The 57,671-nt window shown below is 62.8% G+C and carries 50 protein-coding genes (1 of these 50 running past the window's edge); 36 read left to right on the plus strand and 14 right to left on the minus strand.

The genetic code is table 11. The annotated features are described in order from the left end of the window. The first annotated feature begins 249 nt into the window (after nucleotides 1–249). The 7 genes from dnaA (at nucleotide 250) to TMZ1T_RS20345 (ending at nucleotide 14,043) form a co-directional block, all read left to right on the plus strand. The gene (gene dnaA / locus TMZ1T_RS00005; protein WP_012584160.1) at nucleotides 250–1,752 is read left to right on the plus strand and encodes a chromosomal replication initiator protein DnaA; all 1,503 of its coding nucleotides are present in this window, start codon (nucleotides 250–252) and stop codon (nucleotides 1,750–1,752) included. A gap of 60 nt (nucleotides 1,753–1,812) precedes the next feature. Then, entirely contained in the window at nucleotides 1,813–2,922 is a 1,110-nt protein-coding gene (gene dnaN / locus TMZ1T_RS00010; protein WP_004315516.1) for a DNA polymerase III subunit beta, read from the plus strand. A 49-nt stretch (nucleotides 2,923–2,971) separates the two neighbouring features. Next, nucleotides 2,972–5,473: a DNA topoisomerase (ATP-hydrolyzing) subunit B gene (gyrB, locus tag TMZ1T_RS00015; protein ID WP_012584161.1), complete on the plus strand. Its 2,502-nt coding sequence runs from the start codon at nucleotides 2,972–2,974 to the stop codon at nucleotides 5,471–5,473. Between the two features lie 235 nt (nucleotides 5,474–5,708). Further along, nucleotides 5,709–7,262 carry a class I SAM-dependent DNA methyltransferase gene (locus TMZ1T_RS00020; RefSeq protein ID WP_012584162.1) on the plus strand — a complete coding sequence of 518 codons (1,554 nt, stop codon included), beginning with the start codon at nucleotides 5,709–5,711 and terminating at the stop codon, nucleotides 7,260–7,262. 8 nt (nucleotides 7,263–7,270) lie between these two features. After that, complete coding sequence (locus TMZ1T_RS00025; protein ID WP_012584163.1) at nucleotides 7,271–8,407, plus strand: restriction endonuclease subunit S; 1,137 nt, start codon at nucleotides 7,271–7,273, stop codon at nucleotides 8,405–8,407. Then, nucleotides 8,404–11,610: a type I restriction endonuclease subunit R gene (locus TMZ1T_RS00030; RefSeq protein ID WP_012584164.1), complete on the plus strand. Its 3,207-nt coding sequence runs from the start codon at nucleotides 8,404–8,406 to the stop codon at nucleotides 11,608–11,610. Before TMZ1T_RS00025 ends, TMZ1T_RS00030 begins: the two co-directional genes overlap by 4 nt. 396 nt (nucleotides 11,611–12,006) lie before the next feature. Further along, a complete protein-coding gene (locus tag TMZ1T_RS20345; protein ID WP_407083910.1) occupies nucleotides 12,007–14,043 on the plus strand; it encodes a hypothetical protein in 2,037 nt (678 codons plus the stop codon). Here TMZ1T_RS20345 and TMZ1T_RS00035 read toward each other — a convergent pair. The 4 genes from TMZ1T_RS00035 to TMZ1T_RS00050 all read right to left on the minus strand — a co-directional run bounded on the left by TMZ1T_RS00035 (nucleotide 14,003) and on the right by TMZ1T_RS00050 (nucleotide 19,006). Further along, nucleotides 14,003–14,215, minus strand: coding sequence for a hypothetical protein (locus TMZ1T_RS00035; RefSeq protein ID WP_012584166.1), 213 nt, complete (start codon nucleotides 14,213–14,215; stop codon nucleotides 14,003–14,005). The two genes, TMZ1T_RS20345 and TMZ1T_RS00035, sit on opposite strands and share 41 nt — an antisense overlap. Next, complete coding sequence (istB, locus tag TMZ1T_RS00040) at nucleotides 14,212–14,970, minus strand: IS21-like element helper ATPase IstB (RefSeq protein WP_012584167.1); 759 nt, start codon at nucleotides 14,968–14,970, stop codon at nucleotides 14,212–14,214. Before istB ends, TMZ1T_RS00035 begins: the two co-directional genes overlap by 4 nt. Further along, complete coding sequence (gene istA / locus TMZ1T_RS00045) at nucleotides 14,957–16,447, minus strand: IS21 family transposase (RefSeq protein ID WP_012584168.1); 1,491 nt, start codon at nucleotides 16,445–16,447, stop codon at nucleotides 14,957–14,959. Before istA ends, istB begins: the two co-directional genes overlap by 14 nt. Before the next feature lie 1,479 nt (nucleotides 16,448–17,926). Further along, on the minus strand, nucleotides 17,927–19,006 hold the full coding sequence (locus TMZ1T_RS00050) for a hypothetical protein (protein ID WP_012584169.1): 1,080 nt from the start codon (nucleotides 19,004–19,006) through the stop codon (nucleotides 17,927–17,929). 131 nt (nucleotides 19,007–19,137) lie between these two features. Between TMZ1T_RS00050 and TMZ1T_RS00055 the strand changes: the two genes are divergently transcribed. Both TMZ1T_RS00055 and TMZ1T_RS00060 read left to right on the plus strand, forming a co-directional pair. Beyond that, the gene (locus TMZ1T_RS00055) at nucleotides 19,138–19,368 is read left to right on the plus strand and encodes a hypothetical protein (RefSeq protein WP_012584170.1); all 231 of its coding nucleotides are present in this window, start codon (nucleotides 19,138–19,140) and stop codon (nucleotides 19,366–19,368) included. Then, nucleotides 19,361–20,134 carry a competence protein CoiA family protein gene (locus TMZ1T_RS00060; protein ID WP_012584171.1) on the plus strand — a complete coding sequence of 258 codons (774 nt, stop codon included), beginning with the start codon at nucleotides 19,361–19,363 and terminating at the stop codon, nucleotides 20,132–20,134. Before TMZ1T_RS00055 ends, TMZ1T_RS00060 begins: the two co-directional genes overlap by 8 nt. A gap of 20 nt (nucleotides 20,135–20,154) precedes the next feature. Here TMZ1T_RS00060 and TMZ1T_RS00065 read toward each other — a convergent pair whose 3' ends face one another. Next, entirely contained in the window at nucleotides 20,155–20,952 is a 798-nt protein-coding gene (locus TMZ1T_RS00065) for a hypothetical protein (RefSeq protein WP_012584172.1), read from the minus strand. A 99-nt stretch (nucleotides 20,953–21,051) separates the two neighbouring features. Between TMZ1T_RS00065 and TMZ1T_RS00070 the strand changes: the two genes are divergently transcribed. The 14 genes from TMZ1T_RS00070 to TMZ1T_RS00125 all read left to right on the plus strand — a co-directional run bounded on the left by TMZ1T_RS00070 (nucleotide 21,052) and on the right by TMZ1T_RS00125 (nucleotide 37,216). Next, nucleotides 21,052–21,828, plus strand: coding sequence for a TnsA endonuclease N-terminal domain-containing protein (locus tag TMZ1T_RS00070; RefSeq protein ID WP_012584173.1), 777 nt, complete (start codon nucleotides 21,052–21,054; stop codon nucleotides 21,826–21,828). After that, nucleotides 21,825–23,813 (plus strand): hypothetical protein, encoded by a 1,989-nt coding sequence (locus TMZ1T_RS00075; protein WP_012584174.1) that lies wholly within the window; start codon nucleotides 21,825–21,827, stop codon nucleotides 23,811–23,813. The genes TMZ1T_RS00070 and TMZ1T_RS00075 overlap by 4 nt, the downstream gene beginning before the upstream one ends. Further along, the gene (locus TMZ1T_RS00080; RefSeq protein ID WP_012584175.1) at nucleotides 23,810–24,817 is read left to right on the plus strand and encodes a TniB family NTP-binding protein; all 1,008 of its coding nucleotides are present in this window, start codon (nucleotides 23,810–23,812) and stop codon (nucleotides 24,815–24,817) included. The genes TMZ1T_RS00075 and TMZ1T_RS00080 overlap by 4 nt, the downstream gene beginning before the upstream one ends. Further along, nucleotides 24,814–26,631 carry a TniQ family protein gene (locus tag TMZ1T_RS00085; protein ID WP_012584176.1) on the plus strand — a complete coding sequence of 606 codons (1,818 nt, stop codon included), beginning with the start codon at nucleotides 24,814–24,816 and terminating at the stop codon, nucleotides 26,629–26,631. Before TMZ1T_RS00080 ends, TMZ1T_RS00085 begins: the two co-directional genes overlap by 4 nt. A 413-nt stretch (nucleotides 26,632–27,044) precedes the next feature. Further along, entirely contained in the window at nucleotides 27,045–28,148 is a 1,104-nt protein-coding gene (locus TMZ1T_RS20350) for an AAA family ATPase (protein WP_012584177.1), read from the plus strand. Between the two features lie 142 nt (nucleotides 28,149–28,290). After that, the gene (locus TMZ1T_RS00095) at nucleotides 28,291–28,683 is read left to right on the plus strand and encodes a hypothetical protein (protein ID WP_012584178.1); all 393 of its coding nucleotides are present in this window, start codon (nucleotides 28,291–28,293) and stop codon (nucleotides 28,681–28,683) included. A 35-nt stretch (nucleotides 28,684–28,718) separates the two neighbouring features. Further along, nucleotides 28,719–29,444, plus strand: coding sequence for a hypothetical protein (locus TMZ1T_RS20180; RefSeq protein WP_012584179.1), 726 nt, complete (start codon nucleotides 28,719–28,721; stop codon nucleotides 29,442–29,444). Nucleotides 29,445–30,339: 895 nt separating this feature from the next. Then, the gene (locus TMZ1T_RS00105) at nucleotides 30,340–30,570 is read left to right on the plus strand and encodes a hypothetical protein (protein ID WP_012584181.1); all 231 of its coding nucleotides are present in this window, start codon (nucleotides 30,340–30,342) and stop codon (nucleotides 30,568–30,570) included. A 315-nt stretch (nucleotides 30,571–30,885) separates the two neighbouring features. Further along, on the plus strand, nucleotides 30,886–31,110 hold the full coding sequence (locus TMZ1T_RS20355; protein WP_012584182.1) for a hypothetical protein: 225 nt from the start codon (nucleotides 30,886–30,888) through the stop codon (nucleotides 31,108–31,110). Nucleotides 31,111–31,369: 259 nt separating this feature from the next. Continuing rightward, nucleotides 31,370–32,230 carry a hypothetical protein gene (locus TMZ1T_RS00110; protein ID WP_012584183.1) on the plus strand — a complete coding sequence of 287 codons (861 nt, stop codon included), beginning with the start codon at nucleotides 31,370–31,372 and terminating at the stop codon, nucleotides 32,228–32,230. 14 nt (nucleotides 32,231–32,244) lie between these two features. Then, nucleotides 32,245–32,649, plus strand: a complete 405-nt coding sequence (locus tag TMZ1T_RS20910; RefSeq protein ID WP_144312126.1) for a hypothetical protein — start codon at nucleotides 32,245–32,247, stop codon at nucleotides 32,647–32,649. Between the two features lie 456 nt (nucleotides 32,650–33,105). Then, entirely contained in the window at nucleotides 33,106–34,251 is a 1,146-nt protein-coding gene (locus TMZ1T_RS00115) for an ISAs1 family transposase (RefSeq protein WP_012584185.1), read from the plus strand. A gap of 533 nt (nucleotides 34,252–34,784) precedes the next feature. Then, entirely contained in the window at nucleotides 34,785–36,314 is a 1,530-nt protein-coding gene (locus tag TMZ1T_RS00120; protein WP_012584186.1) for an NYN domain-containing protein, read from the plus strand. Between the two features lie 302 nt (nucleotides 36,315–36,616). Continuing rightward, complete coding sequence (locus TMZ1T_RS00125) at nucleotides 36,617–37,216, plus strand: hypothetical protein (protein WP_012584187.1); 600 nt, start codon at nucleotides 36,617–36,619, stop codon at nucleotides 37,214–37,216. Nucleotides 37,217–37,398: 182 nt separating this feature from the next. Here TMZ1T_RS00125 and TMZ1T_RS00130 read toward each other — a convergent pair whose 3' ends face one another. The 5 genes from TMZ1T_RS00130 to TMZ1T_RS00140 form a co-directional block, all read right to left on the minus strand. Further along, the gene (locus TMZ1T_RS00130) at nucleotides 37,399–37,731 is read right to left on the minus strand and encodes an HVO_A0114 family putative DNA-binding protein (RefSeq protein WP_012584188.1); all 333 of its coding nucleotides are present in this window, start codon (nucleotides 37,729–37,731) and stop codon (nucleotides 37,399–37,401) included. A gap of 168 nt (nucleotides 37,732–37,899) precedes the next feature. Beyond that, nucleotides 37,900–39,534 (minus strand): TIR domain-containing protein, encoded by a 1,635-nt coding sequence (locus TMZ1T_RS00135; protein ID WP_012584189.1) that lies wholly within the window; start codon nucleotides 39,532–39,534, stop codon nucleotides 37,900–37,902. A gap of 388 nt (nucleotides 39,535–39,922) precedes the next feature. Further along, the gene (locus tag TMZ1T_RS20915; protein WP_012584190.1) at nucleotides 39,923–40,747 is read right to left on the minus strand and encodes a DUF5677 domain-containing protein; all 825 of its coding nucleotides are present in this window, start codon (nucleotides 40,745–40,747) and stop codon (nucleotides 39,923–39,925) included. A 139-nt stretch (nucleotides 40,748–40,886) separates the two neighbouring features. Next, entirely contained in the window at nucleotides 40,887–42,050 is a 1,164-nt protein-coding gene (locus TMZ1T_RS20360) for a hypothetical protein (RefSeq protein ID WP_012584191.1), read from the minus strand. 78 nt (nucleotides 42,051–42,128) lie between these two features. After that, the gene (locus TMZ1T_RS00140) at nucleotides 42,129–42,830 is read right to left on the minus strand and encodes a hypothetical protein (RefSeq protein ID WP_144312127.1); all 702 of its coding nucleotides are present in this window, start codon (nucleotides 42,828–42,830) and stop codon (nucleotides 42,129–42,131) included. 976 nt (nucleotides 42,831–43,806) lie between these two features. Between TMZ1T_RS00140 and TMZ1T_RS00145 the strand changes: the two genes are divergently transcribed. Continuing rightward, on the plus strand, nucleotides 43,807–44,010 hold the full coding sequence (locus TMZ1T_RS00145) for a CopG family ribbon-helix-helix protein (RefSeq protein WP_261789105.1): 204 nt from the start codon (nucleotides 43,807–43,809) through the stop codon (nucleotides 44,008–44,010). Nucleotides 44,011–44,210: 200 nt separating this feature from the next. Here TMZ1T_RS00145 and TMZ1T_RS20920 read toward each other — a convergent pair whose 3' ends face one another. Both TMZ1T_RS20920 and TMZ1T_RS00150 read right to left on the minus strand, forming a co-directional pair. Then, a complete protein-coding gene (locus tag TMZ1T_RS20920; RefSeq protein WP_144312128.1) occupies nucleotides 44,211–44,603 on the minus strand; it encodes a hypothetical protein in 393 nt (130 codons plus the stop codon). A gap of 13 nt (nucleotides 44,604–44,616) precedes the next feature. Further along, nucleotides 44,617–45,192: a hypothetical protein gene (locus tag TMZ1T_RS00150; protein ID WP_012584194.1), complete on the minus strand. Its 576-nt coding sequence runs from the start codon at nucleotides 45,190–45,192 to the stop codon at nucleotides 44,617–44,619. 201 nt (nucleotides 45,193–45,393) lie between these two features. On the opposite strand from TMZ1T_RS00150, the gene TMZ1T_RS20185 reads away from it, so the two are divergent. Both TMZ1T_RS20185 and TMZ1T_RS00160 read left to right on the plus strand, forming a co-directional pair. Next, nucleotides 45,394–46,305, plus strand: coding sequence for a nucleotide-binding protein (locus tag TMZ1T_RS20185; RefSeq protein ID WP_012584195.1), 912 nt, complete (start codon nucleotides 45,394–45,396; stop codon nucleotides 46,303–46,305). Between the two features lie 216 nt (nucleotides 46,306–46,521). Then, on the plus strand, nucleotides 46,522–46,737 hold the full coding sequence (locus tag TMZ1T_RS00160; RefSeq protein WP_012584196.1) for a hypothetical protein: 216 nt from the start codon (nucleotides 46,522–46,524) through the stop codon (nucleotides 46,735–46,737). 641 nt (nucleotides 46,738–47,378) lie between these two features. Here TMZ1T_RS00160 and TMZ1T_RS00165 read toward each other — a convergent pair. Together TMZ1T_RS00165 and TMZ1T_RS00170 are read right to left on the minus strand one after the other, a co-directional pair. Continuing rightward, a complete protein-coding gene (locus TMZ1T_RS00165; RefSeq protein WP_012584197.1) occupies nucleotides 47,379–47,666 on the minus strand; it encodes an addiction module antidote protein in 288 nt (95 codons plus the stop codon). Nucleotides 47,667–47,669: 3 nt separating this feature from the next. Further along, nucleotides 47,670–47,969 carry a type II toxin-antitoxin system RelE/ParE family toxin gene (locus TMZ1T_RS00170; protein ID WP_041589583.1) on the minus strand — a complete coding sequence of 100 codons (300 nt, stop codon included), beginning with the start codon at nucleotides 47,967–47,969 and terminating at the stop codon, nucleotides 47,670–47,672. Between the two features lie 154 nt (nucleotides 47,970–48,123). Between TMZ1T_RS00170 and TMZ1T_RS00175 the strand changes: the two genes are divergently transcribed. The 10 genes from TMZ1T_RS00175 to TMZ1T_RS00220 form a co-directional block, all read left to right on the plus strand. After that, nucleotides 48,124–48,735, plus strand: a complete 612-nt coding sequence (locus TMZ1T_RS00175) for a hypothetical protein (protein ID WP_012584199.1) — start codon at nucleotides 48,124–48,126, stop codon at nucleotides 48,733–48,735. Then, nucleotides 48,732–49,922 carry a hypothetical protein gene (locus tag TMZ1T_RS00180; protein WP_012584200.1) on the plus strand — a complete coding sequence of 397 codons (1,191 nt, stop codon included), beginning with the start codon at nucleotides 48,732–48,734 and terminating at the stop codon, nucleotides 49,920–49,922. Before TMZ1T_RS00175 ends, TMZ1T_RS00180 begins: the two co-directional genes overlap by 4 nt. Nucleotides 49,923–50,037: 115 nt before the next feature. After that, on the plus strand, nucleotides 50,038–50,280 hold the full coding sequence (locus tag TMZ1T_RS00185; protein WP_012584201.1) for a type II toxin-antitoxin system Phd/YefM family antitoxin: 243 nt from the start codon (nucleotides 50,038–50,040) through the stop codon (nucleotides 50,278–50,280). After that, on the plus strand, nucleotides 50,277–50,540 hold the full coding sequence (locus tag TMZ1T_RS00190; RefSeq protein ID WP_012584202.1) for a Txe/YoeB family addiction module toxin: 264 nt from the start codon (nucleotides 50,277–50,279) through the stop codon (nucleotides 50,538–50,540). The genes TMZ1T_RS00185 and TMZ1T_RS00190 overlap by 4 nt, the downstream gene beginning before the upstream one ends. 125 nt (nucleotides 50,541–50,665) lie before the next feature. Beyond that, nucleotides 50,666–50,893, plus strand: coding sequence for a DUF2281 domain-containing protein (locus TMZ1T_RS00195; protein WP_012584203.1), 228 nt, complete (start codon nucleotides 50,666–50,668; stop codon nucleotides 50,891–50,893). After that, a complete protein-coding gene (locus TMZ1T_RS00200) occupies nucleotides 50,890–51,276 on the plus strand; it encodes a type II toxin-antitoxin system VapC family toxin (protein WP_012584204.1) in 387 nt (128 codons plus the stop codon). Before TMZ1T_RS00195 ends, TMZ1T_RS00200 begins: the two co-directional genes overlap by 4 nt. Before the next feature lie 35 nt (nucleotides 51,277–51,311). Then, a complete protein-coding gene (locus TMZ1T_RS00205; RefSeq protein ID WP_012584205.1) occupies nucleotides 51,312–52,766 on the plus strand; it encodes a DUF3375 domain-containing protein in 1,455 nt (484 codons plus the stop codon). Nucleotides 52,767–52,929: 163 nt separating this feature from the next. Further along, the gene (locus TMZ1T_RS00210; protein WP_041589727.1) at nucleotides 52,930–53,601 is read left to right on the plus strand and encodes a DUF4194 domain-containing protein; all 672 of its coding nucleotides are present in this window, start codon (nucleotides 52,930–52,932) and stop codon (nucleotides 53,599–53,601) included. Between the two features lie 542 nt (nucleotides 53,602–54,143). After that, a complete protein-coding gene (locus TMZ1T_RS00215; protein WP_012584207.1) occupies nucleotides 54,144–57,566 on the plus strand; it encodes an ATP-binding protein in 3,423 nt (1,140 codons plus the stop codon). Then, nucleotides 57,563–57,671: the start of a DUF3322 domain-containing protein gene (locus tag TMZ1T_RS00220; protein ID WP_012584208.1), read on the plus strand. It continues 1,217 nt past the right edge of the window; 109 of the gene's 1,326 nt are visible here — the first part of the coding sequence; the start codon lies at nucleotides 57,563–57,565; its stop codon lies off the right edge, out of view. Before TMZ1T_RS00215 ends, TMZ1T_RS00220 begins: the two co-directional genes overlap by 4 nt.

Raw genomic sequence — 57,671 nt, forward strand, 5'->3', positions numbered from 1 at the left:
TTTGCCCGAGCCTGTGGATAAGTCTGCCTCCGCAGTTTAGAATGCTGTCTTTCGACGCCACGCTCCCATGCGCTGCTGCGCGGGGCGAGGCGCGCACAGTGCGCCGCTCGAGTGCACCGTCGGTACCACTCCCCGACTCGTACAGCAACCCGGCCGCGCCCCCAGGCGCCGCGCATCAGGAATCCCGCTGCAGCCTGACCCGCCGCACGCTTTCCCGCCATCCTGCCCGACGACATCCAAGCCCCCGCCGTGACTCAAGATTTCTGGACCTTCTGCCTGTCGCGCCTTGAACAGGAGCTGCCCCAGCAGCAGTTCAACACCTGGATCAAGACCCTGCGGGCCGAACCCGGCGAGGGTGGCTGGGCGCTCATCGCGCCCAACCGCTTCGTGCTGCAATGGGTGCGCGAGCGCTACCTGCGCCGCGTCGAGGAACTCGGCGAAGAGTTCGCCGGCGCCCCGCTCGCCATCGAGTTGCAGCTGCCACCGGCCGGCGCCGCACGCCCGGCGCGCGCCGCAGCCACGGCGGATGTCGCTCCGGCGCGCGCGAGCGCGCCGAGGTCGACGATCGAGGCCACGCCCGCCCAGGCGGTCGAAACCGCCGAAACAGCGCCTGCAGTCCTCGATACGGTGGACGCCGCCGAGCCGGCGGAGCCGCCCGTGCGCCCCCGGCGTGCCGCAGCACCCCGCTCCCACAGCAGCGAACCGAGTTCCGGCCTCGACCTCGCCTACGAGAAGACCCGACTCAACCCCGACTTCACCTTCGACACCCTGGTCACCGGCCGCGCCAACGACCTCGCCCGCGCCGCCGCCATGCAGGTGGCGCAGAACCCGGGCACGTCCTACAACCCGCTGTTCGTCTACGGCGGCGTCGGCCTGGGCAAGACCCACCTGGTGCACGCCATCGGCAACGCGGTGTTCCGTCACAACCCGCGCGCGGTCATCCGCTACGTGCACGTCGAGGACTACTACGCCGACGTGGTGCGCGCCTATCAGCAGAAGAGCTTCGACGCCTTCAAGCGCTACTACCGCTCGCTCGACATGCTGATCATCGACGACATCCAGTTCTTCAATAACAAGAACCGCACCCAGGAAGAGTTCTTCCACGCCTTCAACGCGCTCACCGAGGCGCGCAAGCAGATCGTCATCACCTGCGACACCTACCCCAAGGACATCCAGGGCCTGGAAGACCGCCTCATCTCGCGCTTCGACTGGGGCCTCACCGTGCAGATCGAGCCGCCCGAGCTCGAGATGCGCGTCGCCATCCTCAAGAAGAAGGCTGAGGCGCTGCGCGTGCTGGTCGACGACGATGTCGCCTTCCTGATCGCCAAGAACCTGCGCTCGAACGTGCGCGAGCTCGAGGGCGCACTCAACAAGGTCGTCGCCTACGCACGCTTCCACGGCCGCCAGATCGGCCTCGAAGTCGCCAAGGAGGCGCTCAAGGACCTGCTGCACGCGCACAACCGCCAGCTGTCGATCGAGCACATCCAGAAGACCGTCGCCGACTACTACAAGATCAAGATCGCCGACATGCACTCCAAGAAGCGCACGCGCGTGATCGCACGCCCGCGCCAGGTGGCGATGTGGCTGGCCAAGGAGCTCACGCCGATGTCGCTGCCGGCGATCGGCGAGGCCTTCGGCGGCCGCGACCACACCACCGTGCTGCACGCCTGCCGCACCATCACCGAGCTGCGCCTCGGCGACGCCCAGCTCAACCACGACGTCCACGTGCTCACCCAGGTCCTGCGCGGCTGAGCCGGCTGAGCGCCCATCCATCGAACACTCCCGATCAACCCATCGACCCGATCTGACGCCATGCTCCTGCTCACCACCACCCGCGATGCGCTCCTGGCCCCGCTGCAGTCGGTCGCCGGCATCGTCGAGAAGCGCCACACCCTGCCCATCCTGTCGAACGTGCTGATCGAGAAGCACGCCGACCAGCTCACCATGCTGGCCACCGACATCGAGATCCAGATCCGCACCACCACCGGCGGCCACATCGGTGGCGAGGACGCCTCGATCACCGTCGGCGCGCGCAAGCTGCAGGACATCCTGCGCGCCCTGCCCGACTCCGCCGAGATCTCGCTGACGCTCGACGACAAGCGCCTCACCGTCAAGGCCGGACGCAGCCGCTTCCAGCTACAGACCCTGCCCGCCGCCGACTACCCGCGCCTGAACCCGCCCACCGATGCCGCTGCGCACCTGAGCATCGGCCAGCGCACCTTCAAGCGCCAGCTCGCCCAGGTGGCCTACGCGATGGCGCAGCAGGACATCCGCTACTACCTCAACGGCCTGCTGCTGATCGCCGACGGCGGCGAGCTGCGCATGGTCGCTACCGACGGCCACCGCCTCGCCTACGCCGCGTCCGACCTCGAGGCGCCCATCGCCACCCGTACCGAAGCCATCCTGCCGCGCAAGACCGTGCTCGAGCTTGCCCGCCAGCTCGCCGACAGCGACGACCCGCTCGAGATCCTGCTCGCCGGCAACCAGGCCGTGTTCCGCTTCGGCCCGATCGAGCTCGTCACCAAGCTCATCGACGGCAAGTTCCCCGACTACGAGCGCGTGATCCCGACCGCGCATCCCAAGCTGATCCACTTCGCCCGCCAGCCGCTGCTGTCCGCGCTGCAGCGCGCCGCCATCCTCACCAACGAGAAGTTCCGCGGCGTGCGCATGGTGCTCGAGGACGGCGTGCTGCGCATCGCATCGACCAACGCCGAGCAGGAAGAGGCCATGGACGAGCTCGAGATCGACTACCAGGGCGACAAGCTCGACATCGGCTTCAACGTCACCTACCTGCTCGACGTGCTCAACAACCTGAGCTCCGAGACGGTCGACTGGCGCTTCAACGACGGCAACTCCAGCGCCCTGATCACCCTGCCCGGCAACGACAAGTTCAAGTACGTCGTGATGCCGATGCGCATCTGAGTAGCCGCCGCACCGCAGCACCCGTTCTTTACGAATCACCGAGATGACCATGTCCGAACCGCAAGACCAGCCCACCGCATCCGCCAAGGCGCACGAAGACTACGACGAAACCAGCATCCAGCAGCTCGAAGGACTGGAAGCGGTGCGCAAGCGCCCCGGCATGTACATCGGCGACACCTCCGACGGCACCGGCCTGCACCACATGGTCTTCGAGGTCGTGGACAACTCCATCGACGAGGCCCTGGCCGGTCACTGCGACGACATCGTCATCACCATCCACGCCGACAACTCGATCTCGGTCACCGACAACGGCCGCGGCATCCCGGTCGGCGTCAAGATGGACGACAAGCACGAGCCCAAGCGCAGCGCCGCCGAGATCGTCATGTGCGTGCTGCACGCCGGCGGCAAGTTCAACCAGAACAGCTACAAGGTCTCCGGCGGCCTGCACGGCGTGGGCGTGTCCTGCGTGAATGCGCTGTCCAAGTGGATGAACGTCACCGTCGCCCGCGACGGCAAGCGCCACCTGCTCGAGTTCGAGCGCGGCAAGCCGCAGAACCGCGTCATCGAGGTCGTGGATGGCGTCGAGGTCAGCCCGGCGCGCGTCATCGGCGAGACCACCAAGCGCGGCACCAAGGTGCATTACCTGGCCGACGAGGAGATCTTCGGCACCATCGAGTACCACTACGACATCCTCGCCAAGCGCCTGCGCGAGCTCTCCTTCCTCAACAACGGCGTCAAGATCCGCCTCATCGACCAGCGCACCGGCAAGGAGGAAGACTTCGCCTTCGCCGGCGGCGTCAAGGGCTTCGTCGAGTACATCAACCGCGCAAAGACGGTGCTGCACCCCAACGTCTTCTACGCCACCGGCACCACCCGCATCCCCACCGGTCACGGCCACGACGCCGAGCTCGCGGTCGAGGTCGCCATGCAGTGGAACGACAGCTACCAGGAACAGGTGCTGTGCTACACCAACAACATCCCGCAGGCCGACGGCGGCACCCACCTCACCGGCCTGCGCGCGGCGATGACGCGGGTGATAAACAAGTACATCGAAGAAAACGAGATCGCCAAGAAGGCCAAGGTCGACATCACCGGTGACGACATGCGCGAAGGCCTGGCCTGCGTGCTCTCGGTCAAGATGCCCGACCCCAAGTTCGCCAGCCAGACCAAGATGAAGCTGGTGTCGTCCGAGGCCCGCCCGGCGGTGGAAGAAGTCGTCGCCAGCAAGCTCGGCGACTTCCTGCTCGAGAACCCGATCGACGCCAAGACCATCTGCAACAAGATCGTCGAAGCCGCCCGTGCCCGCGACGCCGCCCGCAAGGCGCGCGAGATGACGCGCCGCAAGGGCGTGCTCGACGGCGTCGGCCTGCCCGGCAAGCTCGCCGACTGCCAGGAAAAGGACCCCGCGCTGTGCGAGCTCTACCTCGTCGAGGGCGACTCCGCAGGCGGCTCCGCCAAGCAGGGCCGCGACCGCAAGTTCCAGGCGATCCTGCCGCTCAAGGGCAAGATCCTCAACGTCGAGAAGGCGCGCTTCGACAAGCTGCTGCAGAGCCAGGAGATCGCCACCCTCATCACCGCGCTCGGCACCAGCATCGGCAAGGACGACTACAAGCCCGAGAAGCTGCGCTACCACCGCATCATCCTGATGACCGACGCCGACGTCGACGGCGCCCACATCCGCACCCTGCTGCTCACCTTCTTCTACCGCCAGATGCCCGAGCTGGTCGAGCGCGGCCACATCTACATCGCCCAGCCGCCGCTGTACAAGATCAAGCACGGCAAGAGCGAGATGTACATCAAGGACGACAGCGAGCTCTCCAACCACCTGCTGCGCCTCGCCCTCGACGGCGCCGTGCTGGTGCCGCGCGAAGGCGCCGATCCGATCAGCGAAGAGGCCCTCGGCGGCCTGGCGCGCACCTACCTGCTCGCCGAAGCCGTCACCCGGCGCCTGGCCAGCTACATCGACCCCGAAGTGCTGCAGGTGATGCTGGCGCACGACATCGAAGTCAGCCTCGACGACGAAGCCGCCGCCCGCGCCTCGGCCGAGCGCATCCAGCCCCACCTGCCCGAAGGCCTGCAGATCTACGCCGAATACCACGACGAAGCCGAGGGCTGGCGCCTCACCATCGAGCGCCTGCACCACGGCAACCGCAAGTTCGGCTGGGTCGAGCACGACTTCCTCGTCTCCGGCGACTACCGCGCCATCCGCAACGCCGCCGAAGCCATCTCCGGCCTCATCGGCCCCGGCGCCGAGATCCGCCGCGGCGAAAAGCGCCAGACCGTCTCCCGCTTCGCCGACGCCATCAAGTGGATGCTCGCCGACGTCGAACGCGGCATCACCAAGCAGCGCTACAAGGGTCTGGGCGAGATGAACCCCGAGCAGCTGTGGGAGACCACCATGGACCCCGCGGTGCGCAGGCTGCTGCGCGTGCAGATCGACGACGCGATCGCGGCGGACGAGATCTTCACCACGCTGATGGGCGACAACGTCGAGCCGCGCAGGGCGTTCATCGAGGGCAACGCGCTGTATGCGCAGAACATCGATGTGTGACACCTGTGTAGCAGCGACCATAAACTGGCAAATGGCTAGCCAATTATTGGCAGACGGCCAGGAAGGGCGGGCGAATCCGGCAGGGTTCCCCGCCCTTTTCCTTTACCTGATGCCGACGGGAAGGCTTGCCCTGACTGGGCTCCCGAGCGTGCCCGCGACCGCCTCGATGACATGCACGTGCCCCGCGAACGCTACAATCCGGCTGTCTGCTACCACCACTGATCACTCCTGAGAAATGTCCCTCGACCTCAACCAGCTTGAAACCCGCCTGTGGGCGGCAGCAGACCAACTCTGGGCCAACACCGGCCTGAAGCCCTCGGAGTTCTCCAACCCGGTCCTCGGCCTGATCTTCCTGCGCTACGCCGAGAAGCGGTTCCATGAGGCCGAGGCCAAGCTGATCGAGAGCGGGCTGGGTGTGTCCGAGATCGAGAAGTTCGACTATCAGGCCGAAGGGGCGCTGTACCTGCCCGACAACGCCCACTTCTCCTACCTACTCGACCTCGCCGAAGGTCAGGATCTGGGCAAGGCGGTCAACGAGGCGATGGCGGCGGTCGAGGCCGAGAACGAGGAGCTGAAGGGCGTTCTGCCGCGCTCCTACGGAAGGCTCCCCAATACCGTCCTGGTCGAGCTGCTGCGGGTGCTGAACGGGCTGGGTGAAGTCGAGGGCGATGCCTTCGGCAAGATCTACGAATACTTCCTCGGCAAGTTCGCCCTGGCGGAAGGCCAGAAGGGCGGCGTGTTCTACACCCCGACCAGTATCGTCAAACTGATCGTCGAGATCATCGAGCCCTTCCACGGCAAGATCTTCGACCCCGCGTGTGGCTCGGGCGGCATGTTCGTGCAGAGCGCCCAGTTCGTCAGCCGCCACCAGAAGCGGGCTGCCGAGGAGCTGACCGTGTACGGCACCGAGAAGGCGAACGACACCGTCAAGCTCGCCAAGATGAACCTCGCGGTGCATGGCCTCTCGGGCGACATCCGCGAATCGAACACCTACTACGAAGACCCGCACAAGGCCGTCGTCGGCAACACCGGCAAGTTCGACTTCGTGATGGCGAACCCGCCGTTCAACGTCTCGGGCGTGGACAAGGAACGGGTCAAGGACGACCCCCGCTTCCCCTTCGGGATCCCGACCACCGACAACGCCAACTACCTCTGGATCCAGCACTTCTACACCGCGCTGAACGAGCGCGGCCGTGCCGGTTTCGTCATGGCCAACTCGGCGGGTGATGCGCGGGGCACCGAGCTGGAGATCCGCAAGAAGCTGATTCAGACCGGCGGCGTGGATGTGATCGTCTCGGTTGGCTCCAACTTCTTCTACACCGTCACCCTGCCGTGCACGCTGTGGTTCTTCGACAGGGCAAAGGCCAAGGGCGAGCGCAAGGATGAGGTGCTGTTCATCGATGCGCGCGGCACCTACCGGCAGGTCAGCCGGGCGATCCGCGACTTCCTGCCCGAGCAGATCGAGTTTCTGGCCAACATCGTGCGGCTATGGCGCGGCGAGGCGGTGGAGATCGAGGCGGGAAGCCAGGAGATGCTCCGGCAGCAGTTTCCGGAGGGAGGCTATCGGGACATCGCCGGGGTGTGCAAGGTGGCGACGCTGGCGGAGATCGAGGCGCAGGGGTGGAGCCTGAATCCGGGGCGGTATGTGGGGGTGGCTGATCGAGGCGCTGATGACTTCGACTTTGCGGAAAAATTCGAGGCTCTTGCTGAGGAGCTTGAGCGGCTGAATGGCGAGGCAGATCAGCTTCAAGAGCAAATCAGTAGCCAAGCAGTGGCTTTACTCTCTTGAGGGCGTGCATGAACGAGTTTTTCGATGTAACCCTTGGCGAGGTCGTCGATTTTTTCAATGGCAAGGCCATCAAGCCGGGTCAGGACGGAGAGTATCCAGCGTATGGCTCGAATGGGCTGATCGGAGGCGCACCGGACTGGAAGTATGAAAACTCCATCATCATCGGGCGCGTGGGGGCGTACTGCGGTTCGGTTGCATACTGCAAGAGTCGGTTCTGGGCTTCTGATAACACGATCGTGGCAAGGCCCAAGAGCGGGGATGTCGGGTATTTCTACTATCTCCTGAAAGCACTGGAACTCAACCGTTATGCCGGAGGTGCGGCGCAGCCACTTGTCACACAAACGGTTCTAAAAGGTGTTCCTGCAAGAGTTCCTGACATCCCAACCCAGCGCCGCATTGCCTCCATCCTGTCCGCCTACGACGACCTGATCGAAAACAACACGCGACGGATCGCCATCCTTGAGGAAATGGCCCGGAGAATCTACGAGGAGTGGTTCGTCCGCTTCCGTTTTCCGGGGCATGAACAGGTGAAGATGGTGGAGTCTGAGCTGGGGTTGATCCCGGAGGGGTGGAAGGCGACGAATATCGGAGAGGTTGCCGAGAATCACGATAGAAAGCGCAAACCTTTATCGAAGATGCAGCGGGAGAAGTTCAAGGGGCCATATCCGTACTATGGCGCTGCAAAAATCTTTGACTACGTTGAGGATTACATTTTTGATGGGCGATTCGTCCTCATGGCAGAAGACGGTAGCGTCATCACCCCCGATGGATTTCCCGTTCTTCAGTTGGCCAATGGGAGATTCTGGGCGAATAACCATACGCACATTTTGCGCGGAACGCCGGATGCATCGACTGAGTTTATTTACCTCAGACTGTCTTCGCAAAAGGTAAGTGGCTACATAACCGGAGCTGCACAGCCGAAGATCACACAGGCAAACATGAATCGAATACCGGTTTGTCTGCCGCCGCGAGACTTGATGGCGCGATTTACGGAATTGGTGGGGCCGAAGTTCGATCTCATCGACTGCTTGGAAAGGAAACACACCAATCTCAGAGCTACCCGAGACCTCCTGCTCCCCAAGCTGATCTCCGGCGAACTCGACGTTTCCACCCTGCCCGAACCTGAGGAGGCCATCGCGGCATGACCACCGTTCTCACCGCCAAGGAAGTGACTGCCGGTTACGGCGAACTCGTTCTCGTCGAGTTGCCCGCGATGGACTGTTTTGCTTCCCTGGGGTGGGAGGTCGCCAACCTCTACGACGAAACCTTCGGCGTCGACGGCACGGAAGGGCGCAAGTCCTCCGCCGAGGTCATCCTGGTGCCGCGCTTGCGGCGGGCGCTGGAGCGCATCAATCCCGGCTACCCAGCCACCGCCTACGAGCAGGCCATCGAGCAGCTCACCGAGGACCGCTCCAAGCAGATCCCGGTGAACGCCAACCAGGCTTTCTACACGCTGCTGCGCGACCGGGTGAAGGTGGAAATCACCGACGACGAGGGCAACCCGCAGACGGTCGAGCTGTTGGTCATTGACTGGAACGACCCGGACAACAACGACTTCTTCCTCGCCCAGCAGATGTGGGTGTCGGGCGAGATGTACAAGCGCCGCTGCGACCTGCTCGGCTTCGTCAATGGCATCCCGCTGGTCTTCGTCGAGCTGAAGGGGCCGCATGTGCCGCTGAAGTCGGCCTATGACGACAACCTGAAGGACTACAAGGGCCAGAGCGTCCCGCAACTGTTCCACCCCAACGCCTTCATCATCCTGTCGAACGGCTCGCAGACCCGCGTCGGCACGCTGACCAGTCCGTGGGAACACTTCTTCGAGTGGCGGCGGATCGATGACGAGACCGAGGCGGGCTCGACCTCGCTGGAGACCGCGATCCGGGGGCTGTGCGACAAGCGGCGGCTGCTCGACCTCGTCGAGAACTTCACCGTGTTCGAGACGGCGCGAGGCGGGCTGATCAAGAAGGTGGCCAAGAACCACCAGTACCTCGGGGTGAACAAGGCCATCGCGCAGATGGTGAAGCTGCGGGAGTCCGGCGACCGCGAGGCGGCGAAGAAGCTCGGCGTCTTCTGGCACACGCAGGGCAGCGGCAAGAGCCTGTCGATGGTGTTCTTCACTCAGAAGGTGCTGAGGAAGCTCCCCGGCAAGTGGACCTTCGTGATGGTCACCGACCGGGCTGAACTCGACGACCAGATCTACAAGACCTTCACCGCCACCGGGGCGATCACCGGGGCCGAGGTGCAGGCCAGCAGCGCCGAGAACCTCAAGCAACTGCTGCGCGAGGACCACCGCTACGTCTTCAGCCTGATCCAGAAATTCCGCACGGAGAAGGGCGAGGCCTACCCGAGGATTTCTGAGCGGGACGACATCATCGTCATCACCGACGAGGCGCACCGCAGCCAGTACGACGTGTTCGCGCTGAACATGCGTAACGCCCTGCCCAATGCCGCCTTCCTCGGCTTCACCGGCACCCCGCTGATCGCAGGCGAAGAAGAGCGCACCCGCGAGGTGTTCGGCGATTACGTGTCGGTGTACGACTTCGCCCGCTCCATCGAGGACGGGGCGACGGTGCCCCTGTACTACGAGAATCGCACCCCCGAGCTGCAGATCATCAACGACAACCTGAACCGCGACATCGAGCGCCTGCTGGAAGAGGCGGAGCTCTACGAGGAGCAGGAGAAGAAGCTGGAGCGGGAGTTCGCCCGCGAATACCACCTGATCACCCGCGACGACCGCCTGGAGACCATCGCCGCCGATCTGGTGAAGCACTTCCTCGGTCGCGGCTACCGGGGCAAGGCCATGATGGTCTGCATCGACAAGGCCACGGCGGTGCGGATGTACGACAAGGTCCAGACGCACTGGAAGAAGCATCTGGCCGACCTGGAAGCGCAACTGAAGACCGCCAGCGGGGATGCGAAGGAGACGCTCGCCGACAAGATCATGGTCATGCGGACCACCGACATGGCCGTGGTGGTGTCGCAGTCGCAGAACGAGATCGAGGAGCTGAAGGAAAAGGGCCTCGACATCGTCCCGCACCGCCAGCGCATGGTCGGCGAGAACCTCGACGAGCAGTTCAAGGATCCCGATGGCCAACTGCGGCTGGTCTTCGTCTGCGCGATGTGGATCACCGGCTTCGACGTGCCGACCTGCTCCACGCTCTACCTCGACAAACCGATGCGCAACCACACCCTGATGCAGACCATCGCCAGGGCGAACCGCGTCGCACCGGGCAAGACCGCCGGCCTCATCGTCGATTACGTGGGCATCTTCCGTAACCTCCAGGACGCCCTGCGCATCTACGCCAAGCCCAACCAGCCGGGGCAACTGCCGATCAAGGACAAGGCGGCGCTGGTCGAGCAACTGGAAGGGCTGCTGCGGGACGCGCAATCGTTCTGCACGGGCCTCGGGATCGACCTGAAGGGGATCGTGAACACCCCGCCCGCGCAGCGCCTGGAAGCCCTCCAGAAGGCCATGGACGTGATCCTCGAAGCCGGCGAGGACAAGACCAAGGCCTACCTGCTGCTCGCCGGTCAGGTCGCCCGGACCTTCAAGGCCATCCTCCCCGACGCGGAAGCCAACGCCCATGCGCCGACCTCGGTGCTGGTCGCCTATCTCGGGGCGATGATCAAGGCGCTGCGTCCGCCACCCGACATCTCCGGGGTGATGAACGACCTGGATGCGCTGCTCGACGACTCCATCGCCACCGAGGGCTATCGCATCGGGGCGCGACCGGAAGCCGAGGCCCTGATCGACCTGTCGCAGATCGACTTCGCCGCCCTCCAGAAGAAGTTCGAGGAAGGCAAGAAGGCCACCGAGACCGAGAAGCTGAAGGGCCAGATCGAGAAGAAGCTCGACACGATGGTCCGCGAGAACAAGGGCCGGATCGACTTCCTGGAGAAGTTCCAGAGGCTGATCGAGTCCTACAACTCATCCAGTCACAACCTGGAGGCCTTCTTCAAGGAGCTGATGCACTTCGCCCAGAACCTCACCCAGGAGGAACAGCGGGCCACCCGCGAGAACCTGAGCGAGGAAGAGCTGGCCATCTTCGATCTCCTGACACAACCCGAGCCCGAGCTGACCGAGAAGGAAAAGAACGAGGTGAAGAAGGTGGCGAAGGACATGCTCGCCAAACTGAAGGCCGAGAAGCTGGTGCTGGACTGGAAGCTGAAGACCCAGACCAAGGCGGATGTCGAGCGGACGATCCGGGACTTTTACATCAGGCTGCCCGGGGCTTACACGCCGGAGCTGAAAAAAGATAAACGAGCCAAGACGTACGCCCACATCTTCGAGAACTATTTCGGGGCAGGGCAGAGCGTGTATCAGGATATTGGTGTTGCGGCGCATTAGTACCCATCTATGCTTCAGCGTTCTTCAACGGCAAACACTAGCCCGAAGAGGTCGATCTGCACGCTAATCACTTCGGTCGCGAACGCACCCCTAATAGGCCAATCAGAGAAGAATGATCCGGTTGGTCAGTTTCAGCGATTTTCCAACCTGACCAGACGACCGAAAGGGGCATCGTCAGCAGAATAATCCCGGGATTTACGCCGCGCGCCATAGGCATCGAACGATACGAGACAGGTAACTTCGAATGCGCGCAGTCATGCCATAAACATCTACAGAATCTAGAAATCAAGCTAGCTCATGATTACTACACCAACCCAAACTCTCCTTCAGGCATATGCGAGCCTCGTTTTACATGACGCGAACGAGGCAGCAACGCGTCTAAGAGTCATTGACAGAGTGTTGCGTGAGATTCTCGGTTGGCTCGACGAAGACATCTCACCCGAAGAGCATGTTACGGAGGATGGTTTAACCACTTACGCTGACTATATTCTGCGGACTGCGAATACAGCAATCGTGGTCGAAGCAAAGAAGGCAGGTGCCGCGTTTGCGGCACACGCAGGAAATCGACGCGTAAAGCTCTCTAACGCATTTCTTCAAAGCGAACTCGGAACAGCAATAGTTCAAGCACGAGATTACGCTCGCAAGTTGTCGATTGATTTCGCAGTCGCGACTAACGGCTCAACTTGGGCGATCTTCCCAGCGCAACGGCACGACCAAGTCAAATTTCATGAATCCACAGCGCTCGTTTTCTGGTCACTCGATGACGCACTGAACGAAAGTTATCAAGAGTTCTTCGATCTCTTGAGCCGAGACTCAGTCATTTCTGGCAGCCTGGAAACAAACCTTCTTGGACGAACCGAGAATCAGGTAGAGAACAGAAAACTTGGTAGCTTTTTCTCAACAAACGCTCGCCAAACTCTGAGCAACCCTGTTTTCCCTCTTATCGAAAACGAGGTAATGACATCGTTCTCAGACTCAATCGTTGATCTGAACGATGAGTCGTTCGAGCGCTGCTATGTGGCTACTCCAGAGTCTATCAAATTCGACCATAAGATTCGCATGCATGTCGGTCGGCGTCAGCAGCTCGTGAGCGGCACCGTGCTTCGGCCCATGAAATCTAGCGACGCTGAACAATTATTCGCAAAGATCCAGCAATCGTCTAGCGCAAGTAGAAAGCCACTCGCGATTCTCTTGCTTGGCACCGTTGGGGCAGGAAAAACGACGTTTCTTCACTACATGCGGAAGGTGCGTCTTAAGGAAGTGTTCACGCAAGATGCGGCACGCCCCTATCCTCACTGGTTGCATCTAGACTTTCTTACCAATTCACCTAACATAACAGCCACCGACTTCATATATAGCTCGCTACGAGAATATATCAATCAAGACCCATTCTTGCAGGACTGGGATAAGTGCATAAAAAACGCATACGCGGATGAGATAAAGGCGCTGCGCTCAGGGCCATTGGCGGCAATGTCCGGATCGCAGGAGAAAGTTAACGAGCGTATAGCGGATAAGATATTTTCGGACTATCAGTCTATACGACCTTATGTTGACCGTATTCTCAGATACGCGACGAAACATTCCGCATTCTTCCTTGCGATAGACAACGTGGATCAGATCGAAGACGAGGATATTCAATCAAAGTTATTCACTGAAGCGCTCGCAATCTCACGTAGCTTGTCGTTAAACTTAGTCTTAGCCTTGAGGCAGGGGACCTTTGCGCGGCACAGAAACTCACCGTCAATTGACGCATTTGACTTTGAAGCCGTTCAAATAGATCCGCCACGGATCGCGTCGGTCCTCTCGAAGCGATTTGCGTTAGTCAAACACCTTGCGGCGGGCAAGAGAGGAGATTTTATTGCTGAAAATGGGGCAAGAGTGCGCGTCGAAGATATCTCTCAAATTGTCGACTTATTGCAAGGTTCCGTGCTGGGAACCGAAATCGGAACACGCATCGAGGTCCTTGCGACTGATGATGTTCGACTTGCGCTAAGGATGACTCGAGAGTTTTTGGAGCGAGGCTACACAAATCCAGGCAAGGCTATCGAGTACCACCGTAGAACCGGTAAATATGTTCTCCCGCGCCACGAAGCATTTCGTGCAATCATCCTTGGCACAAGAACAGTCTATACAGAAGACTTCTCTCCAATCGGGAACCCATTTGACTCTAGAATTGGAGTCAATCAGGCTCAAATGCTGCGCCTGTATGTCTTGTCTGCAATTGTGGCATACGCGAGCGAGAACGGTTTTAGATTTATTGATGTTGCCGGCTGCCTGATTCCGTACAAATCTGGCGTCGTTAAACGGCGGTGTCGAGCGGGCGACGCCGGGGCCGTAAACGGGACGAGGGCCGCGCGCGTCGGCCCTCGTTGTCTCGGGTGGGGTTGGTCGATCAGAACGACGGATCGTCGAACGGCAGTTCGGCCTGCGTGAGGTGATCCTGGCGGTAGTGCTCGAACAGCACGCGCTCGTAATGCGCCCAGATGCGCTCGCGCAGATCGTCGAGCAGCTCGATCACGGCCCGGGCCTGCGCGGGCGTCCAGTCGGCGTCGATGAGCAGATCGAGCCCGCGCAGCAGCCCGGACGGCGGGTGGTAGGTGTTCATGCGGGACTCCTTGCGGATTTGCGTTTGCGGGCGTTGGTGGCAGCGCGCTCCTGGGCTTCCTTGTGGCGCCAGGACTGGCCCTTGAGGGCGATGATCTCGGCGTGATGGACCAGGCGGTCGATGAGCGCCACCACGCAGGCGGCGTTGGGGAACACCTCGGACCACTCGGCAAAGGACTTGTTGGTGGTGATGAGGGTGCTCTTTTTCTCGTGGCGACGGCTGATGAGCTCGAAGAGCAGATCGGCGTGGCGGTTCGAGTACGAGAGGTAGCCGACCTCGTCGATCACCAGCAGCGTGGGGCTGGCGTAGTGGCGCAGACGGCGGCGCAGCGCCGAGTCGGAGTCGAGCGCGGCGAGCTCACCCAGGAGCTGACCGGCGGTGGTGAAGAGCACGGTCTGCCCGCGCAGCACCGCCTGATGGGCGATGTTCTGCGCGATCGTGGTCTTGCCCAGCCCGGAGGGGCCGACCAGGATGGCGTTGGTGGCGGTCTCGAGGAAGGCGAGCGTCATCAGCTCGGCGACGGCGGCGGGGTCGCACTGCTCGGGCCAGCGCCAGTCGAAGTCGGCCAGCGGCTTGAAGCGGCCGATGTGCGCGCAGCGCAGCCGGCGCTCGAGCGAGCGCCGGCTGCGCTCGGTCTCCTCCCACTCGATGAGCGGGGCGATCCACGGGGCCTGGGCGCACGCGTCCCAGTGGCTCACCACGCCATGCAGTTGCAGCGCGCGGGCGCGCGCGAGCAGCGGTTCAGGCGTCGTCATGATCGTCCTCCAGCAGGCGGTCGTAGCCCGCCAAGGAATGGGCGCGTACGGTGACGTCGCGCGTCTTCAGATGCGCGGGCAGCGGCACACCCAGCGGCGGGGGCGCCTCGCGCCGGCGCTCGAGCGCCATGCGCACCGCGTTGGGGTGCGGCACGCCGCGTGCGAGCGCCTCGTCGACGGCGGCGGCCAGTTCGCTCGCGCCGTAGCGATCGAGCAGATCGGTGAGCGCGCGCGTGGTGCGCGCGAGCGGCTCACCGCGCTCGGCGGCCTGGGCGAGCAGCGCCTGACAGGCGGGCACGGCCGCCGTCAGGCGGTCGGTGGCGCGGTGGGCGCTGGCCGCGTGCTTGTGCGCGACGAGCGCCTCGAGGTGCGCGGCACACTCGATCTGCTGGCGGCGGTCGTAGCTGCGCGCATGGGTGGCGATGACGTCCTGGCCGTCGAGGATGCGCACCCGGAGCGGGTCGGCGCACACGGTGAGGGTGCGCCGCACATGGGTGTGGGGGATCGAGTAGTCGTTCAGATCGAAGCGCACGTAAGGGGTCTTGCCCGCCGACACCGCGCGCACCTCGTCGGTCGGAAACGGCGCCTCGGGCAGCGCGAGCAGGCGCTCGCGCTCCATCCCGAAGGCCTCGGTCACCGTGATCGATGGGTCGTCGGGGCAACGCCGCTCGCCGGCGGCGCCCTCGCACCAGGCCTGGGCCTGCGCGTTCAGGTCGTCCAGATCGACGAAGGGGCGCCCGGCGAAGAAGGCCTCGCGCACGTAGCGGATCGCGCGCTCGACGCGTCCCTTCTCGTTGCCGCGCGCCACCGCCACCGGGCGCGGCTCGAAGCGGTAGTGGCCGGCGAGCGCGAGCAAGCTCGGATGGAAGCGGATCGCGTTGCCGCAGCGCTCGAGGACGGCGCTCTTCAGATTGTCGTACAGGGCGATGCGCGGCACGGCGCCCCAGCGCGCGAAGGCGCCGACGTGACCGCGCAGGAAGTTCTCCATGCGCGCATCGAGGAAGAAGTGCAGGTAGAGCTGGCGCGACCACGACAGCACCATCACGAAGGCCATCAGCGGACGGCGCGCGCGCCCGATCGTCAGGTGCCCGAAGTGCCCCCAGTCGACCTGGGCCTGCTCGCCGGGCAGGGTGCGTAGCCGCAGGTAGGCCTCGGCGCTCGGGCGCGGGCGGTGGCGGGCGATCAGGTGGCGGAAGTGATCGGGGCGCCCCGGGTAACCGCGCGCGCGCACCATGTCGTAGAGCCGTGCGGCGGTGAGGCGCGGAAACTGGGCGAGCGTCTCATGGAGGAAGGGCAGATAGGGGTCGATCGCCGAGGCGCGCTGCACCGCGCCGTGCCGGGGCAGCCCGGCCTGGGTGAGCACGCGCGCGACGGTGTCGCGGTGCAGCCCGAGCTGCGCGGCGATGGTGCCGATGCGCCAGCGCTCGGCATGGTGGTAGCGCAGGATCTGCGCCTCGTGTTCAGGGGACAGGGCCATGGTGGGTCGGACTCCGTTCGGATCGAGGACAGGGACGACGCACCGAGGAGTGCAGGAAGTCCTGACGCACGAACGGGGACAGCACACGGTGGCACAGGGGGCACTGCCCGCTCGCAGGCGATAGGGACTCGGGTACGGATTCGGGCACGGTCGGCGCGGTCCTCACTTCAACAGGCGGGGCCGGCGGTGGGGAACCCTGATGCGTCACTTCCTGGCGTCGCGCGCGGTAGCGGCGCTGGCGTTGGGCGTGCGCCAGGCGCCCCGCAAAGCTGGCCTGGTAGCGCGCGCCGGCCGCCCGCAGCGAGGCCGCGCGGGCGCGCTGGGCGCAGCCGTCGGTGCAATAGCGCTGCCCCCGATCGCAGTGGCTGCAGATCAGCACCGCCGCGCGGCACGCGGCACACAGATAGCGTCGTCCGGTCGACTCCATGGGCCTCGGGGCCCATGGGAGACTCGACGCAAGCGCCCACTTCGTGAAAGACTACGGGCGCAACGACCGCGCAGGCTTGCGCGGGTGTGGGGCGCGACACTGGGGATGACTTGGCGGTTTGAGCCGGTGTCGCGCCTGCGTTGCCACAGGCCGATCCCGATTGTGCGCGCATCGGCCACCCGGGCGCCAAACGCCCTCCCGATCGTATGAACACCCCGGCAGCCCGCCATCGGCGCGCCGTGGTCAGGGGCGTTTCCAGTCGCCCTACGGGCGCCTTCCAACGCCCCTGACCCCATCCAGCAAGCCGCTTGCTATCCGCTCACGAGATCAAGGTCATGCTGTGCCGTGTCGAGGGTGGACGCCAGATTTGTGCGGAAATCGACCGCCGTTAACAATTGACGGGGCGGCTATTTGCGAGAACATTAGAAAGATTGGTTTTGGAGACGGATATACATCGCGCATCCTATCTGATCTTTGTAAATACCGTTTTCTCTTTACGGCCAACCATGGAGAGGCAACGATCGCGTCTAGTTTTGTTCCTTCGCGTTTGGGTGGCTTCGTAGTCCGAGAGCTGATCGCGAACTTTACGTTCATCGAAAATATGATGTTCGATACGTATATAGCCGACCCGAAGATTTGGCACGCCCTGCGAGATTTGAGCCATAAGATTGAAGCAGAGCGGAATACGGTCATGCGTACCAGGCTGAGAGTGCAGCGTGTATCCCACTTTTATACCCATATGCACAATTGCCTCGCGCCTCTGCTAGCGGAAAGCCAAAGAAGAGGCCTTCCTGCTCAGTGGTGCAACAACGTGATGGCAGAGCGGGAAGGAGACTTGCGTCGAGAACTTTCGAGGGTTCTTATGTCGGCGAGGCGAAATTATGGGCAGAAAGGGAAGCACGTTAGTCCTGCTATGACTGCAGAAGAGGACGAGGATTTGAGTAACGTCTGAGTACGCGGGACTGTGGGTTGCAGTGCAAGATATTTGTTTGCGCGCCAGCAATGGTCGTATGCGGCCATACGGCGTGCTGGCCGCTCCGGCCGACCTGCTGTCACCAACGACTTCGGAGCCAGTGCCCCGCCCGCAGCTTCCGATCAAAACTGAAAACGTGCTCCCCAGGCTCCTCGTCACAGCACCCGACCAGCCGGTTGAACTGGCCAAGCCCGCCATCCCGTAGCGACACGTTGCCGCCACACAGCGGGCAATCCGCCACATACCGCACCAGGCGCAGGTTGTAACCGCGCTGCCTCCCTGGCGGCACCGCTGCTTCAGGGTCCCGGACCAGTTCGACCTGGCACTCCTTCTCCGAGAACGGATAGAAGAGCGGCGAGGCCATGATGATGAATCGATCGTAGAGCCGCATCAGGGGCCGGAGCGGAAACCAGAAGAAGACGGCCGCGACGGCGATCCATCCCCACTCGAGCACGCCCTTGCCCAGTTGCAACAATACAATGACGACCGGCAGCCCCGCGAGCAGGATCATCAACCCCAGACCGACCGCCGGGACATAGCGCCGCACGCCATCGATGCGCATGCTCGCATCGCCGTGGCGGCGGAACAGCAGCGGCCACAGAAACAGTCGCCCGAGGAGCGAGAACCGCAGACTCGACCGGTCCTCACGGTACCGAAGCACAAAGGGCTGCTTTTCGTAGTCCGCTGGCAGGGTAGGGAGCGCGGTGCTCACACCGAAGGGACGCCACTCGAGACGATAGGTCGACGACCGCCCACCCTCCGACTTGTCCTTGGTCGGCCACAGAAGCCCGGTGAAGCCCGCCTTCCGCGCTGCGTCGGTGAAGCGTCCCTGCAGCTCGGCGAACGACTGCTCCAACGCAGACCAGTGTGGATTCACCCGCTTGCGTGCCTTTTCGCTGGTCAGGTCATCGAATGGCTTACCGCGTCCATCGAGCGCCCAGCGCCAAAGATCCTGGGTGCTGAGGGAACTCGGCTCGATGCCGTCCTTGCCATCGCCCTGGTACTGGGTCAGCAGTGCACGCAGTAAGTCCCAGAACGCGTCGCGGTAGTCCGAGCTGCGGTCAGGATCCACGAAGCGCAGAAGCCACTGCGCAAACTCGACGCGCTTCGGCAACGGGCAGGCGCCCTCGCTCTGAGGGGTATCGGACAAATCGCTCATCGGGCTCCCGGCAGACATGACGAGATTCTAACAGCGAACCGTCCGCCAACCGGTTCCAGACCGTCCGGATCCAGCAACCACGCGGGTTTGCGTACCTAACCTGACCTCTCCGTTCAAGTCAGGAGAAGGTCATGCTGGAAACCCTCGTTCTACACATCGCCGGCGAGCGCGTCACGCTCCGCTGGCTCCCCTCTGGCGATCTCGCCGTGTACCACCGGCCCGCCGAGCACGTGCGTGCGCTCGTCGAACCGATCTGCCGCAATCGTGGCCACTGGAACAGCGAGTACAACAACTGGGTCGTCTTCCGTCAGTTCCGCGCGGCCGTCGTGAGCGAGCTCGAAGCGGAGGCCGACCATGTCTGAAGGGATGCATCATGGGCTCGACTTCGGGCTTGACCACACAGGGCGGATGCGCGGCATCGACGAGGTGGAGCAGGGACTCGCCTGCAATTGCGAATGCCCGGAGTGCGGAAGTCCACTTGTCGCCAGGAAGGGCGCTGTGCGCATGCATCACTTCGCGCACCAAGGAGAGAGCTGCACCACCGGCGCCGAAACCGCGCTCCATCGGATGGCCAAGCAGATCGTGGCGGACGAGCGACGCCTCGTCGAACCCGGACGGGACAAACCGACGCCATTCGAACACGCGACGTTGCCGGATGACATCCCCTGGCCGGGCCTGCGCCCCGACGTGGTGCTCTGGTCCGAGACGGCAACCCTACATGTCGAGGTGACCGTAACGCATCGCTGCGAGCCCAAGAAGCTCGACGAGATCATCCGTGTGGGGATCCCGACCCTCGAACTTGACCTCTCGCTGGCCTATCGACTGCAGCGCCGGGGATGGACAATCGAGCAGCTTACCGATCGTCTCGTCCACGATCCCGGCATCCGGCGCTGGCTCCATTTGCCCGAGCGAGCAATGGAACGAGCACAGGCGGCGGACGTCCCTGAGCCGCAAACCCCGACCAAGACTCCTGCGCCCATCGACCGCGCTCCGACTTCCCGCATCTATGCGCCCTTCGACGGGACTTTGCTCGTTTTCGATTCTTGGTATGGGCTGGTGCCGCGTGATCCCGTCGCGCGTGCACAGCTCATTGCTGAGCTGCAGAAGCCTCGGTCCGAGGAGAACTAGGGGGCAACGCAGCGAGCGCGCTATGCCTCTTCCTGCTCGGCCGAACGCTCCAGCAGCATGACCTCAGCCTCTCGCCCGATCCACTCGTCTTGGAATCGCCGCACCATATCCGCGATATCACCTCGATCGTGGGGCAACACCAAGATGGCGCGATCGTACTTCTGCTCGAGCTGCGCCAGACGCCCGAGGTAACGACCCACCTGGTGCGGCGGCATTGATGCGCTTGCCGTACTGATCTCGACCGCGATCCAACGCTGTCCTTGACGCATCGCCAGGTCTGGCGCGAATCGCGGACCGACACGAAACTCCCGCACCTCGTCGACGGGCCCGATTCCGAGGAGCGCCGGATTGGCGATCAACCGCTCCGTAGCGTCCGACACAAAATCCGCGACGCGGCGCTTTGACTCAAACACGCGTGTCCGATCCCCCGTGCCCTGAGATGCGAGCACGCTGTCGATCACGCCTCGCAAGGCCGCTGCCTTGATTTCGCCCGAGAGAACACCCGGCGCCAGTTCAGCCGCTTTGGCGCGATCGAGGCGATACAGGGAGTGAAGCTGACTCACAGCCACAAAGTTCGCGTCGACCTTCTTTTCTGCGACGTAGGCAGGGTAGTGCGCCATCAAGAACCGGAAGGCGCGCTCATGTTCGCGCGCGCGGTGCGCAGGCAACTGGACCGCCACCTGGATCTGCTCGGCCACGGCGTTGCTCGACAAGCCTGCCCGCGCGCCTTCTTCGGCGATCTCGGCCGTGCGACGCCCCTGGCTTAACCAGAGCGGGACCGATGGATCCGACGGATCTCGATCGATCGGACGGGCCATAAAAATGCCTGAATAAATTTACAGTTTCAGAGTGGCGCGCAAGAAAACGCTTGCAGAAGCGCGTTTCGAGTGATAGTTTTAATGATCTTCACTAGAACTATGAACACTCCTAAACGACCTCCTACCGCACCCAAACACACCGTACAAGGCGCCCGCGTCCTCGGCCGCATCAGCGGCCGTCCGGCGGTCTTCTACCACAGCCGCAAAGCGGGCGGCATCCTTGCTCTCGAGTCGGCCGGCGAGCGGATCATCGCTCAGCTTGCTGAGCTGGATCCTCGCGTGAAATCAATTTCACCGCAACCCTTCGCCCTCGATGTTACCACCGGCAAAGTTTTCACGACACGCCGGGACCTCGAAGACGCTCGTAAGGCGCGCGTGAGTGTCAACGCACTGCGCCGCGACTACACACCCGACCTGCTCCTCGTCCTGCACGATGGCAGGCGGATCATCATCGAGGTGAAGGATCCGCGTCACGCCCTGCACCCCGATTACCGCGCGAAGCTCAACACTGCTCAGCGTATTTTCGCAATGCGGGGCGAGCACTTCCTCCTCATCCCCCTCCAGTACACCGAGAGCGCCCCACTCGTTCACAACACCGAGCTGCTCGCTCGTGCGCTCGTTCACCCGCTCGCCCCCAGCGTCATCCATGCCGTCTCCGAGCAGATCAACACCTTGTTGGGCGGCAATCAGATGGCGCTTCGCGATCTGATGCCGGCGCTTGGGCTGACGCTGCGCGAGGCACCCGCACTGATCACGACCGGCGCGCTCGAAACGGATCTTGCCCGAGTCGTCGTGAACGGCCGCACGCTTGTCCGCGCTGCACATGGCTCCCTGAGGCATCTCGAGATACTGCCAATTCAGGAGGACAGGCCATGAGCCGATTCATGCAGCGTGAGGAACGCATCAGAACAGCGGAAGGGGAGTTCATCGTTCGCTCGATCGACCCCAACGACAAGCTCGTCGAGCTTTTCGATCCGAGCAGCGGGGAGCTCAAGAAGATGACCATTCCCGCCATGCGGCGCCAGATCTCGGACGGCTCGATGCGGCGACTGACCGTGAAACCGATGTCGGGCACCGTGCGGGATCTCGCACAAAGCGACTCCGCGAGCCGACAGCTGCTGTTCAACCGGTTCCGCGTGCAACGCCTCGAAAGCTGCCTGCATCGTGGCGACAGCAAGGCAGAGGCGATTCGAAAGCTGATCGCTGAGCCACTCGCGCTCGACGACGGCACCCCCGTACCCCCGATTTCAGAGCGCCAGGCGTACCGGCTCATTGATGCCGCATCCAGCTCCCCGCTCGAGCTGATGCCCGCTCACGCCGAACGCGGAAACCGCCTTCCGCGTCACTCGAAGGACGTTGAGGAACTGGTGCGCCACCTCATCGAAGAGGAGTACGCGAAGGTTCACTCGCGCATCACGATGCGGAAACTGTCCGAGCTCGCAACGACGCTCGCTCGCGAGAAAGGGCTGATCGCCACGAGCCGCCGCATCAGTCGGGCCTATGTGCGGGACTTCTTCATCAAACGCTACCACGGCGATATCGACCACAAGCGCATCGATCCGCGTATCGCGAGGTCAAAAAAGGCCGTCGCCAAAGAGCGGATCCGCGTCGACGCCGCACTGCAGCGCGTCGAGCAGGACACGAACTCTTTGCCCTTCATCGTCATGACGTCAGAAGGCCCGCTCAAGAATCCGTATCTGACGGTGTCCATCGACTGCGGCACCGGCGTCCCGCTGGGGTGGCACCTGTCCAAGACCCCCGTCACGGAAGAAGAGACGCTCGACTGCCTCGAGAGGAGCCTCTACTCGAAAGCCGAGCGCTTCAGCCAGCTCAGCATCGACTGCAGCATCGATCCGTACGGCCTGTTCGCAAACTTGTACCTGGATAACGGCCCCGAAAACAAGGGCCGCCGCATCACCCGCATCACCGAAATCGGCATCTTCCTCACGCGCGTCGCGGCAAACTCGGGGCATCAGAAGCCTTACATCGAACGATTTTTCGGCAGCCTGAAACCCGCGCTCGAGGCTCTGCCCGGCTGCACGCGGTTCGACGGAAAGGACGGTGCGCGAACCGACGAAGCCATGAAGGACGATCTGTTGACCCTCGACGAGCTCGAGCGGTGGATCGTACGTTGGATGTATGAAGAGTGGGTTCACAGACCGCTTGAGCGCTTCATCACGGCCGATTATTACGACACGGACGAAGCCCCTGGCATCACCCCGGCGACACGCTGGGCTTACTACGAGCAGAACACGAGTCTGCCGCCCCCGCCCGACCGCGAGCGTTGGATCAGGATGCGCTACCTCACCGATGAGCGCAGCTTGAGCGCGAAGACGGGGCTGTCGATCGAAGGCTTCCGCTACAGGGGTGAGCACCTGCGCCAGCTCATCCGCCAATATGGGCCAGACTCGCAAGTCACGGCCTATTACAACCCGAGCGACTACCGCTTCGCTTATGTTGCCGACCGGGAGACCGGCGAGCTGCTGCGTCTCGTCAATGACGAGGTCAATGCCACGACGCCTGCATTCTCGTTCACCGAGGCCAAATTGCGGCGCGCGCACGTCCGCAAGACCGCTGCGGCGGTCCCTGCTTGCGTCGCGAACTTCCAGCGTGAATTGGCCGCAGCGTCGCTCTCGGGTGGCCGCCGCAAACGCGGGCACATGGCAGAGCAGCGCGAGGTCCGTGCCGCCGCAAAGCTCAGCAAGGCAATTCAGAAAAGCGAGGCCAACCCCGTCCCGGCGCAGCCCGCCGGAGACGCTCCGACGCTGTGGACCGACGGGCTGTTGCTGACCGACGACGCCATCCCCAATTACGATCTCGAGACGAAGCCGCGCCAGTCCAACGGGGGCACCGAGTCATGAGCGTCCAGCTAGAACTGCGCCGCGCACTCGACGTCACGATCGTGCCGCACCCCGCGTTCGTGACACAGTCCGAGCGCCTCACACAACTGCTTCAAGATCACAAGAACGGCCTCGCCCCGGGTGTCGAAGTAATCATCGGCCCATCTCGGATCGGTAAGAGCGAGATCCTTCAACGCCTCGCGAGCCAGTATCCCGAACGACGAGAGAATGGTCGCCTGATCAAGCCCGTGCTCTTCGTGTCGATACCCCCCGGAACGGCGCCCAAGGACCTTCCCATCAGCGTCATACAAGCGCTAGGCGTCCCCGTACCCCGCGAGCGGAGTCGTGCGGCGGTGCTCGCCGAAATGATGCTCCAGAAGCTCAAGCTCGCGCAGACGATGGCGATCCTCTTCGATGAAACCTCCCATCTCGTCGAGCCAGGCAGCAAGATGCAGCCAACTCATGCTTCGGATTGGTTCAAAGCACTGTTCGACAAAGCGAGCGTTTCAATCGTGATGGCGGGCGTTCCGCGCCTCACTCGCCTGTTCGATAGCAATCCACAATTCCGAGGGCGCAGCCGACGGCCGCTCGAATTGATGCCCTACCGATGGGACCGCGCAGACGAGCGCAAAATCTTCGCAGGGTGCGCACAGGCATTCCTGAAGGTGTTTGTTGGCCACGCATGCCCGATCCAAACCTCAATGAACACCGATTCCCTGATGCGGCACTTGTACGCCGTGAGCACCGGCAACATTGGTCTTCTGTCCAATTACTTCAAGGCGCTCGCGCGCGAGGTGCGTGCCCCTGGTCCGCTCGATCTGCAAGCGCTTCAGCGCGCCAGCGAGCACGTCAACCTGCCAGCGCACGGACTGTTGCCGCCATTCAGCCGCGACCACATGCCTGATGAGCTCTTGATGCAACTGCTGATGACGGAGCTTGCCACCTACGAGATCGTGCTGCCCATCGATTCCCCGCAAACAGCGCTCGCAGCGCACCGCCATCAAGTGTCGGCGGTGCCCGTATGACGGCACTCATCGAGCTTTTCCCGCCCGAGCCGACCGAAGGACCGATCGAGTATCTGCGCCGGCTCTCGGTTCGCAACGGCTATAGCAATTGGCGCAGTCTCGTCCGCGCCACGGGCGTGAATCCCACATTGAACGCACTTTGGAAGAACAAGCCCACGCTCATCGACGCGCTCGGCCTCGATCCTGCGTGGCTGGATGGGGTCATGCCGCCATCGGCCGAAGGCCGAGGCCTGCACGACCCCTTCTTCCGCCGTACCGCCACGGATCCCGTCTGCCCCCAGTGTCTGGCCGAAGGCGATCATCTGCACCACGCCTGGTCGCACAGCTTGGTGAGCGCGTGCCCCGACCACGGCACCGCGCTCATCGACACGTGCCCATCGTGCGACCAACCCTTGTCACCGGATCGGTTCGACCTCGCGACCTGCGACTGTGGGTACCCCCTGCACGAAGCAATCTCGCCGTCGGCGAGCCCGTTCGAGCGCTGGGTCAGTGCACGCCTTGCCGGCGATCTGCGGCCCGTTGACGGACTACCGGAGATCGGCACCCCGGAGGACTACAGCGGCCTCGGCAAGCTGCTGTTCTCGCTCGCCATCAGGCTCGACCCAAGCGCGAAGGTTAAGGCCGGCAAAACGTCCCGGCCCCATGACCTGGCGCAGACACGAGCGCTCATCGAGTCGATCTGCCCGCTGTTCGAAGCGTGGCCTCAAGGCTTCAACACCCATGTCCGCGATCGGCTCGTGGCGGGTAATCAGGCCGTCTTCAGCCCCTCTGGCCGGCTCGGCGCCTGGTACATGAATCTTCATGTTGCGTGCCGCAAGGCAAAGGCATTTGCACCCTTGTGGACCGCGTTCTCGGACGCGATGATCGACCATTTCGACGGCAATCTGCGCGGTCAGCAAGTGCTGACCCCGTCGCCGGAGCGGGAGCGCCGCTTCGTCCCTGTTGCCGAGGCGGCCCGGCTGATCGGCGTGAGCGGGCCCAAGCTCGGCGCCGCGCTGAAGGCCGGGATTGTGGCCGGCCACGTCAGCAAACAAGGCACAGCCTATACGCTGGCGCTCATGGACCGCGAAGAGGTCGAGCGCATCCGGACCGAACGCGCGCGCTGGATCACGGCCAACGACGCGGCCGTTGCTGCCGGCGTACCGCCCTCGGTCATCGCACACCTTGCCGAGGCCGGCCTGCTCAAGAACGATGACGAGTGGTCACAAGACATCCTCAAGAGCGGGCCAATCGAAAAGGCCAGTGTTGAAACACTTCTCGAACACCTGAAATCCCTTGTGGAGCCCCGCGAGGTCGCAGAAACGCTGCGCTTCGGACAGCTCATCGGACGCCGCACGACGGACAGCAAAGGCATCCGCAAGCTGTATCAAGCCATCCATTCGGGTGAAGTCCGTGCGACCGGTTACACGCCCGGTTGCGGCCTGGACGGGCTCACCTTCGCCACCGAGGAAATCCGCCGCTACCTCGGATCCGTCGGGCTGACCGACGGCATGACGCTGACGCAGCTCGAGAAGGTGACCGGCTGGAAATATGAAGCGCTGAGCCACTGGGCAGAGAGAGGTCTGCTGAAGACGATCGACGTGCTGTTGCAGGGGCGCTCGGCCCGCCTCGTCACGAACGCCGCCCTGGCGGATTTTCGTCGCGTGTGGATCCCTGTGTCCGATCTGGCCCAGGCAATGGGCACGAAGTCGTCTGCGCTGACTGCGAAGATCACACAGCGCGGCATCCCGATCCACGGCCAACTCGCGCTCCCGTCCGGGGCAAAGCGGGGCGGGCTCCTGCAACTCGCGGATCTCGGCGCCCTGATTGGTTAGTCGGCCATGGTCCGTCCCCCTCGCACGCGATGAGGGGTCTCCCCCGTCAGGTCTGAAAATCACTCACGCGCGGTGAAGCAATTTATTAATTTTTCATACATAAGGCCGCCGTTAAATCTTTCATTTTCATAGTTAAAACAAGCACTTGCGTTAACGTTCCGGCTGCGCTACGTTGACTCCAACGACGTATTGGAGGCACATCATGGACAACCGGGAACACCCCCAGCACCCGCCCGCCCGGGACGGCGGAAGAGGGGCCGCCGCGTACCGATCGACCGGAACCTCGCGTTGCCCAGAGCGATGCGAACGAGGGCGCTCAGTGGCTCGGGCCGGTCGCACGGGCGGCGGATGACCAACTGTTCGCAGATTTCGAGCGAAGCCAGATCACGACCAAGGCTCGCCAGCCGCTGCTGTTGCCGCGCACCGTCGTTGACGCACTCGAGCGCGAGCGCGAAGCGCAGCGTGAACGGGCCGATACGGAACAGGACGACCCGCCGGCGCCCGCCTCTGCGGAGGCGCCCCCCGTCGTGCCCTCGCCGACTGCGGATGCGGACCTTGGCCATGACTGGCACCTGGTCTTCGATCCCGAGGCCATCCGGCATGTCGCCGACGAGACGCAGCACGGCGACCGTGAGCGCAGGCCGCAGTTCAAACGCTGGGTCGAGAAGATGGCCCGTAACGGGGGCAAACGTCTCGTTCAAGACCTCCCCGAGCAGCTGGACGAACTGGTCGAGCAGTTTCCGAACTTCAGGGAGACGGTACACGTCATTGAGGCGCTCGCCGCTGTGCATCGACACCTGCCGACTCAACGGCAATCGGAAGCCCTGCTGCTTGCCGGTCCGCCCGGTGTCGGCAAGACGTATTTCATCGAAGCATTCGCAGCCATGGCGCACGTCGACTTCGGTCCGGTGTCACTTGGCAGCGCGCAAGGCGCGTTCGAGCTCACGGGCACTTCGCAGCACTGGTCCAACTTCGCTCCCGGCAAGGTATGGCAACTCCTGGCTGAGGGCGACCACGCAAACGCAGTTCTCCTGCTCGACGAGATCGACAAGGCGGGCGGCGACGACCGGTACCGTACGAGCAGCGCGCTGCTCGACCTGCTGGAGTCGCGTACGGCGAGGCGATTCGTCGACCAAGCGCTAGATATCGAGATAGATGCGTCAATGCTGTGGAAAATCGCCACGGCGAACACAATCGACGCGATCGCGCCGCCGGTGCTCTCGCGTCTGCACGTCATCGCGATCGAGCCACCGAGCGACAACCAATTGCGACTGATCTATCTCGCGCAGTGGCGCGAGTTGGTAGCCGACCTCAGTCGACCGCCCGAGCTCAGTCGCAGCGTGGTTCGCCAGCTCATTGCAAGCCGGGAGCCGCCGCGCGTCACCCAGCGCCTGCTGCGCATCGGACTCGGTCGTGCCCTTCATGACCGGCGACGCCGAGTCAGTGATCTGCCCTCTAACCGACAAGAACCTCGATCGCAGCCCATCGGCTTCGTGCGCCCGATGAGCTCGCCTTGATCGCTCAAGCCCAATCGCACGGGCGGCGGCTGCCTTGTCTATCTCGGTGATCGCTGATGTCCATTGGTATCGCAATGGCGATCGGGGCCCTGCACGCCGCCATGTATTCAACCGCACAGCGCCCTACGCAAGGAGGACCCAAATGGACGAGGACAACCGCAACAACTTCCGTCTCATCGTCGGCGGCGTGTGGCCAATCGAAGCTGTCGAGGATCTACCCGAGGTATGGCTTGCCGATTGGCGCGTGTACGAAATCGTGCAGTCGACCGCCGAGCCGGCGATGCGCCACCTTGTCGGATGGGCGATGCGTGCGGGGCAGGGGCAAGTGTCAAGTGCCATCAGGTACATCGATCCGGTCACGCGGCGCTGTGTCACACGGAGCGGTCGGACGTATCACCTGCACGGCAAGCCCGGTCTGAGTGAGGACGCTCGGTATGTGTGGGGCGTTTGGAAGCGGCTCAATCGCGTCGACGACGCGCGTGATGTCACCGACGAGCTGGCCTCGCTTTTCGAGGCCGCCAGCCGGCAGCGCTGAGGCACGACGTCAATAAGTCGCCACGAGGAGGACACATGAACCGCGAACTGGATGAGCTGCTTTGTCAGCGCTACCCGAGGATCTTCCGCGACCGGCATGCGCCGATGACGGATACCTGCATGTGCTGGGGATTCGCGTGCGGCGATGGCTGGTATGCCCTGATCGACACGCTGTGCGCCGAGATCCAGCGGCATGTCGAAACGACGGGCATCGGGGAAGTCGTCGCAACTCAGGTCAAGGAGAAGTTCGGCTGCCTGCGCTTCTACGTTCGGAGTGGCGACGTCCATATCTCCGCGATGACCTGGTTCGCCGACTACTTGAGCGGGTTCATCTGCGAAGAGTGTGGAGCGCCGGCACTGCGCACAGGCAGCAGTTGGATCCAGACACGGTGCGCAAGGCATGGGGGTGAGAATTTTCCGCTCGATGCGCCGACGCGTGCAGAGTCCGACGAGGAGCTTCTCTGCCCGGAGTGGCTGCCAGCCAACAAGCACGCAGCCTGGGCACGTGCCGCAGCATTCCATCTGCCACCCGTTCGGACCCGGGGCTGGAGGCATATCGCAACGGCACTCGAGCACACGATCCGAAACGACCTTCGGCACAACGAGTTACCAGCAGTCGTGATCACCAACGTCACCGAGTCTGATGCCCTCCGATATAGATGGGCAGGCGGCGACACGCGCGGATGGCTCGCCGCGATGGTTCGACTGGCCGAAGCGTACTCGGCACGATCTGATCGGCAGACGGGAGCCGCCGCCTACTGAAGATCCCGACGGTAGCTAAAGGCATGACCCCTCCCGCACCACCCGCACGTTGCACGCGAGAACGGGCGCCCGGGACCGAAGCGGACTCAAGGTCCGTCCCGCAATGACGAAGGAAAGGTCGCTCATCGGAGTCACCGAGAAACGGATAGCTCGGGTGAGCATCGTCAGAACATCAATTATCAGCGACTCTCTAAAGGAGCAGGTATGAGCGACAGATCCGATAACCCAGACGACTGGGGCAACGATGCATTCTTCTGCGGCGTTTGTGATCGCCCCTTCCGTAAAGAACTCTATGACGTGAGTCGTGAAATCGAGAGGACGATATTCCATGGCCCCGAATGCATGGACGAAGTGGAAGTGGCTGACAGCGACGGAATTGCTGCGTTCTGCTCGGAACGATGCCGGGAGATCGGGATCGGCAAAGTGCTTACTGAGCATTCGATCCGTGCGACGTATCCGGGAATCGGACCTGTAGAAACCTGCTCGCGCTGCTCTGGTCCGGTCGACATGGCGACGTTTCACCTGGCATTTGGAAAATCGATCCTCAGATTTCCTGACTGGGATCGGCTTCCGGCTTTCGTCCTAGAGCACGTAACCCTTGCTGTGGTATGCAATCGCTGCGCTCCACCGCCCGTGCGGCTGATCGAAGATCAAGCTCGTCTGCCTCACGAGTCCGCAAGGGATCCACAAGCATGTGGACACGAGGGGAGCCCTCCGCCCATGCAACAGCCCAGCCATCCAAGCGAAGAGCCGCTCCCATGCGAACCCCGCCCGGCGACGTAGATCTTCGACTCGCACCTGAGCGGCACATCCGGAAGATGAAGCCGCAAGTAGACACGCGGCCCTTCGCCAGCTTCGGCGTGGTGGAGATACCCGAGCCCATCAGGACTGAACCATGAGCACGAAAGTCAGCATTCAATACGCTGTCGATGAGGCGAGCGGCACCACAGCGCATTTATATGACGAGTGCCTCGCGCCAGCAGACTCCGCCGTCTTCCTTGAGCTGACCGGGATCTCGGAAGTGTCGGTCGACGTGACCCCGAACGGCACCACTGTGACGATCGCCATCGCCCGCGAACTAGCGGCGAAGCTTGGGCTCATTCCCCGGATCAAGCAACAGGAATAGGCCGGGCCACGTGCATGTTGTTGCCCCGGGGGACTGCAACTGAGCGAGGAGCGCACCCATCTCGTCTGTTGAAAACGCTCGGCTGGTGCCGCTTCCTCGTCGCTTGACAACCCCCTATCGTCCCGATGCTGTCGGCCTCGACTCCAATGCAGGACCATGCAGCACCCGGTGACGGAAACCCGGACCACCCCCCCGGACACGATGTCAGGATATTCGAGCCCTGAAGCAAGAAAAGTTGGTCGCCAAAATCCCAGGTTACTTGTACCTGGTGCGGCAATAGGCTGTGGGCTCCTTTCACTCACCCAGGAGCAAACCATGTCCAAGACCGCACCGAAGCCGCCGATGACCCAACAGCAGCGTGATCATCGCAGCGATCAGTTCAACCCGAACTACGGGACGAGTGGCACCAACCCTGCGAACGGCAAGGTGAATGGTAATCGAGGCCAGCAACTGAATCCAAACCGACCTGCGATCCTGATGTTTGGCGACAGGGAGTGGATCGATCACCGGCATCGCGCCCAATTCACCCGGCTGCAGTGATGGTGCTACAACTTTGAAGGGCTGCTGGTCGTCGTGCAGGGCTTTCCGGGCAGGTGAGCACGATGGGGCGAGCGATGGGATCGACACCGGCGCTCAGATCCAGTGCAGGGTTTGCACCGTTTCCCTCCTCGGTCGGGGTCCACGCAAATTCCGGCCTCAAAATATGCCTTTACGCTAACTTGTGCACTTCTAAAAGTACATATTTTATCTCGTGTTGAAGCTATGATGCGTTCACTGAGATTTCTTGGGGAACAACATCATGCCGAACTTTCTTCCGCTGAAGCTTCCAGGTAGGACAAGCGCCTATAGGCTTTCCAATGCTGATCTGCTCGACATCGTGGCTGATGCGACACATGGTATGTCCGCAAAGCTCGACCTCTTTGTCGGAACTGGGTTGGGCATTGGCAGTCTCGACTCTCCGGAATATCGCGCCCGGATGGTCGAGACTGCCGAGGCCAGCACAATCTACAGCCAGCTCCAGCAGATGCGCGATTACGCTTACGAGGGGCATTTCCCGGACTTTCTCTTTAACTTCGGCGACACCATACATGACGTAATGGCATTCGCGTATGCTCAGATCCGCCCCTTTGACTACATGAATGAGTTCTACGGCGTTCCAACGGGTGGCGACATCGAGCGTCTAAAGATCCTGCTCACCAAGTTCTACGCGCGGTGGAAACTCGATGTTCCCGCTGAGATAGAGGCGAGTTGGGATTTCGTGCGTGATTTCGCTGAGCAAATGGGCCTGAGTAGCTCGCGGTTCGCATTGGTTGAGATTGCATTGCTTGCGAACATGACCGAGCGAAGCGTCCGAAACTCTGCCCGTTCAAGTGAGCCGCCTAGCCGGCGCTTAATGGTCAAACGCGACGGACACTACTTGTACGTTGAGCGTGAGGAAGCGACTCGCTGGCTCGCTGGTCGTCGTGGATTCATCCCTTCATTGCTTCCTGAGGGATTCCCCGACTCTGTTTTCCGCTCGGCGTTCGAAAAACTCGGAATCGAAATGAATGCTCTCACGGCCGAAGGGGATAAAGACGACCGCCTTCGCTCAGAAGATTCCGCTCGCACCAAGACACCGATAACGCAACACCCTTTCGATACAAAAGGAGATCCCCAATGATTGGCAGAACCGTGATGACCATCGACATCAACCGAGAGGCTCAAATCATTGAGATGCTTCGATCGATAGGCTGCGGATTGAAACCTGCCAGAACTCAATCAAGATCTCGCGTTCGCGCACTCGTCGTCGAGTCAGCAACGCTCTCCCAACCGGTCGTAATTCACAAGGACCGGTTGAACGCGATTCGGGTCGCGGTTGCACCCGCGATGTATCGGACCGAGCTCGAGGACGAACATCACGGAGTTCGTGCGGCTCGGAACATCCGCTCCAGCCTCAATCAGTTCCGACACAGCGCATATTGTGCTTTCGCCAATGCGGATGCGATGGGCGAACCGGTAGCAAAGTGCTATGAAATCGACTGGGACAACGGTGGATGCCTGGAAAAGCTTCGCAAGTTGCTCGTCGGCTTGATGCACTGAGCTCCAGATCGTTCTGGTATCAGCTGGCTCCTGGAGTAGGCTTGGCCCGGGCGCTTTAACCGGGTACTTTTCTATTGTCAGGCATGCCGCCATTCGATATGTTTATTTATATGAACGCTCGAGGCAATCATGAACACAGTGATTTGCAGGATCTGCAAGGATGTGGTGGACGAGGACTTTCTTGGGACACATATGAATTACGTCCACGGATCTACCGGAGGAGAGACATACGGCCATAAAAACCCCCTTTCAAAGGCAACGCCAAAACCTCCTCGCAAGAAAGATAGGCAGGGAATCCTGGCTGTGCGCGCTGACCAGCTCACCCATGCAGGCAGGGCTGCCGCAGCTACCCATTCGTCGTTGACCACCTCAAAAACTCGTTCACGATCAGTCACTTGACATACCCCTGTTCACAATCGGTGTTTTTGTGTAGCTTCCTGTCTTTTTGGGCGACCGATGGACATAGGGAAGCTGGCCGACATGGTGGAGGTTTTCGAGGGCCTCGAGGACTGGCGCAATGCGCAACAGACGCGGCACCGCTTGAGCGAACTGCTCACCGTGGCGGTGTGCGCGGTGCTCAGCGGCGCCGACGACTTCGAGGAGATCTCGCAGTGGGGGCGCGCCAAAGTGCCGTGGCTGAGGGGCTTTCTGCGGCTCGACTACGGCGTGGCCTCGCCCGACACCTTCGAGCGCGTGTTCGCGCTGCTCGATCCGAAACAGTTCGAACAGGCCTTTCGCACCTGGGTCGGCGGCATCATTCCGGCAGTGGGCAAAGACCAGGTCATCGCCATCGATGGCAAGTCGAGCCGACGTACCACGAGCAAGGCGGCCGCTGCGCCGCTGCATCTGGTCAGCGCGTTTGCGGCCAACGTGGGCGTGGTGCTGGGCCAGACGGCGACGGCGGAGAAGTCCAACGAGATCACGGCGATCCCCGAACTGCTCAAGGTGCTCGACATCGAGGGCTGCATCGTCACCATCGATGCGATGGGCACGCAGACCAAGATCGCACGCGCCATCCGTGAGCGAGGTGCCCACTACGTGCTGTGCGTGAAGGACAACCACCCGAAGCTGCTCGACTCGATCATGTTCGCCGACATCGATCCGCGCGGTCCGCTGACACCAAGTTCGACCCATGAAACCACGAGCACCGGCCATGGACGGATCGAGGTGCGACGCTGTACGGCCTTTGATGCGACCGATCGGCTCCACAAGGCCGAGGCCTGGAAGGACGTGGCCAGCTTTGCCGTCGTCGAGCGCGTGCGAACGGTGGGCGAGCGCACCAGCACCGAGCGCGTCTACTACATCAGCAGCCTGCCGGCCGACGCCGAGCGCATTGCGGTGGCGATCAGAAGTCATTGGGAAGTGGAGAATCGGCTGCACTGGTGTCTGGATGTTCAGTTCGGTGACGACTACGCACGCGGACGCATCGGTCACATTGCCCACAACCTGGCGCTGGTGCGCCACATGGCGCTCAATCTCATCCGGCTCGATAAGTCCATCAAGACGAGCATCAAAACCAAGCGACTGCTGGCCGCGACGTCCGATGAGTTTCGGGCTGCGCTGCTGGGCTTTGAGCCACCAGACGAGGATGACGACGATTGATGATGAACGCGTAGCTGCGGGAGCCCTGCCCATGCAGGGTCTTCAGAGCCTCAAACGCGGGGGCAGCTTGTCTCTCGCGCGTCGAAAAGGATCGAGCCTGCAAGGCTGCAGTATGCAGATGAGAACGGGCTGGCGGAGTGCGTCTTGTGTCGACAGAAATTGCCAGCCGAGCAGATGCCCGATCATCTGGCCCATGACCACCAGGTCGACGCCTATAGAAGAGTTAAAACCTACACCGGCTGGATTAAAGTTCTTCAGGGGGGACTACCCGGCCTCGGAAAACGATCCTGATAATCCAAGTGCTTCCGTGCTCAATATGGAGACTTGTTAAAAGATCCTATTGAAACATACGTTTCTCGAGGTCCTTGGGTTCGTCATAATAAGCATTAACTAAACCGCATCCTCACTCAAGCATCACCACGCCTACGATTGCCTGCAAACTCTCGATGCCGCTTGTCGTCGACCCAGACGTTCATCAAGTGGCCCAGTAGAGCCGTCAACAATCCCGCACGTCACTTCAGCGATCAACAATCTTGAAAAGCGCCCTTTTTGTCGATTTCGACAACGTCTACTCCGGTCTCCGCAAACTCGACCAGGCCATCGCTGACCGCTTCGCCCGCCAGCCCCTGGAGTGGATGCACTGGATTATCAGCAAGCTCGAGTTGCCCGATCACTCGCCCGAGGGCGCCCGTCGGCGCGTCCTGGTCAGGCGCTGCTACCTGAACCCTCAGGCTTACCAGCGCTTTCGGCCATCGTTCAACCTCGCCGGGTTCGAGATCATCGACTGTCCGGCGCTGACGAGCGAAGGGAAGACGAGCACCGACATCCACATGGTGCTCGACATCATCGACCTCCTGCAGCACGAGACGCACTACGACGAGTTCATCGTCTTCTCGGCCGACGCGGACTTCACGCCCGTTCTGCGAAAGCTGAGGCGCTGGGACCGGCGCACTACCGTCCTCGCGATCGGTTTTCCCTCGGCGGCATATCGTGCCTCGGCCGATCTGCTGATCGATCAGGACGAATTCGTGCGCAAGGCCCTTGGCTTCAAGGACGAGGATGAGCTCTCAACACCGGAGCCTGTCCCGCCCTCGAATAGTGCGGCGCCAGATGCCAAGGCATTGTCGGCCGCTGCTCGTCTCCTCGTTGAGCAAGCGGTCGAGGAAGCCTCCAGCGCTGTGCCGATGGCAAAGCTGGCCGCGCAGATCCTCGATAAGATCGACGGCATCGACGCTTCCACATGGGCTGGATACGGCAGCTTCCGGGGTCTTGTCGAATCATGGAGCCTCGGACCACTCCGATCTACGACAGCCGCCGGCGGCGTCATCTACGACCCGCGCCGCCACACGCTGCCCACGAGTACGACGTCTGTCACGCCGAAGGTGCTCGACAAGGATGTCGGTGGAGTCGTCGAGCTCATACGACAAGAAGTCACACGGTCGGCGACCCCCGTCCCGTGTAGCCGTCTCGCAAGCCTGATCACGAGTCAATTCGGCGCGATCGCTGCCGACTGGAACGGTAAAGGCACGTTCCGGAAGTTCATCGAAGCCCTCGAACTCGATCCGCTGCAATTCGACTGGAGCATGGCCGGCGGCGTTGTTCAAGATCCAACGCGGACCTCGTCGATGCCCCGAAACGGCAGCGCCTCCTCGGGCTGGATGGAGTACGAAGACATTCTTCCCGTAGCCACACAGATCCACGAGGTCTCGGGCGTGCCATTGCTCCGACCTCAAGATTATCGGGCGCTTTTCTCGATCATCGAGCAGGACGTACGTTCGCACCCCTTCGAGCTTAAGGAGACCGGGAAACGGGTTCGCGACGGTCTTCGCGAAGGTGGCTTCGGCGGTAGCCGGTTGGACGTGAACTGGATCCTGCGCGGGTTGCTGATGCGCGGCCATGTCTTCGGAAACGGGCAGGACGACGCGGCCGCACTTGGAATGAAGACGGCGAACAACGTCCGGTCACTGTGCCTGCGGGAACAGATGATCCTCGACAAGGCCACCGAAACAGCGATTGCCCGTTGGTTCGGGACTGGTCAGGTGGGCGCGCATCTCAGGCAATGAACCTGCCGAACCCATCCGAGGCTGACCTTCTATCGAAGGTGTGAAAGGTGTGTATTGACGGCCAACCGAGGACTTCAAGGAAATACTTTTCCCACCTTCACCTTCCAATATCGGCCATTTACGTCATGCCTACCCACCTTTTGACCAATTATGGTCCGTTTATAGGGATATTTCCCCCACTCAATTGGAATGCGTCCCTATCTTCACACACCATCGGTCTCCATGGGAAACCTCAGGCAAGTTTTCCAGCTTCATTGCCGATTTTGCCTATAATCTGAGCAGGGTGCTGACTCGATACGAACATGATCACCAAGCGCACTGCGATTCCCGGCGTAACCTCCGCCTCCGCTTCGCTCTCGGCCACGGTCAATGAGCTTGTTCGCGAAGGCGGTGGGCGACGGACGATCGTGGTGGACAGCCGCACATTCATTCTGTCGTTGACGCCGGCACCCCCGGGGCAGTCGGCCCCCTCGTCAGACGACACCGATCGGGTCGCGGCACTGGAGGCAGAGCTGTTGTCCGTTGGCGATCAAGACCAGCGCTCCGTCCTGGCGCGCCCGGATATGCTCGATCTGGAAGCGGCGTCTTCGCTCAGCGGCATCCCTGTGCGCACGCTTACCCACATGCGTCGAACGAATCGCATCTTGGCTTTGGCCCGGGCCGGCGCAAAAAAGGGATACCGCTTCCCTGCATTCCAGTTCGAACCGACCGTCCTCGCCGCGATGCCCAGCGTGTTGGCCGCGTTCGGTCCGGCCCGCGCCTGGCAGGCTTTCGATTTTCTGATGCATGCCGAGCCCATGCTCTCGGGCGCCGTGCCAATTGAATTGCTTCGAAGCGGACAGGCCGCCGATGTTGAGCGCGTCGTGCGGGCAGCGGCCACCCTGAACCACGGGGCGTATTGATGTGCCCCTGAATCGACCCTGATTGCCACGCCGGTACCAACCGAAGGCGGCTCACCTGCGGAAGCAATCCGCGCAAAGCTCGAAAGCGCCAGGACCGAAAGGCCCTGCGGACAACGTTTCCGCCACGCGGCAGGAATCCTCGGACTTCAGTCCGGGGGTGGGTCAAGCGTCGAGCGACACGATCACCTGCACACTGTCGAAAGGCGCGCTAAGCCGTTCTTGTCGCGCGCGATCAAGCCCGCCTGAGCGAGAGCCACGACATCGTCGCGTACGCACTTGTAGTCGCGTTTGATGGCTCGTGCCAGAGCGGCCACCGTGGCGGCCGGTTGTCGATGGACGTGGCGAAGCAGATCAAGCCGCCTCGGGGTCAGCACCGACAGCATCGCGTCGAGGTCAGGAAGCGTCAGGTGCGCTTCCTCGACCTTTTCGCCCCGCTCCACGCGATGCCAGGCGTCGACGAAACGCTTGCCCATGGCATCGACGGAGCCTGCGTGCAGTTTCACCGTTTCGCGCATACCGCACCTCTCGCGTTCCGAACGCCCAATAAAGAATCAGCAACCAAGGCTTCGACGTCTGCAAAGCACAGCGTGTTCATGGGGCGCAGCGAATTGATGCAAGGGCGTACCGACACGACCAGGATCCGGAGGTCGTGGCAACACAGGTGAAGGAAAACGTGGTTGGGACTAGATAAAGTTCGTGTCCAGGATCACCACCGAAGCGGCGGCCGCTTCGCGCAGCACTTTTTCGAGATCGTCCACCGACACCGCCGTCGCACCGGGCTCCGTCACCAGCCCGGTTTTCGCGGTGTCGAATGCCGTGTCCGACACGGCGAGAAAACGCTCGGCGCCCGCGCGGAAGCCGTAGCCGGCGTAAAAGAAGACGATCAGAGCATCGTGCGCCGGCTCGGCGTCGGGCCGTGTTCGACGAGGCACGGGGAGTGACGGCTGGGCCTGCGTGCCATCCGGCTGCAGAGCAATGCCCACGCGTCGAATCGACGCGTCCGCCTCGTCTAGAGCGGAAACGCGAAGTGCCTCGATCGACGCCAGCACGGACGCCCGCGTCGGATCGCGCAGCGTTTGCACGCTGAATCCGCGCCCGGCCAGAAACGCGCCCCAGGCATCGGCATCCTTGTACGCCCCCTCAAAGGATAGGTCGGTCGCCATTTGGAACCGTCCTGCGCCAATGACGAGCGCGCGCAGACGACGCGTGGGTGAGGGGTGGCCGAGGAACACGTCACCGTTCATGTCGGACGAAATGAACGGCCGCTGACTGCCGTTGGTGGCTTTCGCGACCTGGGTCGTCGTCCTGGATAGCGCCACCCACAACGAGATGTCGGGCGACTGCAGTTCCCGCAGCAAGGTGCCGGTGTAGGGCGAGTGGCCATCCACGCCACTGTCCATCGCCCACTGGCCGGGCGATGTGGCGTAGGCCACGATCTGTCCGCTGATGTCCGTGCGCATGGCCTCGCGGCGAACAAGCTCGTCGATGGCTGTCCGTTCGGCCTCCTCGGCGCGGCGGCGAAGCTGCAGCGACCACCAGGCCATGCCGCCGAGCCCGAGAGAGAGCGCCACCGCGAGCACGCCGCCCAGCAAGGTGCGGCGCTTCAACGAGAACAACGCCTCCTCGCGGCGGGTCAGGGCCTCGGCGCGTTCGGCGTTGGCTTTGGCGATCGCCTCGTTCTGCTGCCGTTCCAGACTCTCACGCCGGGTCTGCGCGTCCGCGCTCGCGGCGATGAAGCTGCGCTGCAACTCGGTGACGGGCGGAAACTCCGGCGCCCAGTTCGCCATCCACGCCTGCCCGGCAGACAACTCGTCGCCGCGCAGCAGCAAGGCATCAGGCTGCTGCCGTTCATTCCATCGAAGAGCGAGCTCACCCAATCGCGTGTGTTCACGTATCCAGCCGATGTCCAGCCGCAGCGCGTCGGCCAGTTGACCGAGGGAGCGCGCGAATGAGTGGCCAGCAGTGAAATGGATGTAGTTGAGCCGTTGCAGCGGCGCCGGGACCGAGGCGTCATCGACCGCCATGCCCACCACCGGGATGATGCGCTTGGACAGTGCCAACGCGCGCTGCACCTCCCATGCACAACGCTCGGACTGCACCGACCGTGGCGAGAGGACAAAGACCACCGTATCCGCCTGGCGGATCAGGGCATCCAGCCGATGCTCCCAGTCCTCCCCCGCCGCGATGTCGCTGCGGTCCAGGTAGCCCTCGAACTGAAGCAACTCAAGCGCCGTGACCAGTTCCTCGGCCAGCGTGCTGCAGTCCTGCCGGGCATAGGACACGAACACCTTCGGGGCGATCTTCGCTGCGATGTCCATGGTCCGCCCTCCTGCCCGCTGGCGCCGCCCCCTCTGTAAGAGCACGGTCCACTTTGGTCCACGTCTAGGCGCGGGTCCAGCCCGTCGAAACCTGCCTCGGCCGGCCAGGGGCGTTCGATTAACCGATTTCAGCCGGCCGAAAACAGCGCGCTCGCCGAAGGGCGAACTTCAGTCCGTCGACAGCATCTCGGGCTATGAAGGGACGCCAGATCGCCGGCTTGGTCATCGGTTTCACGAAGTCACGCAGTCGGCCATGAGCCGCCGCTGGTGGGATAGAGAAGCAGACATTCAACGCTCGCGTTAACAGGTGGCAAGCCGCGGAGCGGTTTGACGTCCTGTTGAACAACCAGTTAGGCCAACTTCACAGGTGATCAATAGTGGCCACACGTTATTTGTCCTTTGATGCGGCAAGACCTGTTGCAATCGCTGCTTCTTTGAAGGCGTTCTTGGATGCTAGCGCCACATTTTTGAAGTCGCTGTCGCCAAGTGATGCCAGAAGGGAGAACAGCGTGTCTATGCCGCCCCCAGCCATCAAGTACAAGGCGGAGAGCGTTTGATGACGATGTTGATCTAGGCTTGCTTGATCATGTGGCGGTGACGCCTGATAAGCACCTAGGTGAAACGCCGCACCATAAAGTGTTCCATGCAATGCTTCGGATGCGTCGGCGTATATGGTGAGCAGACTCATGAACAGCCCTGTGTTACCTAACTTGGCTTCGATAACCGCCGCTCTGTCTGGTAAGGAGACATTCGTCCAGCGCGTCTTCTCTCTTCCTCGCTCGCTTGTGAATTTCGCGATGGCTGCACTAATCTCTGGAGGGAGTTCGAAATCTCCCCCATTGAGTGCAATGCGTGCCTTCACTTTGCCATTGGCTTCAATGGACCGATCTAGGCTACGCCCAGCCTTGTTGAGAGAGTAATCAACGTAGTCTGAGAACTCTGGAGCGGTGCAAAGTTGAAGGAAACAGAAATTTGTTAGCCGCTCCAACAAGGCCCTGGAAACGATGTAGGCCTGATTAATTCGAGCGTTTTCGCAAAGAATTCTTATTGAAATAGCGTCCTCGATGACTGCCGAGTAGAGCGAAAAAAGGCGTGCAACGCGGGGTATATGGCTCCCATTGATGGCGTTTACGCTCTCCACAAGGCGCTTAATTTGACCATCTAGGAATTTAGCCAAGAGTTGCGAGCCGGCGTCGGTGCTTACGATTGTCATGCTTTTCGCTTAAAGCCTAACGCCCTAGTTAACCGGCGCCGGAGCGCGAAGCGCGGAGGGTACCGCTACAGGCCATGAAAATGCCAAAGGCATGGCCTGTAGTGACATCCGCGTTGAACGACTAGTTAGGCGGCAACCGTCAGCGAGCCAAGGCTGCGCGTATTTTGGCAATACCATTCTTAAGCTCGGAGCAGAGGTTTGCGAAGTCACTAGAGTACGAGCGATTCGATGCTTGTGGTTCTAGGATTTTGTGGTCAGCTTCGATACGAAGCTTTGCGACCTTTTTCAACGGGCCGTTAAAAGCATCAGGAACCCCAAGATTGGACTCAAGCAAGCCAAGAAGCTGCAAGCTGCTTAGCGGTCGCTTCGACTCGGGATGGATGAAGTCTGCTTGCGTTTGCCCAAACCGATCTTGTAGCAAGGCCTTTAACGCTGGCTGTGACAGCGCATCAGGCCCTACAACTTTGTACAGTTCGCTCGCACAGTCGCAGTACGACTTATATGTTTGTTCCACAGGCATTCGAAGATGGACGTTCTCTGTTCGAGTGAAAAGCGACAAAGGATTTAGGTCGGAGTTTGCGCCAACTACCTCAGTTAAAAGATTGCGAATTGGATCAGGATACTCAACCCATGCACCCTCATATGTGCGACCAAGAAACCGTTGGAAGTTGTCATCCGTGGTATCTATCGATGGGGCGCTGATTTCATGAGCATGCCAGTAGCGCTGCTCTGAAGCTCCCATGTTCGCAAGATCTTTGTGAACTGCGCTTACGGCAATGCGTCCTGTTTTGAGCCGGCACTTGCCGTACCTAACGTACAGATGTCGATCCTCACCTGCTTCGGAAGTTGTCGCGATGGACCCACCTGCGAGAGAGTCTTCAATTTCGTAAAACTCTGGGTGTTCAAAATATCTGGAAAGCACTTCTTCGTCGAAGAAGACCAAGCCGTACTGATGCGCACCAAGGTGAAGCCTGACGACGTACTCGGGTAAATTCTGTCTCGGGAGTTTCGATCCATAAAAGGCATCGGCTAGGACTTGCTCGGAAGGGAAGAAGACGTGGGTCCTAAGTGGGTTGGAAGTAAAGCCCGCTTGAGGATTTTCTAAGTCGAAAGATAGTTCAGTGAAATCGGCGTCACGATTCATCTTTCCGTAACCCGCTTCGCACAAAAGCTCAACTTCTTTGCAGGCCTCTTCATTGGAAATGCCAAATTTCCTACCCAAATCGGAGGCAGTTATTCCAGCAGGATTCTTAAACCACCTGTCGGCACACTCCGATAGGATCGCTTTTTGAATTTCATTCATGCTGTCGATCGTCGTGGTTGGTTGTTGCCTACCGTTGGAATTCAGCGGCCACCGAAGGCGGTCCGCTGCAATGATGGGTTAGACCTCTTCGTCGGATTTTCCATATTTCTTCTCTACATCTCGTTTGATGGCGCCAGAAACTTTCTTCAGCTTTGCGAGCGCAGAGTAGTAGTACGACTCGTCGACAGAGAGCTTGTCACCTATGGCTCCTCGCGCTTTCGTGCCTGACTTCTCCAGATAGAGCGCGTTAACGACGTTGTTGTTATGCACTACGAGGTCACGGGTTGCCGCAACTTCAAAGTAGTCAGCGAAGCTGGGATCATTTTTGACACTCACGAGCTTCGCAAGGTAGGCCATGTAAAGGCTTGGCCGCTGTCGGAAAACGTTTTCCACGTGATCTGAAAGTACGCGCTGAACCAACTCTTCCTTGTCTTCCGCGGCCATAAGGTCCTTTGCCGAAACGCCGGGGCAAGCGGGGATTCCCTGTACCGTTTCTGTAATGCGTTGCGGGTAATGCTCCAGGAAAACAATAAGGACATCCGCAAGGAAGGACTCAAACTGCGACACAGAACTGACCAAGAACGCCTCAAACAGACCACTGGATGTGTAGTGGTCGTATATCTCTTTGAGTTCAGCGTCAGTCCGTCTTGCGGATTTCTTCCTGTCGATGGATGGCACGTAGTAACGTCGATCCGACGTTGATTTGCTGCCTTCATACCTCGCGCGAGCCTCCTCAAGCAGGGGTTGAGCTTGCTCTAGAAAGATGTGCGCGTTGTTCAACTCGCGAACGATCTTATTCTGTAGGGAGTAAATTTTCCGAGCGAGCGCTTCGTTTGGCATATGAGGTCTAACGTAATTTAGACCGCAAAACTTGCGGGATAAGCTGGACGATGCGGGACATTCTGGACACGGCTTCCTCCTCAAAGTGGCTTGGAGTCTGGGTCGGAGCTCTACACACTGTTTAAAAACACAAGTATAAAGTTCCCGTGAAACCCGGCACGCCTTTTTTGCGCACGGTGCAGGAGCTTCTCGGGCACAGCGATGTGTCTCCCACCATGATCTACACGCATGTGCTGAAGGTGGCTGCGGAAGGAACGGTTAGCCCGCTGGATGCCTTGGGTTTCGGAGCATGACAGACTGCTTTGCGGCGTATGGATGAACGGCTCTTTGGGGTCGGGTCGAGACGCTGACATATGGTTCGCGGTCCCGCTGGGAAGTCCGGAGGTATCAATCCGGCCACTTGCCGATCTCCACCTTCTCGCCGCAGCCTTGGTCTACACGGCGGCAACAACATCCCGTGATCGGCTTCTAGCGGCTCCTCTCGGCGAACATCGCTTCTGCACTGTCGGCGCGCCGGGACGTAGCTCAACGGCATCGACGACACACGCGATGTCACCCACGAGATGGCCGAGCGCCTCAAGGCCACAGGCCCTCGACACTGACACCAGAGACCTTTCTGCACACACTTCAGAACACTACCCAGAGGGTGCAATCTCGGAGCAGCATCGACGCGATCAGACGGCCGACGACCGGCTTGACAGGTTATCCGCCGTCGTCGTCGCCCACCCCATGCCGGACCAGATCGAATCCCTGAGCGCGAATGTTGCTCGATAGTTCAGAGCCACCTTCGAAAACGGCAGCGGGAAGACATCTGCCACATGCTTGCGCCCCATCCGTGAGGCTTAAAATGACGAAGACATCATCCAAAACGCCCAGCGCACACGTTCCGCTCCCACTTACGGACAAGGTCGGCCAAATGTCCCAAAGGCGTGAACACTCACCCAGCTCGATCATGCATCCGGCGGCTTCGACCCGGATCGCCCAAGAGGCGAGGCGCGACCGCCTGACCCAAGAGGCCCTCGCCGACGTCGATGCAGGGCTCCTCGTCGATCACTGGGCTGTGCAGGCGTGGGCGGATAACCTTGGTACCGAGAAGGCGGTGCCGCTGCCGAACGGGTGATGGTAGAGCGCTCGGGCAAGACCCTTTCCGCTTGAGCGCGCCTGTATGAGCGTCAATGTTCCGAGATCGTGGCGAGCTTCAGGAGTCTGCTCGCTCACGACTCGGCTACCTGCGACCTTTGGGATTGGCACCGTACCTATCGACGTGACGTCGAACCAGTATGAAGACGTTTGAGCAGTATCGGCAACCCCAACTCGCCGTTACCTCAGCATCCGATACTCCGCCAGCACGGCGTCGACAAAGCTGGCAGCCAGCTGAGACGCATGGGCCGCAGAAGTACGGTGAGGGCTTCGGCATTCCTCGTAAAGATCGAGTGCAACGTTCAGGTTCTCGGTTAGAACCGTGGCGATGCCTGGATCAACCGACAGAACGCTCCCAGCGACTGAGCGAATCTGCTGCTGGTAGGCGAATCCTGCAGGGTGTAGATACCGGATCACGGGCTTGACCGGCCGATCACCGTCCTCACAAAGAATGTCAAAGAGCGCGCCAAGTCCATCTATGTAAGCACTGCGGGCTTCACCACTCGGATCGTATCGAAGTGCAGCCAGTTGCCGGTCGTCCAATGATCGAAACGGTGTGTCGTATTGTTGCATCGTCAAGCCCTCGTCACGGTAGCAGCCGCTGTTCGAGCAGATCCATCGCATCGGCAGGAGCGGTTCCTCGGGATGTCCCGGCAATCTCATCCGCGACGAGTTGCTTAACGGCTGGATCTTGGACGACGTCGAGAAAGAGGATGTCGAATTCGTTCTCGTGCAGATCACGGATGAGGAACTCATGCGAGCCCACGCTCGCACCGGATCCCGCCGTCTCTAGCCGTGCCCCGTCAATCTGATCGATGTCCAGGCGCAGGACGATAGGACAGAAGAAGGCCACCTCGATCTTGTCGCAAATCTTCTTGAGCCTCGTAGCGTCGCCCGACGTGATCGCGCCCGCTTTCTCCTTGGATTCAACGCCATTGCGCAAGCTCAACCTGGTTTGCGAGATGTACTTGTCGAAGTTGTCGGCATCCATCCAGGGTTCATAGAGGTCTTCGTAAATCCGATGCGGATTCGATGAACGCGGGTTGGGAAGGCGATAGGGGTAATACCTCTCTGCAACCCAGACGTAGTGGTCGCGGCTGTAGAAATAGTGGCACAGCAGCCATGCCATGATCGGGATGCATCCGTAGTAGTTCTTGGCCACGCTTCCCCCTGATCGTTCTTCGCCTTTCAGCTAGCCTCGGCGCTGAACTATAAGTAGACAAGAGGCGCCCCGAATTCAAGGGATATGTGTCGCCGGCACACACGCCCGAAAGGCAAGGTGGTGGTGCGAATACCTCGCGCAACCGGGCTCTCCAAGGATATCGCCAGCGGGGAGACCAAGCAGCCAGGGAGGCCCGATGTCATGAGTGTCACGCGCCGTATCTACGTCAGCCTCCCCGCCGACCCATGGCTGCCGCCGAACCTCAATGCCCTCAAGTGGGGCATCGTCGACGAGATCGCCAAGCTCGGCTTCACGCCCGAGATCTTCACGAACCCAAGGGGCCAGTCCGGGCTTGCTTCAGCCAAGGCCTGGAATCCGCGCGATGCCGACGAGATCGCGCGCCGCTGCGTGGGGGCAGCCGTGCTCGGGATGCCGCGCTGGCGTTTTCGTGACGGTGACGGCCAGGACGTGCTGCTGCCGACCGAGTTCAACCATTACGAGGGCGCGCTTACCCGAACCCTGGGCCTGCCCACCCTGGTGCTGGTGCAACGGGACGTGCTGCGGCGGGTGGTCTTCGACGGCAGTTTCGGCGGTTACGTCGGCCAGTTTCCAGCCGACGCAGGGGTCGGTTGGCTGCACACCGACGAATTTTTGGTCCCCTTCAAATACTGGACCGACCAGCTCCGCGAACGCCGCGACATCTTCCTGGGCTACTGCAGCAGCTCAGCGTCGACGGCGGCGCAGATCAAACGCTACCTGGCGAGCCAAAACGCGAGCGTGCTGGATTGGCAGAGCGACTTCATCCCGGGCCGCACGATCATCGACCAGATCGAGGAGGCAGCTTCCCGCTCGATTGCCGGCATCTTCCTGTTCACCAAGGATGACGATCTCGCCAACCCGAGCGAGGCCCACCAGTCGGTGCCGCGCGACAACGTCGTGTTCGAGGCCGGCTACTTCAGCGGACTCAAGGGCAAGCGCAACGTGCTCATCGTTCGCGAGGCCGGCTCGAAGATGCCGGCCGACCTCGGAGGCGACATTTACGCGGCGCTGATGGACCGTAACGACATCGCACCGATCGAGAGAACGCTAGCCGCGTTCATCGGTGCAATATGAGCCGCAAACGGGAGGGCCGCACAACGGCCACGGAGGACAACCGTTGTTAAACGCTATAGATCAATGCCCAACGATTTACCTTGGGCCATGCTGAAGTCGCGATTTATTTGCGAAGCAGCTGCCGTAAGGGCGTATTAATGACATTTATGGGCGGAACGCGGCACGAGATTGGTTTTCCAATCTATGCCTGCCGTTACATTTTTGTTGCCACCACCAATGCTCGAGCGAACCGAAGAAGTCGCCCTCTGCACGCTCGGCGAACCGCTCGGCATGACGGGCACGGTGCTGGCCCGCTGCCAGGGACAGGCCTTCATCTGGCAGCCACAAGACTACGAGGGAGACCTCGTGACCCAGATCGCTCGTCTGACATGCGCCGCAGACCTTCGCGGCTCGGCCTTGGAGACGATCCGCCGCTCTTACGTCAGGCAGTGAGAAATCACCCGTAACGCGTGGCCGGGGGGCGCCTTCTGTTCTGCGGTCGGTCGAGCCAAGGGAACGGCTTGCAATCTCGACCCTCTCAGCTATACTCATAACCATATATTTTTAAACACTTTTCTTGGCCTGCACTGGCTGAAAAGTCGGCTTGCCAATTTATGCCGACATCTCCGCCAATAATTGAAGAGCAAACTGGGTGGGACGCTTGTAGATCAAGGGGGCTGTTTGCCAATTTATGCCCTCCGCTACAACCTGTAGCGGCGACCATAAACTGGCAAATGGCTAGCCAATTATTGGCAGACGGCCAGGAAGGGCGGGCGAATCCGATGGGTTCCCCGCCCTTTTCTTTTGGCTGCTACAGACGGGAAGGCTTGCCCTGACTGGGCTCCCGAGCGCATGCCTGATCGCCTTTATGACATGTACCTGACGCGTGACGACCTTGTCGCTCTCGGTGAGTGCAGATGTCCCAGTCCGGCCCGTTGCCGTCGTTCGGACCACGAAGGCATCTTCGTTCGAGCCACCGACTCGATCTGAAACTTGCCTGACGTTCGACCGTCAGAGATTAAAGCTCGGAGGGAGACTGCAGGCGGTTCTGTCGATCGACTGCTCGGGCGCGGTGGCCGACGCTAGCGCAAGTCTCAAGAATGGACTGGCGTTGCGGTGATCTTCACGCCCAGAGCATGAAGCAGCTTGAGCACTGTGTCATAGCGAGGCTTCGCGCCGGGCGTGAGCGCCTTGTACAGGCTCTCACGGCCAAGACCCGCATCCTTGGCGAGTTGCGCCATGCCGCGGGCGCGCGCAACGTCGCGGACGGCAGCGAGAAACACATCAGGGTTTGGGTCTTCCAGGGCGGCCGTCAGATACTCCGCGATGGTTTGCTCGTCGTTCAGGTAATCGGCAGCATCAAAGCTGGCGGTCTTGACCATCGTTCACTCCTTGTCCAAAGCCCGCGCCATCTCGATGGCACGTTTGATGTCGCGCTTGTGCGACGACTTTTCCCCGCCCGGCAGAAGCAGATAGATCACAGCCCCACGTCGCGTGTAGTAAGCGCGATACCCAGGGCCGACGTGGATGCGCATTTCCGAAACGCCTTCGCCTACCGGCTCACAGTCACCAAGATTTCCATGCTCGGCAGAGCGGATACGGTGGACGATGCGGGCTCGAGCCACGTTGTCTTTCAAGCCGGCAAGCCAGGCGTCGAAATCGTCGGTGCGCAGGAAAGTGTTCATGCCGGCATGTGTGTCCATACGGATACGCTCGCACAAGGGCGAACCAGTGGCGAAGACCGAGCTTCCGCGGCACCAAACGCCCCCGCGATCCCGCTGCTATGCTCACGCGCTCGGACTAGCATGCCCCCAAGCCACCGGGACCGGAGCGACCTGCATGAAACAATTCATCCGCGACAACCCGACCATCGCCTTCGGGCTCGGCCTGCCGCTGCTGCTCGTCGCGGTCTTCCTCGCCATCTCGGGCATTCCCGTCCTGCTGGTCGCACCGGCGCAGTACGAGGTGCTGTACGCGACCCATTACAACTTCCACAACAACCCGCACAACGCGATCCGGATCGCGGTCGTCGGTGATCGCGTGCAGGTCAGCTACGTCGGCAACACGCAGCCCTACCAGACCCCGCGGCTGTGGCGCTTCAATCCGAAGACCGGCGCGGTGAAGGAAATCGCGCTGCCCTTGCCGCCCGGCCTCGCCCCCAACAGCGGGCGCCCGGTCGAGGCGGAGAAGACACCGAGCGTAACGCCCATCGACGTCCCCGACCTCGCCGGGCTCAGGGTCGATTCGTCGAGCCTGGCGCCCGACGGCTACAGGTTCAGCAGCGGCGCCGATGGCTACGGCGGAAAGGTCTTCGACGGCCTGTTCCTCGGTTCTTCGCGCTACCGGGTCCACGCCGAACTCGTCAAGGACGGGCGCAGCATCCGACTGCCCGAAACCGAAGGCGCCTACTACGGCAACGCTGTCCGCTTCGTCGGCTGGGTGCTGCCGTGACCTGGCTCCTACTGCTGATCGTGCTGATCGTCCTCGCCGGCGGCTGGTGGGGCTGGCCGCTGGCCGCGGCGCTGTTCGGCAGCCGCGCGGTGCATGACAAGACCAGTGCGCTCGGCAGGATCGCCGAGCTGATGCGTGCCCATGACATCTCGCCGGCTGAAGTCGCTGCGGTATACCGCGATCCGACCCTGCTCGCGACCACGGCGCCCAAACGCAGCAGCGGCGAGATTGCACGGACGCTCTTCATCTATCTCGGCGCGATCTTCATCCTCGCCGGCATCGGCACCTACATCGGCATGTTCTGGAACCGCATGGGCAGCGTCATGCGGATCGTCGTCACCCTCGGCGTAGGTTATGCGCTGCTGGTCGTGCTGGTCTCGGCGCTGCACGAGAGGAAGTTTCCCAGGCTCGTCCTGCCACTGACGCTGGCGACGGCGTTCATGCTGACGAACGGCTGGTTCGTGTTCATCCACGAGCTCTTTCCGCGCGGCAACGACTGGCGGCTGGCCGCGCTCGCCGTCTTCGGCACGATGGCGATTCATCAGGGCCTGCTGTTCCGCCAGTACGCGTCGAGCGTGCTCGCCTTCACCGCCCTGTGCTTCGTCTACGGCTTTCTGGCGGTCGGCCTCGACCTGCTCGACGTGCCGGCGGGCTTCAGCGCGCTCGTCCTCGGCGCCTCGCTGTTGCTCGTCGCCAGCGGGCTGGAAGGATCGCCGCAGCGCAGCCTCGCCGAGTTTGCCTACCTGATCGCGCTGTGCTGGTTCAACGCCGGCCTGTTCGACCGCGTCGCCATCGCCGCCGCGGCCGACTGGGCGGCGCTACTGACCGGCGCCTCGGTCATGTCGGCCGCCTACGGCCTGCACAAGGACGGGCGGCAGCTCCGGCTATCCGGTCTCGGCTACCTGATCGGCTCGGCGCTCGCCTACAGCGGCCTCTTCGACCTGCTGCGCCAGACCCCGGTCGAACTGCTCTATTTCGCCGTCACCGCGGCGATGCTCTACGTCTGCGTGTTGCTGCAGAGTCGCGCGCTGCTCCTGACCACGGTGCTCGCGATGCTCGGTTTCATCAGCCACTTCACCGCCCGGCACTTCGTGGACTCGCTCGGCTGGCCGATCTCCCTGGTCCTCATGGGTGTCGCCTTCATCGGCGTCGGCGCGCTGGCGATGCGGATCAAGCGGCAGATGTGAGGGCCTTGGCCTGGAAGGGGCAGCATTAAACGGGAACTTGCGACCCTCGAACGAACGCCAGGATTGACGCCACGTACGCTAACGCGTACGTTAGCCGCATCGACGGAGACCCGCAATGACCACGCTCACCGCTTCCGAAGCACGGGCCAACCTGTACCGCCTCATCGATCAGGCCGCAGAGTCCCATCAGCCCATCCACATCGCGGGCAAGCGCACGAGCGCCGTCCTGCTCTCCGCGGAGGACTGGCAGGCCATCCAGGAAACGCTTCACCTGCTTTCCATTCCGGGGATGCGCGAGTCCATCAAGGAGGGCATGGCCGAGCCGCTTGACGAGAGCGCCCGGGAGCTCGACTGGTGAGCTGGCAGCTCGTGTTCTCGAAGTACGCCCGGAAGGACGCGAAGAAACTGGCGGTAGCCGGCCTGAAGTCGAAAGCCAAGGACTTGCTTGCGATCCTGGCGAAGGATCCCTTCCAGAAGCCTCCGCCCTACGAAAAGCTCGTGGGTGATCTTGCCGGGGCTTACTCGCGCCGGATCAACATCCAGCACCGCCTGGTCTATGAGGTCTTCGCCGAGGAGCGCGTGGTTCGCGTGCTGAGGATGTGGTCGCATTACGAATAGGAAGGCGGGAAACGTGGCGGGCGACGACGCCTCGCAACCGTTTCCAAAAACGGAACGGTTCAAAAGGAAGGCGCTCGTGTTCGACCCTTCAGCGTGTGCGAGAATCCAGCGCGGGAGCTATTCACATGAACCTTGCAGAAGCCATCTATCGACACAGCCAGCGCCTGCCGGATGAAGCGGCTCGCGAGGCGCTCGACTTCATCGAGTTTCTCGAACAGCGCTATGGCGTGAAGCCTGCTGAAACCACCGCTACGCCGCGCGAATTTCGCGAGCCGGGCAGTGCCCGCGGCAAGCTGGAGATTGTCGCGGACGATGACGACCACTTGGTCGACTTCAAGGACTACATGCCTTGAAGGCCCTGCTCGACACCCATACCCTGCTGTGGTTTCTGCTCGACGACCCGGCCTTGTCGGGCACTGCACGGGAGTTGATCCGCAGTCCGGAGACCGAGGTCTTCGTCAGCCCGGCCAGCTACTGGGAAATCGCGATCAAGATCAGCATCGGCAAGTACCGCTTGCCCGAACCGCTTGCAGCATTCATGGATCGAGAACTGTCCCGCAACCGCTTCGACATCCTGCCCATCTCGGTCCGCCATGCCGATCGCGTCGCACGCCTGCCCTTCCATCACCGCGATCCATTCGATCGCCTGATCGTCGCGCAGGCCCTGGAAGACGCGATGCCGCTGCTGAGCGCCGACCAGGTCATGGACCGCTACGGAGCTCAACGCGTCTGGTAAGCGACGTCCTCCATTCACGCTGACCTCCGCAGTCCATGCCCCTCGACTTCACCACCCTCGACACCCTGCGCAGCCACCACCCCGCGTGGCGGCTACTGCGCTCGGACCACGCGGCGCTGGTGGCGAGCTTCCTGCACCGCGTCTTCGTCGCCCCCAACGTGCGCGGCATGGCGGCGGCGGACCTCGCCGAGGCGCTCGAGGACGAGCTCTACGCGCTGCGTCTGCTGCGCGGCGACGACGCCTTCCCCAAGCCGGCGCTCGACTACCTCAACGACTGGGCCGCGGCCGACAAGGGCTGGCTGCGCAAGTACTACAGGCCCGGCACCGACGAGGCCCAGTTCGACCTCACCCCGGCCACAGAGAAGGCGCTCGCCTGGCTGGCGCAGCTGAGCGAGCGCCAGTTCGTCGGCACCGAGTCGCGCCTGCTCACCTTGTTCGCCCTGCTCAAGCAGATGGGCGAGGGCAGCGAGACCGACCCCGCGCGCCGCATCGCCGAGCTGCAGCGCAAGCGCGACGAGATCGACGCCGAGATGGCGCGCGTGCTCGCCGGCGACATCCCGCTGCTCGACGACACCGCGCTCAAGGACCGCTTCCAGCAGTTCATGCAGGGCGCACGCGAGCTGCTCGCCGACTTCCGCGAGGTCGAGCACAACTTCCGCCAGCTCGACCGCCGCGTGCGCGAGCGCATCGCGCTGTGGGAGGGCAGCAAGGGCGCGCTGCTCGAACAGATCATGGGCGAACGCGACGCCATCGCCGACTCCGACCAGGGGCGCAGCTTCCGTGCCTTCTGGGACTTCCTGCTGTCGAGCCGGCGCCAGGAGGAACTCAGCGACCTGCTCGACCAGGTGCTCGCCCTGCCCGCGGTGGCCGAGCTGAACCCCGACGCCCGCACCCGCCGCGTGCATTACGACTGGCTCGAGGCGGGCGAGCACACCCAGCGCACGGTGGCGCAGCTGTCGCAGCAGCTGCGCCGCTTCCTCGACGACCAGGCGTGGCTGGAAAACCGCCGCATCATGGACCTGCTGCACGGCATCGAGAGCAAGGCGCTCGCCCTGCGCGCCGCGCCGCCGCCCGGCCCCGTGATGGAGATCGCCCTGCCCGGCGCGGCGATCGAGCTGGCGCTGGAGCGCCCGCTGCACACCCCGCCCACCCGGCCGGCGATCGCCGCGCTGCGCGTCGAGGCCGGCGACGAGGATGTCGACCCGCACGCGCTCTTCGAGCAGGTCACGGTGGACAAGGCACGCCTCGCCCGCCACATCCGCCACGCCCTGCAGGACCGCGCCCAGGTCACGCTCGCCGCGCTGGTCGCCGCGCAGCCGCTGGAGCAGGGCCTGGCCGAGCTGATCGCCTACCTGCAGCTCGGCAGCGACGCCTTCACCACCACCGTCGACGAGGCCACCCCCGAGCCGATCGAATGGCAGGCGAGCGCCGCCGACGGCGCCATGGTCACCCGCAAGGCCCGCCTGCCGCGGGTGATCTTCATGCGCTGAGCGCGCGCACGCGCAACCAAGCCGGGCATCGGATCAGATGCTTGCACAGGGCGGGCAGGATGAGGAACATGCCGACCCGACAGGGCGACAATCCATGCGCTCACTCGATCGATTTGCGCGCCCCGAGGCGCAAGCTGACAATCCCCAACCGATGAAGCACTCGATGGACGACGAAGACCTCGCCCCCAGCCCGGCCGAGCCGCCCGGCCCCGCCGCCGCACCCGACCTCTCGGTGCTGCTCATCGGCCTGCTCAAGGGCGTGCTCTACCGCGAAGCCGACGAACGCCAGTGGTCCGGCCTGCTGCAACTGCAGGCGCGGGTGCGCGAATACGTCGCCGTGCTCGCCCTCGAGCTGGTGCTCGACGAGGCCGAGGGCTACGCCTTCCTGCGCGGCCGCCCCGAGCCCGCCGACGACGACCCGGCGCCGCGCCTGCCGCGCCTGGTGGCGCGCCGGCCGCTGTCCTACCCGGTGAGCCTGCTGCTCGCCCTGCTGCGCAAGAAGCTCGCCGAGTTCGACGCCGGCGGCGGCGACACCCGCCTGGTGCTGGGGCGCGACGACATCGTCGAGCTGGTGCGCGTGTTCCTGCCCGAAGGCCCCAACGAGGCACGCCTGATCGACCAGATCGAGACCCACATCAACAAGGTCGTCGAGCTCGGCTTCCTCGCCCGCCTCAAGCCCGCCAGCGCCAGCGCCACCGCGCCCGCCAGCTTTGAAGTGCGCCGCATCCTCAAGGCCTTCGTCGACGCGCAGTGGCTCGCCGACTTCGACGCCCGCCTCGCCGCCTACCGCGCCGCCCTCGCCGATGGCAAGGAGACCCCGTCCGATGAGCCCTGAAACCGTCGAGCCTTCCCCTGTGGGAGCGACGCACGTCGCGATTGCAGCGCCGGGAATCCGCGCCGGCGCAGCGGTAGCCGCCGAATCGCGACTTGCGTCGCTCCTACAGGCGCGCCGCAGACCGCGTGGGTTCCTGCCAGATCCACCGGCGAGCAAGGGCGGTGATGCCGGCGCCGACACCCGCGAGCACAGCCTGCGCTCCTATGTGCTCGGCCACTGCAAGTCCGAACGCAACGAGGTCACCGGCGCCGCGCGCCCGCCTCGCCGGCTACCGCACCGCCCTCGCCGACCGCAAGGAAACCCCGTCCGATGAGCCCCGAAACCTTCGAGCACCCCCCCGTAGGAGCGACGCAAGTCGCGATTTCAGCGCCGGGAATCCGCGCCGGCGCAGCAATAGCCGCCGAATCGCGACTTGCGTCGCTCCTACGGGCGCTCCTACGGGCGCGCCGCAGACCGCTTGGTTTCCTGCCAGGAGCGGCGGCGAGCAAGGGCCGTGATGCCGGCGCCATCGATGGCGCGTATGCGCAGCGCAGGTGCAGCCCATGAACGACCCGCAATCCCTCGGCCTCGACTTCGTCGCCGACGACACCCTGTCCGGCTTCCGCCTGCAGCGCCTGGAGGTGCTCAACTGGGGCACCTTCGACCGCCACGTGTGGACGCTGCAGCTCGACGGCCGCAACGGGCTGCTCACCGGCGACATCGGCTCGGGCAAGTCCACCCTGGTCGACGCGATCACCACCCTGCTCGTCCCCGCGCAGCGCATCGCCTACAACAAGGCCGCCGGCGCCGACACGCGCGAGCGCAGCCTGCGCTCCTACGTGCTCGGCCACTACAAGTCCGAGCGCAACGAGGTCACCGGCGCCGCGCGCCCGATCGGCCTGCGCGAGCCCGGCAGCTACTCGGTGATCCTCGGCGTATTCCACAACGCCGGCTACGACCAGACCGTGAGCCTGGCCCAGGTGTTCTGGTTCAAGGAGGCGCAAGGCCAGCCGGCGCGCTTCTACCTCGGCGCCGAGCACGCGCTGTCGATCACGGACGATTTCTCCGGCTTCGGCCCCGACATCACGCAGCTTCGCAAACGCCTGCGCGGCGCCGGGGCCGAGGTGCTCGACAGCTTCCCGCCCTACGCAGCGTGGTTCCGCCGCCGCTTCGGCATCGACAACGAGCAGGCGCTCGAGCTCTTCCACCAGACCGTGTCGATGAAGTCGGTCGGCAACCTCACCGACTTCGTGCGCAACCACATGCTCGAGCCCTTCGAGGTCGGCCCGCGCATCCAGGCCCTGATCGACCACTTCGACGACCTCGACCGCGCCCACCAGGCGGTGCTCAAGGCGCAGCGCCAGGTCTCCCTGCTGGGCCCGCTGGTCGACGACTGCCACCGCCACGACGCGCTCGCCGCCGACATCAGCGCGCTGCGGCGCTGCCGCGAGGCGCTGCAGCCGCACTTTGCCGCGCGCAAGCTGGCCCTGCTCGACCACCGCCTCGAACTCGCCGCCGAGGAGTGGGCGCGCGCCGACGCCCAGGTCATGCGCCTCGACACGCTGCGCGAGGAACAGGCCGGCCGCATCGACGCGCTCAAGCAGGCGATCAACGCCAACGGCGGCGACCGCCTCGAGCGCCTCGCCGCCGAGATCCGCAAGCAGGAGCAGGTGCGCGACGCGCGCCTGGCCAAGGCACGCCGCTACGGCGAGCTCGCCGCGGTGCTCGGCGCGTCCGCGGCCGCCGACGCCGAAGCCTTCGCCAGCCAGCGCCTGCACTTCGCCGCCAGCCGAGAGGAGGCGCGCAACCGCGACGCCGAACTGCAGAACACGCTCACCGAGCACGCCGTCACCCTGCGCCAGGGCAAGCTCGAGTACGACGCGCTGAGCGCCGAGATCGACAGCCTCAAACGTCGCCGCAGCAACATCGACGACCGCCAGATCCAGATCCGCGCCGCGCTGTGCGGCGCGCTCGGCATCGACGTCGAGGACATGCCCTTCGCCGGCGAGCTGCTCCAGGTGCGCGAGGACGAGCGCGACTGGGAGGGCGCCGCCGAGCGCCTGCTGCGCGGCTTCGGCCTCGCCCTGCTGGTGCCCGACGCGCACTACAAGGCGGTCGCCGAGTGGGTGGACGGCAACCACCTGCGCGGCCGCCTGGTGTACTTCCACGTCCGCCCGCCGCGCGCGGGCGAGCTGCCCGCGCTGCACCCCGACTCGCTGGTGCGCAAGCTCGCGATCAAGCCCGACAGCCCGCACTACGACTGGCTGGAACGCGAGCTCGCCCACCGCTTCGACGTCGCCTGCTGCGCCACGCAGGAGCAGTTCCGCCGCGAGACGCGCGCGATCACCCGCGCCGGCCAGATCAAGGACCCCAGCGGCCGCCACGAGAAGGACGACCGCCACGCCATCGCCGACCGCAGCCGCTACGTGCTGGGCTGGAGCAACACCGCCAAAATCGAGGCCCTGGAAGCCCAGCGCCGCCAGCTCGAAGCCCGCCTCGGCGAAGTGGGCAGCCAGATCGGCCGCATCGAGGCCGAGCGCCGCACCCTCGCCGGCCGCCTCGACGCCCTCACCCGCCTGGAAGAATTCACCGCCTTCGACGAGCTCGACTGGCACGGTGTCGCCGGCGCGATCGCCACGCTGGAGGACGAACGCCGCGCGCTCGAAGCCGCCTCCGACCTGCTCAAGACACTCAACCAGCAGCTCGCCGACCTGCAGCGGATCCGTGTCGACACCGAGCGCGAGCTCGGCGCCGCGCGCGAACGCCGCGCCAAGGTCGAGCAGCGCCAGGCCGACGCCGAGGCGCTGCGCACCGCCACGCTCGCCCTCGTCGACGCCGCGCCGATCGACCCGGAGCTCGTCCCCCGATTGGAAGCCCTGTGCGCCGAGGTGCTCGGCGAGCACCCGCTCACCGTCGAGTCCTGCGACAACCGCGAGCAGGAGGTGCGCACCGCGCTGCAGTCGCGCATCGACGCCGAGGATCTCCGCCTCAAGCGCCTGGCCGAGAAGATCATCAAGGCGATGGCGGCCTTCAAGCAGCAGTTTCCCCTCGAGACCGCCGAGATCGACGCCAGCCTGGAGGCCGGCTTCGAGTACGAGAAGCTGCTCGCGCAGCTCGACCGCGACGACCTGCCGCGCTTCCTCGCCCGCTTCAAGGAGCTGCTCAACGTCAACACCATCAACGAGATCGCCAACTTCAACGCCCAGCTCGCGCGCGAGCGCGAGACCATCAAGGAGCGCATCGCCCACATCAACAAGTCGCTCGGCGAGATCGACTACAACCCCGGGCGCTACATCGTGCTTGAATCGCAGGCGAGCCCCGACGCCGAGATCCGCGACTTCCAGCAGGAGCTGCGCGCCTGCACCGAGGGCGCGCTGACCGGGGCGGGCGAGGGCGACGACGAGCAGTATTCCGAGGCGCGCTTCCTGCGCGTCAAGGGCATCATCGACCGCTTCCGCGGCCGCGAGGGCCTCTCCGACCAGGATCGCCGCTGGACCGCCAAGGTCACCGACGTGCGCAACTGGTTCCTCTTCGCCGCCAGCGAACGCTGGCGCGAGGACGACAGCGAGCACGAGCACTACTCGGACTCCGGCGGCAAGTCGGGCGGGCAGAAGGAGAAGCTCGCCTACACCATCCTCGCCGCCAGCCTCGCCTACCAGTTCGGCCTGGAGTGGGGCGCGGTGCGCTCGCGCTCGTTCCGCTTCGTCGTCATCGACGAGGCCTTCGGCCGCGGCTCGGACGAATCCGCGCAGTACGGCCTGCGCCTGTTCGAGCAACTCAACCTGCAACTGCTGATCGTCACCCCGCTGCAGAAGATCCACATCATCGAGCCCTTCGTCGCCAGCGTCGGCTTCGTGCACAACGAGGGCGGCAGCGCCTCGAAGCTGAGGAACCTGTCGATCGAGGAGTACCGCGCGCAGAAAGCCGAGATGCGGGCGGCGGCGCAGGCCGCGCCCCGCGCCGGCGGCGGCGCATCCGCATCATGAGCTGGAGCACCGCGCAGGACCTGAGGGCGCAGGTGATGCGCCTGTGGGAGCGCGGCGAGCTGCTGCGCGAGGGGCTGCCGCAGGACAGCGGCGCCCCCCCGTGCG

It is taken from the genome of Thauera aminoaromatica (assembly GCF_000021765.1).
Classification (GTDB): domain Bacteria; phylum Pseudomonadota; class Gammaproteobacteria; order Burkholderiales; family Rhodocyclaceae; genus Thauera; species Thauera aminoaromatica.

Bases quoted from the DNA above. Each gene is read 5' to 3' on its own strand.
- dnaN (WP_004315516.1), top strand. From the start codon at position 1,813: ATGCTCCTGCTCACCACCACCCGCGATGCGCTCCTGGCCCCGCTGCAG.
- gyrB (WP_012584161.1), top strand. From the start codon at position 2,972: ATGTCCGAACCGCAAGACCAGCCCACCGCATCCGCCAAGGCGCACGAA.
- TMZ1T_RS00020 (WP_012584162.1), top strand. From the start codon at position 5,709: ATGTCCCTCGACCTCAACCAGCTTGAAACCCGCCTGTGGGCGGCAGCA.
- TMZ1T_RS00025 (WP_012584163.1), top strand. From the start codon at position 7,271: ATGAACGAGTTTTTCGATGTAACCCTTGGCGAGGTCGTCGATTTTTTC.
- TMZ1T_RS00030 (WP_012584164.1), top strand. From the start codon at position 8,404: ATGACCACCGTTCTCACCGCCAAGGAAGTGACTGCCGGTTACGGCGAA.
- TMZ1T_RS00035 (WP_012584166.1), bottom strand. From the start codon at position 14,215: ATGAACACCTACCACCCGCCGTCCGGGCTGCTGCGCGGGCTCGATCTG.
- istB (WP_012584167.1), bottom strand. From the start codon at position 14,970: ATGACGACGCCTGAACCGCTGCTCGCGCGCGCCCGCGCGCTGCAACTG.
- istA (WP_012584168.1), bottom strand. From the start codon at position 16,447: ATGGCCCTGTCCCCTGAACACGAGGCGCAGATCCTGCGCTACCACCAT.
- TMZ1T_RS00050 (WP_012584169.1), bottom strand. From the start codon at position 19,006: ATGAGCGATTTGTCCGATACCCCTCAGAGCGAGGGCGCCTGCCCGTTG.
- TMZ1T_RS00055 (WP_012584170.1), top strand. From the start codon at position 19,138: ATGCTGGAAACCCTCGTTCTACACATCGCCGGCGAGCGCGTCACGCTC.
- TMZ1T_RS00060 (WP_012584171.1), top strand. From the start codon at position 19,361: ATGTCTGAAGGGATGCATCATGGGCTCGACTTCGGGCTTGACCACACA.
- TMZ1T_RS00065 (WP_012584172.1), bottom strand. From the start codon at position 20,952: ATGGCCCGTCCGATCGATCGAGATCCGTCGGATCCATCGGTCCCGCTC.
- TMZ1T_RS00070 (WP_012584173.1), top strand. From the start codon at position 21,052: ATGAACACTCCTAAACGACCTCCTACCGCACCCAAACACACCGTACAA.
- TMZ1T_RS00075 (WP_012584174.1), top strand. From the start codon at position 21,825: ATGAGCCGATTCATGCAGCGTGAGGAACGCATCAGAACAGCGGAAGGG.
- TMZ1T_RS00080 (WP_012584175.1), top strand. From the start codon at position 23,810: ATGAGCGTCCAGCTAGAACTGCGCCGCGCACTCGACGTCACGATCGTG.
- TMZ1T_RS00085 (WP_012584176.1), top strand. From the start codon at position 24,814: ATGACGGCACTCATCGAGCTTTTCCCGCCCGAGCCGACCGAAGGACCG.
- TMZ1T_RS00095 (WP_012584178.1), top strand. From the start codon at position 28,291: ATGGACGAGGACAACCGCAACAACTTCCGTCTCATCGTCGGCGGCGTG.
- TMZ1T_RS20180 (WP_012584179.1), top strand. From the start codon at position 28,719: ATGAACCGCGAACTGGATGAGCTGCTTTGTCAGCGCTACCCGAGGATC.
- TMZ1T_RS00105 (WP_012584181.1), top strand. From the start codon at position 30,340: ATGAGCACGAAAGTCAGCATTCAATACGCTGTCGATGAGGCGAGCGGC.
- TMZ1T_RS20355 (WP_012584182.1), top strand. From the start codon at position 30,886: ATGTCCAAGACCGCACCGAAGCCGCCGATGACCCAACAGCAGCGTGAT.
- TMZ1T_RS00110 (WP_012584183.1), top strand. From the start codon at position 31,370: ATGCCGAACTTTCTTCCGCTGAAGCTTCCAGGTAGGACAAGCGCCTAT.
- TMZ1T_RS20910 (WP_144312126.1), top strand. From the start codon at position 32,245: ATGACCATCGACATCAACCGAGAGGCTCAAATCATTGAGATGCTTCGA.
- TMZ1T_RS00115 (WP_012584185.1), top strand. From the start codon at position 33,106: ATGGACATAGGGAAGCTGGCCGACATGGTGGAGGTTTTCGAGGGCCTC.
- TMZ1T_RS00125 (WP_012584187.1), top strand. From the start codon at position 36,617: ATGATCACCAAGCGCACTGCGATTCCCGGCGTAACCTCCGCCTCCGCT.
- TMZ1T_RS00130 (WP_012584188.1), bottom strand. From the start codon at position 37,731: ATGCGCGAAACGGTGAAACTGCACGCAGGCTCCGTCGATGCCATGGGC.
- TMZ1T_RS00135 (WP_012584189.1), bottom strand. From the start codon at position 39,534: ATGGACATCGCAGCGAAGATCGCCCCGAAGGTGTTCGTGTCCTATGCC.
- TMZ1T_RS20915 (WP_012584190.1), bottom strand. From the start codon at position 40,747: ATGACAATCGTAAGCACCGACGCCGGCTCGCAACTCTTGGCTAAATTC.
- TMZ1T_RS20360 (WP_012584191.1), bottom strand. From the start codon at position 42,050: ATGAATGAAATTCAAAAAGCGATCCTATCGGAGTGTGCCGACAGGTGG.
- TMZ1T_RS00145 (WP_261789105.1), top strand. From the start codon at position 43,807: ATGTCCCAAAGGCGTGAACACTCACCCAGCTCGATCATGCATCCGGCG.
- TMZ1T_RS20920 (WP_144312128.1), bottom strand. From the start codon at position 44,603: ATGCAACAATACGACACACCGTTTCGATCATTGGACGACCGGCAACTG.
- TMZ1T_RS20185 (WP_012584195.1), top strand. From the start codon at position 45,394: ATGAGTGTCACGCGCCGTATCTACGTCAGCCTCCCCGCCGACCCATGG.
- TMZ1T_RS00160 (WP_012584196.1), top strand. From the start codon at position 46,522: ATGCTCGAGCGAACCGAAGAAGTCGCCCTCTGCACGCTCGGCGAACCG.
- TMZ1T_RS00165 (WP_012584197.1), bottom strand. From the start codon at position 47,666: ATGGTCAAGACCGCCAGCTTTGATGCTGCCGATTACCTGAACGACGAG.
- TMZ1T_RS00170 (WP_041589583.1), bottom strand. From the start codon at position 47,969: ATGAACACTTTCCTGCGCACCGACGATTTCGACGCCTGGCTTGCCGGC.
- TMZ1T_RS00175 (WP_012584199.1), top strand. From the start codon at position 48,124: ATGAAACAATTCATCCGCGACAACCCGACCATCGCCTTCGGGCTCGGC.
- TMZ1T_RS00185 (WP_012584201.1), top strand. From the start codon at position 50,038: ATGACCACGCTCACCGCTTCCGAAGCACGGGCCAACCTGTACCGCCTC.
- TMZ1T_RS00195 (WP_012584203.1), top strand. From the start codon at position 50,666: ATGAACCTTGCAGAAGCCATCTATCGACACAGCCAGCGCCTGCCGGAT.
- TMZ1T_RS00205 (WP_012584205.1), top strand. From the start codon at position 51,312: ATGCCCCTCGACTTCACCACCCTCGACACCCTGCGCAGCCACCACCCC.
- TMZ1T_RS00210 (WP_041589727.1), top strand. From the start codon at position 52,930: ATGGACGACGAAGACCTCGCCCCCAGCCCGGCCGAGCCGCCCGGCCCC.
- TMZ1T_RS00215 (WP_012584207.1), top strand. From the start codon at position 54,144: ATGAACGACCCGCAATCCCTCGGCCTCGACTTCGTCGCCGACGACACC.